The sequence below is a fragment of the Variovorax sp. J22R115 genome, assembly GCF_030317005.1.
Lineage (GTDB): Bacteria > Pseudomonadota > Gammaproteobacteria > Burkholderiales > Burkholderiaceae_C > Variovorax.
In genome coordinates this window covers 1-55,870 of sequence record NZ_JASZYM010000011.1, presented here as the reverse complement: position 1 = coordinate 55,870, position 55,870 = coordinate 1, and the positions used below count along the sequence as shown (strand labels likewise).

Annotated in this window: 56 protein-coding genes (1 of these 56 cut by a window edge); 37 read left to right on the top strand and 19 right to left on the bottom strand. The window is 66.9% G+C overall.

Annotation, left to right across the window (positions count from 1 at the left end; translation table 11 throughout):
* The 4 genes from QTI04_RS19820 to QTI04_RS19805 all read right to left on the bottom strand — a co-directional run.
* Positions 1–495, bottom strand: partial view of a branched-chain amino acid ABC transporter permease gene (locus tag QTI04_RS19820; RefSeq protein WP_286601651.1) — the start only. 570 nt of this gene lie to the left of the window's left edge; the window shows 495 of its 1,065 coding nt (coding positions 1–495); it begins with the start codon at positions 493–495; the stop codon falls past the left edge of the window.
* Positions 496–629: 134 nt separating this feature from the next.
* On the bottom strand, positions 630–1,559 hold the full coding sequence (locus tag QTI04_RS19815) for a branched-chain amino acid ABC transporter permease (RefSeq protein WP_286601652.1): 930 nt from the start codon (positions 1,557–1,559) through the stop codon (positions 630–632).
* A gap of 1 nt (position 1,560) precedes the next feature.
* The gene (locus QTI04_RS19810) at positions 1,561–2,346 is read right to left on the bottom strand and encodes an ABC transporter ATP-binding protein (RefSeq protein ID WP_286617184.1); all 786 of its coding nucleotides are present in this window, start codon (positions 2,344–2,346) and stop codon (positions 1,561–1,563) included.
* Positions 2,343–4,304, bottom strand: coding sequence for a long-chain fatty acid--CoA ligase (locus QTI04_RS19805; RefSeq protein WP_286601654.1), 1,962 nt, complete (start codon positions 4,302–4,304; stop codon positions 2,343–2,345). Before QTI04_RS19805 ends, QTI04_RS19810 begins: the two co-directional genes overlap by 4 nt.
* Before the next feature lie 85 nt (positions 4,305–4,389).
* Here QTI04_RS19805 and QTI04_RS19800 point away from each other — a divergent pair, with 85 nt between their 5' ends.
* Positions 4,390–5,130, top strand: coding sequence for a Crp/Fnr family transcriptional regulator (locus QTI04_RS19800; RefSeq protein WP_286601656.1), 741 nt, complete (start codon positions 4,390–4,392; stop codon positions 5,128–5,130).
* Positions 5,131–5,133: 3 nt separating this feature from the next.
* Here the strand turns inward: QTI04_RS19800 and QTI04_RS19795 are convergent, their stop codons facing one another.
* Positions 5,134–5,751 carry an SOS response-associated peptidase family protein gene (locus tag QTI04_RS19795; protein WP_286617182.1) on the bottom strand — a complete coding sequence of 206 codons (618 nt, stop codon included), beginning with the start codon at positions 5,749–5,751 and terminating at the stop codon, positions 5,134–5,136.
* 100 nt (positions 5,752–5,851) lie between these two features.
* Here QTI04_RS19795 and QTI04_RS19790 point away from each other — a divergent pair, with 100 nt between their 5' ends.
* Positions 5,852–6,613 (top strand): SDR family NAD(P)-dependent oxidoreductase, encoded by a 762-nt coding sequence (locus QTI04_RS19790; RefSeq protein ID WP_286601659.1) that lies wholly within the window; start codon positions 5,852–5,854, stop codon positions 6,611–6,613.
* A gap of 5 nt (positions 6,614–6,618) precedes the next feature.
* Here the strand turns inward: QTI04_RS19790 and QTI04_RS19785 are convergent, their stop codons facing one another.
* The 3 genes from QTI04_RS19785 to QTI04_RS19775 all read right to left on the bottom strand — a co-directional run bounded on the left by QTI04_RS19785 (position 6,619) and on the right by QTI04_RS19775 (position 9,047).
* Complete coding sequence (locus tag QTI04_RS19785) at positions 6,619–7,623, bottom strand: MBL fold metallo-hydrolase (protein ID WP_286601660.1); 1,005 nt, start codon at positions 7,621–7,623, stop codon at positions 6,619–6,621.
* A 57-nt stretch (positions 7,624–7,680) separates the two neighbouring features.
* Positions 7,681–8,646, bottom strand: a complete 966-nt coding sequence (locus tag QTI04_RS19780) for a tripartite tricarboxylate transporter substrate binding protein (RefSeq protein WP_286601661.1) — start codon at positions 8,644–8,646, stop codon at positions 7,681–7,683.
* Positions 8,647–8,783: 137 nt separating this feature from the next.
* On the bottom strand, positions 8,784–9,047 hold the full coding sequence (locus tag QTI04_RS19775) for a hypothetical protein (RefSeq protein WP_286617181.1): 264 nt from the start codon (positions 9,045–9,047) through the stop codon (positions 8,784–8,786).
* Between the two features lie 292 nt (positions 9,048–9,339).
* Here QTI04_RS19775 and QTI04_RS19770 point away from each other — a divergent pair, with 292 nt between their 5' ends.
* Positions 9,340–12,093, top strand: coding sequence for a DUF4118 domain-containing protein (locus QTI04_RS19770; RefSeq protein ID WP_286617179.1), 2,754 nt, complete (start codon positions 9,340–9,342; stop codon positions 12,091–12,093).
* 14 nt (positions 12,094–12,107) lie between these two features.
* Entirely contained in the window at positions 12,108–12,800 is a 693-nt protein-coding gene (gene kdpE, locus QTI04_RS19765; RefSeq protein WP_286617177.1) for a two-component system response regulator KdpE, read from the top strand.
* Here the strand turns inward: kdpE and QTI04_RS19760 are convergent.
* A complete protein-coding gene (locus QTI04_RS19760; RefSeq protein WP_286617175.1) occupies positions 12,763–13,653 on the bottom strand; it encodes a DMT family transporter in 891 nt (296 codons plus the stop codon). The two genes, kdpE and QTI04_RS19760, sit on opposite strands and share 38 nt — an antisense overlap.
* 89 nt (positions 13,654–13,742) lie before the next feature.
* Between QTI04_RS19760 and QTI04_RS19755 the strand changes: the two genes are divergently transcribed.
* The 9 genes from QTI04_RS19755 to QTI04_RS19715 all read left to right on the top strand — a co-directional run bounded on the left by QTI04_RS19755 (position 13,743) and on the right by QTI04_RS19715 (position 24,011).
* Positions 13,743–14,510 carry a pseudouridine synthase gene (locus QTI04_RS19755; RefSeq protein WP_286617173.1) on the top strand — a complete coding sequence of 256 codons (768 nt, stop codon included), beginning with the start codon at positions 13,743–13,745 and terminating at the stop codon, positions 14,508–14,510.
* Between the two features lie 588 nt (positions 14,511–15,098).
* Positions 15,099–15,758 (top strand): response regulator transcription factor, encoded by a 660-nt coding sequence (locus QTI04_RS19750; RefSeq protein ID WP_286617171.1) that lies wholly within the window; start codon positions 15,099–15,101, stop codon positions 15,756–15,758.
* Complete coding sequence (locus QTI04_RS19745) at positions 15,755–17,110, top strand: HAMP domain-containing sensor histidine kinase (protein WP_286617169.1); 1,356 nt, start codon at positions 15,755–15,757, stop codon at positions 17,108–17,110. Before QTI04_RS19750 ends, QTI04_RS19745 begins: the two co-directional genes overlap by 4 nt.
* Positions 17,111–17,180: 70 nt before the next feature.
* Positions 17,181–17,519 (top strand): hypothetical protein, encoded by a 339-nt coding sequence (locus tag QTI04_RS19740; RefSeq protein WP_286601673.1) that lies wholly within the window; start codon positions 17,181–17,183, stop codon positions 17,517–17,519.
* A gap of 53 nt (positions 17,520–17,572) precedes the next feature.
* Positions 17,573–18,613, top strand: a complete 1,041-nt coding sequence (locus tag QTI04_RS19735; RefSeq protein ID WP_286617167.1) for an ABC transporter substrate-binding protein — start codon at positions 17,573–17,575, stop codon at positions 18,611–18,613.
* 223 nt (positions 18,614–18,836) lie between these two features.
* On the top strand, positions 18,837–20,879 hold the full coding sequence (htpG, locus tag QTI04_RS19730; RefSeq protein WP_286617166.1) for a molecular chaperone HtpG: 2,043 nt from the start codon (positions 18,837–18,839) through the stop codon (positions 20,877–20,879).
* A 125-nt stretch (positions 20,880–21,004) separates the two neighbouring features.
* Positions 21,005–21,997, top strand: a complete 993-nt coding sequence (locus QTI04_RS19725) for a tripartite tricarboxylate transporter substrate binding protein (RefSeq protein ID WP_286617165.1) — start codon at positions 21,005–21,007, stop codon at positions 21,995–21,997.
* 31 nt (positions 21,998–22,028) lie between these two features.
* On the top strand, positions 22,029–22,502 hold the full coding sequence (locus QTI04_RS19720; RefSeq protein ID WP_286617164.1) for a tripartite tricarboxylate transporter TctB family protein: 474 nt from the start codon (positions 22,029–22,031) through the stop codon (positions 22,500–22,502).
* A 6-nt stretch (positions 22,503–22,508) separates the two neighbouring features.
* On the top strand, positions 22,509–24,011 hold the full coding sequence (locus QTI04_RS19715; protein WP_286617162.1) for a tripartite tricarboxylate transporter permease: 1,503 nt from the start codon (positions 22,509–22,511) through the stop codon (positions 24,009–24,011).
* Positions 24,012–24,035: 24 nt separating this feature from the next.
* Here the strand turns inward: QTI04_RS19715 and QTI04_RS19710 are convergent, their stop codons facing one another.
* From QTI04_RS19710 to QTI04_RS19700, 3 genes are read right to left on the bottom strand one after another with little or no spacing between them, the layout of a single operon-like run.
* Entirely contained in the window at positions 24,036–25,172 is a 1,137-nt protein-coding gene (locus QTI04_RS19710; RefSeq protein WP_286617160.1) for a CaiB/BaiF CoA-transferase family protein, read from the bottom strand.
* A 10-nt stretch (positions 25,173–25,182) separates the two neighbouring features.
* A complete protein-coding gene (locus QTI04_RS19705) occupies positions 25,183–26,169 on the bottom strand; it encodes a tripartite tricarboxylate transporter substrate binding protein (protein WP_286617158.1) in 987 nt (328 codons plus the stop codon).
* Between the two features lie 45 nt (positions 26,170–26,214).
* Positions 26,215–27,942: an acyl-CoA dehydrogenase family protein gene (locus QTI04_RS19700; protein ID WP_286617157.1), complete on the bottom strand. Its 1,728-nt coding sequence runs from the start codon at positions 27,940–27,942 to the stop codon at positions 26,215–26,217.
* A 113-nt stretch (positions 27,943–28,055) separates the two neighbouring features.
* Between QTI04_RS19700 and QTI04_RS19695 the strand changes: the two genes are divergently transcribed.
* A complete protein-coding gene (locus QTI04_RS19695) occupies positions 28,056–28,946 on the top strand; it encodes a LysR family transcriptional regulator (RefSeq protein ID WP_286601690.1) in 891 nt (296 codons plus the stop codon).
* Here QTI04_RS19695 and QTI04_RS19690 read toward each other — a convergent pair.
* Positions 28,943–29,989: a serine/threonine protein kinase gene (locus tag QTI04_RS19690; RefSeq protein WP_286601692.1), complete on the bottom strand. Its 1,047-nt coding sequence runs from the start codon at positions 29,987–29,989 to the stop codon at positions 28,943–28,945. The genes QTI04_RS19695 and QTI04_RS19690 overlap by 4 nt on opposite strands.
* 130 nt (positions 29,990–30,119) lie before the next feature.
* On the opposite strand from QTI04_RS19690, the gene napE reads away from it, so the two are divergent.
* Genes napE through ccmI form a run of 14 tightly spaced genes read left to right on the top strand, consistent with a single transcriptional unit; the run spans position 30,120 to position 41,123 of the window.
* The gene (napE, locus tag QTI04_RS19685; protein ID WP_286569757.1) at positions 30,120–30,287 is read left to right on the top strand and encodes a periplasmic nitrate reductase, NapE protein; all 168 of its coding nucleotides are present in this window, start codon (positions 30,120–30,122) and stop codon (positions 30,285–30,287) included.
* 49 nt (positions 30,288–30,336) lie between these two features.
* The gene (locus QTI04_RS19680) at positions 30,337–30,615 is read left to right on the top strand and encodes a chaperone NapD (RefSeq protein ID WP_286601693.1); all 279 of its coding nucleotides are present in this window, start codon (positions 30,337–30,339) and stop codon (positions 30,613–30,615) included.
* Positions 30,605–33,094, top strand: a complete 2,490-nt coding sequence (gene napA, locus QTI04_RS19675; protein WP_286601694.1) for a periplasmic nitrate reductase subunit alpha — start codon at positions 30,605–30,607, stop codon at positions 33,092–33,094. Before QTI04_RS19680 ends, napA begins: the two co-directional genes overlap by 11 nt.
* Positions 33,095–33,113: 19 nt before the next feature.
* Positions 33,114–33,587 carry a nitrate reductase cytochrome c-type subunit gene (locus QTI04_RS19670; protein WP_286617155.1) on the top strand — a complete coding sequence of 158 codons (474 nt, stop codon included), beginning with the start codon at positions 33,114–33,116 and terminating at the stop codon, positions 33,585–33,587.
* An 18-nt stretch (positions 33,588–33,605) separates the two neighbouring features.
* A complete protein-coding gene (locus QTI04_RS19665; RefSeq protein ID WP_286601696.1) occupies positions 33,606–34,283 on the top strand; it encodes a cytochrome c3 family protein in 678 nt (225 codons plus the stop codon).
* Positions 34,276–34,953 (top strand): cytochrome c biogenesis heme-transporting ATPase CcmA, encoded by a 678-nt coding sequence (gene ccmA / locus QTI04_RS19660; RefSeq protein ID WP_286617154.1) that lies wholly within the window; start codon positions 34,276–34,278, stop codon positions 34,951–34,953. The genes QTI04_RS19665 and ccmA overlap by 8 nt, the downstream gene beginning before the upstream one ends.
* Before the next feature lie 25 nt (positions 34,954–34,978).
* Positions 34,979–35,584 (top strand): heme exporter protein CcmB, encoded by a 606-nt coding sequence (gene ccmB, locus QTI04_RS19655; RefSeq protein WP_286601945.1) that lies wholly within the window; start codon positions 34,979–34,981, stop codon positions 35,582–35,584.
* Positions 35,585–35,592: 8 nt separating this feature from the next.
* Positions 35,593–36,363: a heme ABC transporter permease CcmC gene (gene ccmC / locus QTI04_RS19650; RefSeq protein WP_286617152.1), complete on the top strand. Its 771-nt coding sequence runs from the start codon at positions 35,593–35,595 to the stop codon at positions 36,361–36,363.
* Positions 36,360–36,506: a hypothetical protein gene (locus QTI04_RS19645; protein ID WP_286601699.1), complete on the top strand. Its 147-nt coding sequence runs from the start codon at positions 36,360–36,362 to the stop codon at positions 36,504–36,506. Before ccmC ends, QTI04_RS19645 begins: the two co-directional genes overlap by 4 nt.
* Entirely contained in the window at positions 36,496–36,954 is a 459-nt protein-coding gene (ccmE, locus tag QTI04_RS19640) for a cytochrome c maturation protein CcmE (RefSeq protein WP_286601701.1), read from the top strand. Before QTI04_RS19645 ends, ccmE begins: the two co-directional genes overlap by 11 nt.
* Positions 36,951–38,957, top strand: a complete 2,007-nt coding sequence (locus QTI04_RS19635) for a heme lyase CcmF/NrfE family subunit (protein ID WP_286617151.1) — start codon at positions 36,951–36,953, stop codon at positions 38,955–38,957. Before ccmE ends, QTI04_RS19635 begins: the two co-directional genes overlap by 4 nt.
* Complete coding sequence (locus QTI04_RS19630) at positions 38,954–39,475, top strand: DsbE family thiol:disulfide interchange protein (RefSeq protein ID WP_286617413.1); 522 nt, start codon at positions 38,954–38,956, stop codon at positions 39,473–39,475. The genes QTI04_RS19635 and QTI04_RS19630 overlap by 4 nt, the downstream gene beginning before the upstream one ends.
* A complete protein-coding gene (locus QTI04_RS19625; protein WP_286617149.1) occupies positions 39,472–39,906 on the top strand; it encodes a cytochrome c-type biogenesis protein in 435 nt (144 codons plus the stop codon). Before QTI04_RS19630 ends, QTI04_RS19625 begins: the two co-directional genes overlap by 4 nt.
* Positions 39,903–41,123 (top strand): c-type cytochrome biogenesis protein CcmI, encoded by a 1,221-nt coding sequence (gene ccmI, locus QTI04_RS19620; RefSeq protein WP_286617147.1) that lies wholly within the window; start codon positions 39,903–39,905, stop codon positions 41,121–41,123. Before QTI04_RS19625 ends, ccmI begins: the two co-directional genes overlap by 4 nt.
* Before the next feature lie 34 nt (positions 41,124–41,157).
* Here the strand turns inward: ccmI and QTI04_RS19615 are convergent, their stop codons facing one another.
* The 5 genes from QTI04_RS19615 to QTI04_RS19595 form a co-directional block, all read right to left on the bottom strand.
* Complete coding sequence (locus tag QTI04_RS19615; RefSeq protein WP_286617143.1) at positions 41,158–42,276, bottom strand: DUF2855 family protein; 1,119 nt, start codon at positions 42,274–42,276, stop codon at positions 41,158–41,160.
* Between the two features lie 141 nt (positions 42,277–42,417).
* The gene (locus tag QTI04_RS19610) at positions 42,418–42,843 is read right to left on the bottom strand and encodes an organic hydroperoxide resistance protein (protein WP_286617141.1); all 426 of its coding nucleotides are present in this window, start codon (positions 42,841–42,843) and stop codon (positions 42,418–42,420) included.
* Positions 42,844–42,906: 63 nt separating this feature from the next.
* On the bottom strand, positions 42,907–43,368 hold the full coding sequence (locus QTI04_RS19605; RefSeq protein WP_286617139.1) for a MarR family winged helix-turn-helix transcriptional regulator: 462 nt from the start codon (positions 43,366–43,368) through the stop codon (positions 42,907–42,909).
* Positions 43,369–43,458: 90 nt separating this feature from the next.
* Complete coding sequence (locus QTI04_RS19600) at positions 43,459–44,274, bottom strand: crotonase/enoyl-CoA hydratase family protein (RefSeq protein WP_286617138.1); 816 nt, start codon at positions 44,272–44,274, stop codon at positions 43,459–43,461.
* Positions 44,275–44,287: 13 nt separating this feature from the next.
* Positions 44,288–45,136 (bottom strand): 3-hydroxybutyryl-CoA dehydrogenase, encoded by an 849-nt coding sequence (locus QTI04_RS19595; RefSeq protein ID WP_286617136.1) that lies wholly within the window; start codon positions 45,134–45,136, stop codon positions 44,288–44,290.
* 166 nt (positions 45,137–45,302) lie between these two features.
* Here QTI04_RS19595 and purT point away from each other — a divergent pair, with 166 nt between their 5' ends.
* The 9 genes from purT to QTI04_RS19550 all read left to right on the top strand — a co-directional run bounded on the left by purT (position 45,303) and on the right by QTI04_RS19550 (position 55,264).
* Positions 45,303–46,505 carry a formate-dependent phosphoribosylglycinamide formyltransferase gene (gene purT, locus QTI04_RS19590; protein WP_286601713.1) on the top strand — a complete coding sequence of 401 codons (1,203 nt, stop codon included), beginning with the start codon at positions 45,303–45,305 and terminating at the stop codon, positions 46,503–46,505.
* A 27-nt stretch (positions 46,506–46,532) separates the two neighbouring features.
* Complete coding sequence (locus QTI04_RS19585; RefSeq protein ID WP_286617135.1) at positions 46,533–47,480, top strand: alpha/beta hydrolase; 948 nt, start codon at positions 46,533–46,535, stop codon at positions 47,478–47,480.
* Between the two features lie 71 nt (positions 47,481–47,551).
* On the top strand, positions 47,552–48,385 hold the full coding sequence (locus QTI04_RS19580; RefSeq protein ID WP_286617134.1) for an AraC family transcriptional regulator: 834 nt from the start codon (positions 47,552–47,554) through the stop codon (positions 48,383–48,385).
* A gap of 93 nt (positions 48,386–48,478) precedes the next feature.
* Positions 48,479–49,354, top strand: coding sequence for a branched-chain amino acid ABC transporter permease (locus tag QTI04_RS19575; protein ID WP_286601717.1), 876 nt, complete (start codon positions 48,479–48,481; stop codon positions 49,352–49,354).
* Positions 49,355–49,516: 162 nt separating this feature from the next.
* Positions 49,517–50,593 (top strand): branched-chain amino acid ABC transporter permease, encoded by a 1,077-nt coding sequence (locus QTI04_RS19570; protein WP_286601718.1) that lies wholly within the window; start codon positions 49,517–49,519, stop codon positions 50,591–50,593.
* Positions 50,590–51,408 carry an ABC transporter ATP-binding protein gene (locus QTI04_RS19565; protein ID WP_286617133.1) on the top strand — a complete coding sequence of 273 codons (819 nt, stop codon included), beginning with the start codon at positions 50,590–50,592 and terminating at the stop codon, positions 51,406–51,408. Before QTI04_RS19570 ends, QTI04_RS19565 begins: the two co-directional genes overlap by 4 nt.
* Positions 51,405–52,178: an ABC transporter ATP-binding protein gene (locus tag QTI04_RS19560; protein WP_286617132.1), complete on the top strand. Its 774-nt coding sequence runs from the start codon at positions 51,405–51,407 to the stop codon at positions 52,176–52,178. The genes QTI04_RS19565 and QTI04_RS19560 overlap by 4 nt, the downstream gene beginning before the upstream one ends.
* A complete protein-coding gene (locus tag QTI04_RS19555; protein ID WP_286601723.1) occupies positions 52,175–54,061 on the top strand; it encodes a long-chain fatty acid--CoA ligase in 1,887 nt (628 codons plus the stop codon). Before QTI04_RS19560 ends, QTI04_RS19555 begins: the two co-directional genes overlap by 4 nt.
* Positions 54,062–54,091: 30 nt before the next feature.
* On the top strand, positions 54,092–55,264 hold the full coding sequence (locus tag QTI04_RS19550) for an ABC transporter substrate-binding protein (RefSeq protein WP_286601724.1): 1,173 nt from the start codon (positions 54,092–54,094) through the stop codon (positions 55,262–55,264).
* A 114-nt stretch (positions 55,265–55,378) separates the two neighbouring features.
* Here QTI04_RS19550 and QTI04_RS19545 read toward each other — a convergent pair.
* Positions 55,379–55,870, bottom strand: a 492-nt coding sequence (locus tag QTI04_RS19545; RefSeq protein ID WP_286617131.1) for a tripartite tricarboxylate transporter permease, incomplete at its 5' end; no start/stop codon positions are given.

Sequence of the window (55,870 nt, the reverse complement as noted above, 5' to 3'; positions counted from 1 at the left end):
AGCGGTCACGGAGCCGGACGACGAGTTGTTGGTGAGCCAGTTGATCCGCAGGAAAGCCCAGTCGACGAAGAACTGCGCGGCCAGCGTTGCGACGGCGAGGTACAGCCCCTTGATGCGCAGGCTCGGAATGCCGAAGAGCACGCCGACGGCCGTCGAGCACAGCCCGCCGAGCAGCAGCGAGAGGATCAGCGGCATCCCTTCGATGCGCACGTGGAAGTTGTAGGCGGCGTACGCGCCGACTGCCATGAAGGCGCCCGTGCCGAGCGAGATCTGTCCGCAGTAGCCCACCAGGATGTTCAGGCCCAGCGCAGCGAGCGCCAGGATCAGGAAGGGAATCAGGATCGCGCGGAACCAGTATTCCGGTGCGGTCAGCGGCACCACGGCAAAGGCGAAAGCCAACAGCGCGAGCATCAGCACGCGGTCCTGCAGGATCGGAAAGATCTGCTGGTCGGCGCGATAGCTCGACTTGAACTGGCCGTTTTCTCTGTAGAACATCTCAGTGGCTCCGGTACGCCGCGACGGTCATTCCAGGAATACCGCGGAACCGGCTTTGCCGGGCCGCTGGTATCGCCCCCTGGACGGGGGTTGGCGGCCACACGAAGTGGGCAAGCTTGAGGGTGAGCTTCATGCTAGACCCGATCGATGATCTTCTCGCCGAAGAGACCTTGCGGCCGCACGAGAAGGAAAACAAGCGCCAGCACGTAGGCGAACCAGATCTCGATCCCGCCGCCCAGCATCGGGCCAAGATAGATCTCCGACAGTTTCTCGCCGACGCCGATGAGCAGGCCGCCGATGATGGCGCCCGGGATCGAGGTCAGCCCGCCGAGAATCACCACCGGCAGCGCCTTGAGCGCCACCAGCGAGAGCGAAAACTGCACGCCCAGCTTCGATCCCCAGATGATCCCGGCCACCAGCGCCGCGAAGCCCGCGACGGACCACACGATGACCCAGATGCGGTTGAGCGGAATGCCGATGGATTGCGCAGCCTGGTGGTCATCGGCGACCGCACGCAACGCGCGGCCGGTCGATGTCTTCTGGAAGAAGAGCGCCAGCACCACGACGAGCGCAGCCGCGACGAGCGCAGCGACCAGGTCTTCGCGGCTCAGAAGCAGGCCGCCCTGGAAGGTGTTTTCGAACACCATCATCGGTTCTTTCGGCATCCCGACGTCGATCTTGTAGATGTCGTTGCCGAAGAGCGTCTGCCCGAGTCCGTCGAGGAAGTAGGCGATGCCGAGCGTGGCCATCAGCAGCGTGATGCCTTCCTGGTTGACCAGCTTGCTCAGCACCAGCCGCTCGATCAGCCACGCCACCGCGATCATCACGGCCATCGCGGCGATGAAGGCCAGCACGTTGGCGAGCACCAGGCTCTCGAAGCCGAGCCACTTCGGAATCCATTCGGCGAAGCGCGCCATCGCCAGCGCGGCGAACAGCACCATCGCGCCCTGCGCGAAGTTGAAGACGCCGGATGCCTTGTAGATGAGCACGAAGCCGATCGCGATCAGCGAATAGAGCATGCCGACCATGAGGCCGCCGAAGAGGGTTTCGAGAAAAAATCCCATGTCAGTGTTCCGTGCCGAGATATGCCCGGATCACGTCCTCGTTGTTCCGCACGTCGTTGGGCGTTCCGTCGCCGATCTTCTTGCCGTAGTCGAGCACAACCACGCGGTCCGAGATGTCCATCACCACGCCCATGTCGTGTTCGATCAGCACGATGGTGGTGCCGAACTCGTCGTTCACGTCGAGGATGAAGCGGCTCATGTCCTGCTTCTCCTCCACGTTCATGCCGGCCATTGGCTCGTCGAGCAGCAGCACCTGCGGTTCCATCGCGAGCGCACGGCCGAGGTCGACGCGCTTCTGCAGGCCATAGGGCAGGCGGCCCACAGGCGTCTTGCGATGCAGCTGGATCTCGAGGAAGTCGATGATGCGTTCGACGAACTCGCGTTGCGCCAGCTCCTCGCGTTCAGCCGGTCCCCAGCGCAGCGCCTGCGCCAGCAGGCCGCTCTTCATCTTGAGATTGCGGCCCGTCATGATGTTGTCGAGCACGCTCATGCCCTTGAACAGAGCCAGGTTCTGGAAGGTGCGCGCCACGCCCATCTCGGCCACCTGGCGCGAGTTCATGTGCTTGAAGTGCTGGCCGCGAAAGGTGATGGAACCCTGCTGCGGCTGGTAGACGCCGTTGATGCAGTTGAGCATCGAGCTCTTACCCGCGCCGTTGGGGCCGATGATGGCGCGCACTTCGTGCTCGCGCACGTTGAAGCTGATGTCCGTCAGCGCCTTGACGCCGCCGAAGCTCAGGCTGATGTTCTGCACGTCGAGGATGACCTCGCCGATCTTGCGCGTGCTCATGCGGCGGCCTTCATGGGTGCGAAGCGCTTCGACTCGACGATGTTCAGAGTGGCGCTCACGACGCCCGTCCGGCCATCTTCGAACTTCACCTGCGTCTCGATGTATTGCTCGGACTTGCCGCCGTAGAGCGCGTCCACCAGCACCGCGTACTTGCCGGCGATGAAGCCGCGACGCACCTTTCGCGTGCGGGTGAGCTCGTCGTCATCGGGGTCGAGTTCCTTGTGCAGAACCATGAAGCGCGCGATCTGCGTGTCGGCCATGCCTTCCTCCGCGGCGAGGTCGGTGTTCACCTTGGCGATGCAGTCGGCCACCAGCGCCAGCACGTCGGGCTTGCCCGCGAGATCGACGTAGCCGCCGTAGGCCAGCCCGCGCCGCTCGGCCCAGTTCCCCACCGCCTCGTAGTCGATGTTGATGAAGGCGCAGACCTGGTCGCGCTCGTGGCCGAAGCACACGGCCTCCTTGATCTGCGGAAAGAACTTGAGCTTGTTCTCGATGTAGTTGGGCGCGAACATCGCTCCTGCCGCAACGCCGTCCGGCGCGGCCATGCGGCCCACGTCCTTGGCGCGGTCGATGATGCGCAGATGCCCTTCGGCATCGAGCACGCCGGCGTCGCCGGTATGGAAGTAGCCGTCGGCATCGAGCACCTCGGCGGTCGCGTCGGGCCGCTTGTAGTACTCCTTGAGCACCGACACGCCGCGCACGAGCACCTCGCCGTCCGGCGCGATCTTGAGTTCGATGCCGGGTGCCGCGCTGCCCACGGTCTGCAGCTTGACCTTGCCGTCCTGTTGAAGGCACACGTAGGCGCAGGTCTCGGTCTGGCCGTAGAACTGCTTGAGATTGACGCCGATGGAGCGGTAGAAGCGGAACAGATCAGGCCCGATCGCCGCGCCGGCCGTATAGGCCACGCGGATGCGGCTCATGCCGAGCACGTTGCGCAGCGGCCCGTAGATCACGAGGTTGCCGATGCCGTACATCAGCCGGTCGCCGAAGCCGACGGGCGCGCCGTTGAGGATGTCGGCTCCCACGCGTCGCGCCAGCGCCATGAACCTGGCGTACAGCCAGCGCTTGGGCGCGGCGGCGTCTTCCATGCGGATCGACACCGCGGTCAGCAGGCCCTCGAAGGTGCGCGGCGGGCCGAAGTAGTAGCTCGGCCCGATCTCGCGCATGTCGTTCATCACCGTTTCTGTCGATTCGGGGCAGTTGAGCGTGAAGCCGCCGACCAGCCATTGCGCCACGGAGAAGAGGTGGTCGCCGACCCAGGCCATGGGCAGGTAGCTCATGATGTTGTCGCCGGGGCCGAGCTTGTCGGTCTCCACGCCGCCGCGGCCGGCCGCGATGAAGCTCGCATGCGTCTGGCACACGCCCTTGGGCCGGCCGGTGGTACCGGAGGTGTAGAGGATCACGGCGACGTCGCCGGGCTCGCCGGCGGCCACGCTCTGATCGAAGAACCCCGGATGCGCCGCGTCCCAGGCGCGGCCCAGCTCGCACAGCTTTTCGTGGCTCACGAGGCCGGGCTGGTCGTAGTGGCGCAGCCCACGCGGGTCGTCATAGATGATGTGTCGGATCGCCGGGCGGGTCTCGCGGCATTCGAGCAGCTTGTCGACCTGCTCCTGGTCTTCCGCGATCACGAACTCGATCGAGGCGTCCTCCAGCATGAAGACCATTTCGCCGGCCACCGCATCCTGGTAGAGCGGCACCGGCACGCCGCGCAGGCTTTGCGCGGCGACCACCGCCATATACAGATGCGGCCGGTTGGCGCCGACGATCGCGAGGTTGTCGCCAGCCTTGAAGCCCAGGCTCGCCAGCCCGCAGGCGAACTCGCGCACCTCGCGCGCAACCTCCGCCCAGCTCCAGGTCTGCCAGATGCCGAGGTCCTTTTCGCGCACGGCCGGCGCGTCGGGCTGCTGCTTCGCATGGTTCAGCAGCAGGCGAGGAAAGGTGTTGGCTGTGGTCTGCACGATGGGGCGGACTGTAGAACCAACTTTGACGCCAACTTGTCGTTCCGACGACAATCCTAGGGACACTACTCCCCGGAGTTTCCCGATGCCAATCGGCAATGACAGCGGCACCTCATCAATCCGCGACCGCGTGCGTCCGGCCACCGCCGACGAGCTCGACAACATCCCCTGGCTGCGCACGCTGTCACCCATCGAGCGTCGTCGGGCCGAAGTGGCGGTGGTGGTCGGCGATGCCGAGCCTGGGGATCTGGTTTGCCGCATCGGCCGGCCGCCCACCTATTGGTTCGGCGTGGTCGCGGGTCTGCTCAAGATGAGCAACGACAACGCGGACGGCACCTCGATGACCTACAGCGGCCTGCCGCCGGGCGGCTGGTTCGGCGAGGGCACGGCGCTCAAGCGCGAGCCCTACCGCTACAACATCCAGGCACTGCGGCGCAGCGTGGTGGCTGGGCTGCCGGTGGACGATTTCCACTGGCTGCTCGACCACTCGATCGGATTCAACCGCTTCGTGATGAACCAGCTCAACGAGCGATTGGCCCAGTTCATCGCCGCGCGCGAGGCCGACCGGCTCAACAACCCCGACGCGCGGGTGGCGCGCAATCTGGCGGCGCTGTTCAATCCGGTGCTGTTTCCCGGCGTGGGCGAATTGCTGCGCATCACGCAGCAGGAGCTGGCCTATCTCATCGGGCTGTCGCGGCAGCGCGTGAACGAAGCCTTGCGCACCTTGCAGGCGCAGGGCGCGATTCGCGTCGAATACGGCGGGCTTCGAGTGACCGACCTCGAAGCGCTGCGCACGAACGGGTTGGCGGGGAAGGGCGCGGGCTAGAGGCTAAGCGTCGACCGGCAGCGCCTCGCGTACCAGCTTGTCGTCGGCATAGGGACGGAGGTAGGCCGCGGTTTCCTCGACCGGGCAGTGGAGCCAGTCGTCGATCCATGCATCGCGCAAGATGACGGTGCGGCGTTGCTCAGATTGCTCGGGTGCGCCGAGGGTCAGCAACGCAAAGCTCTCGACGCACTGGCCGGCCGGTGAGCGCCAGCCGTTCCACAGGCCGGCCAACGCGAGAGGTTCGCCATCGGCGCGCGATACCCGCACGATCGAGTCCTCGGTGTCGCCGGGCTGGAACAGACAGTCCGCGAGGATCACGCAACGATGGCCGCGTTTCCAGGGCTGGTAGAAATTGCGTTCCGCGGAGGCGGTTTCGCCGCGAGCCTCGTGCGTGAGTTGGTCCTGGCCGTCCTTCGAGAACAGCGGGATCAGGCCCCAGCGCCCGGCAGCGATCTGGAAGCGTTCCGGCGGCGTCTCCTGGCCGACGCCGTCCGCGCGAGGGCGGCGCACGAAAAGACCTTGTTCCCCCGGCCGGACGATGGACCCCTCGGGATCGCATGCGATACCGAAGCGCTGGGCGAAATGGCTTGGCTCGCTCGCTGCTTGGTAATGGGTGGGCATGGCCGGGAATGTAAGAAGGGCGGGTGATTTTAGTCAACACACCGATACCATCGGTTCGGCGTGCGGTGTCGCCCGCAAGACCTTTCTCACGAAATCGCTCATGAATTCATCTCATCTCACCGTCATCACGGGTGCATCCCGCGGCCTGGGCCGCGCCATGGCCGAACAATTGCTGAAGCCCGGCCGGCGCCTGTTGTGCATCTCCCGCCAGAGCGACGACCAGCTTGCCGCGCTCGCCCGCGACGCCGGCGCCGAGTTGGAGCAGTGGCAGCAGGACCTTGCCGACCCGGTCGCGGCCGCCGCGCGCCTCGCGGCCTGGCTGCAGGGGCTGGATGCGCAGGCCTTCGACAGCGCAACGCTCATCAACAACGCCGGCACCGTCGGGCGTCCGCGGCCGTTGTCGGAGGCTGTGGCCACCGAACTGGCGCAGGCGCTGCGCGTGGGCCTGGAGGCGCCGATGCTGCTGACCTCCGCCTTTCTCGGCGCGACCAAAGGCTGGCGCGCCGATCGCAAGGTGCTCAACATCTCGTCGGGCCTCGGCCGCAACGCGATGGGCAGCCAGGCGCCCTACTGCGCCGCCAAGGCAGGCATGGACCATTTCTCGCGCGCCGTGGCGCTCGAAGAGAAGGGTGCAGGCGGCGCCCGCATCGTGTCGCTCGCGCCCGGCGTGATCGACACCGACATGCAGGTGCAACTGCGCGAAAGCGAACCCGGCATGTTCCCGGACTACGTGCGCTTCCAGAAACTGAAGGCCGAAGGCCTGCTCGACTCCCCAGCCTCCGCCGCGGCCAAGATCCTCAAGTACCTGGACCGCGCGGACTTCGGCAGCAATCCCGTCGCGGACGTGCGCGACCCGGCCTGACTTGCTTATTGCATCGTGAAGCGATCGCGTGTAGCGCGCGCGCATTCGTTCATCACCGTCAGCCCGCGCAGTACGGCTTCATTGCCGATGACGAAGGGATTGGGCTGCAGCCCGGGCTGCTGGCGAAGCGCCTCGAGTCGGGGCAGTGCGCTGTCGTACCCCGCGTGGTTCGACAGCAGCACGTCGACTTTCTGTTCCTTCGCCACCGTGCTCATTCGCTGGGTCGCCTGGATGTAGCTGTCGAGGCGCGGAATGTCCTTGCCGAAATTGAAGGCCGTGCCGCCCCAGAGCAAGGTGCGGTAGGTCCGGTTGCCGGACTTCACGTCGAACACCGGCGTGATCGTGCCCATCGTGTGGCCCGGCGTGAGGTAGAGGGTGACCGTGGTGTCGCCCAGCGTGATCCGGTCGCCGTCGTTCACGGCCATGTCGCGCTGCGGCGGCGCACCCCAGAGCGGCGTCGTGAACTCCAGTTGGGTTTCGGTCATCTTCCAGTCGGCTTCGCTCATCACGATGCGCGGCCGGTACTTCTGCACCAGGTACCGGGCGCCACCGTAATGGTCGCCGTGACCGTGCGTGACGATCACGTACTTGATCTGCGCCGGGTCGAGCCCGAGCTTGCGCATTCCACCATCGATCAGCGCTGTCGCCTCGGCCTCGTTGTTGAGCGCGTCGATGAGGATGATTCCGTCCGAGGTCTTGATGGCCCACGCGCTGACCCAATCGGCGCCGACGTAGTAGAGGTTGTCGAAAGCCTGCCCCGGTGGCGGTGGCGGCTTGTTCATGAGGGCCGCGATGCCCCGGTCGGCCTCGGCTTGGGGCGGCCTGGTGGCAGGTGCCGGCCTGCACAGCACCAGCAAGGGCTGAAGATCGGTGCCTGCCGCCTGCGTGGCGGCGGCGACGTGCGCCGAAACGGTGGACTGCGATGCCGGCTGGGACGCGCAGCCCGAAAGGATCGCGCCGAGGAGACATGCGCCGACCAGGCGGCGCCGGATGCTGGATCTGTCTTTCAAGAGCGGTCTCCTCGCCGGTGGCCGGCCAGATGTTTTGAGACCGCGATTCTGCGACGTCTACTCGATCGTTGCACCCGAGGCCTGGACGATGCCGCGCCATTTCTGGTAGTCCGTCTTGAGCAGCGTGCCGAACTGCTCGGGCGTCATGCTCTGCGGCTCCGCGCCTTGGGCGATGATCGCGGCCTTCATCTCGGGCGTCGCGAGGAGCTTGTTGACCTCGGCGTTCACGGTCATGACGATGTCCTTGGGCGTGCCCGCCGGCATGAAGAGGCCATACCAGGTGCTGACGTCGAAGTCCTTGTAGCCCAGTTCGGCGATGCTGGGCACATCGGGCAGCGAACTGCTGCGGCGCAGCGAGGTCACCGCCAGCGGACGCAGCTTGCCCGACTTGATCTGGCCCATGGCCGACGGCAGCGAGGACACCATCAGGTCCACGTTGCCGGCCAGCACGTCCATCATCGCGGCGTTGGAGCCCTTGTAGGGCACATGGCGCATCTTGATGTTGGCGGCGGTCTTGAAGATCTCGCCGGCCAGGTGGATGGTCGTGCCGTTGCCGGGCGAGCCGTAGGTGATCGAGTCGGGCGCCGCGCGCGCGGCGTTGACGACATCGGCCAGCGTCTTGAAGTTCGATTCGGTGCGGGTGACGATCACCACCGGCGTGTAGGCCACGTGCGCCACGGCGGTCAGGTCTTTCGTGGGGTCGTAGCTCAGGTTCTTGTAGAGCCAGGGCGCGACGACCATGTTGTCCTTCTGCCCCATCACCATGTCGTAGCCGGTGGGGGCTGAACGCACGGCTTCGGCGATGCCGATGGTGCCGCCCGCGCCGGCGCGGTTGTCGGGCACCACGGTCCACTTGCTGGTTTCGGTGAGCTTGTTCGCGACCAGACGCGAGAGGATGTCGGTGCCGCCACCGGGCGGGAAGGGCACGACGAGGCGGATCGGCTTGGCGGGGTAGGGCTGGGCCTGTGCGGCGGCGGCGAATGCCAGCCCGAGGGCGATGGAGGTAATGAGCTTTCGGATCATGGGATGTCTCGTTGTGTCGAGGCGCCGCCGAGGTGCGGCGCTATGCGCCGGCAGTGTGCCGGAACGAGACAGCCCGGGCGCTCTCAATTCGAGATGGCCGCCGTATCGAATGGCGACTGCTCGAGAGCGCGCGGCCGTCAGTGGATGGTCGGCGGACCCAGGTCCTCGGCAGGATCCACAAAGGCCGTGACGGCGACGGAACCGTTGCCGCCGGGGCCGCGATCGTCGGCGCGACGCTGCAGCGCCGCGATGCCGGCCATCATGGCCGCGCCGTAGGTCGGCATCGGCCCGGCGGCGGCGTCGATCGGGCGGCAGTCGCAGCCGTCCTGCTTCTGCAGCACCCAATAGAAGTGGCCGGCGATCGGTTCGTCGACGACCAGTGCGATTGCTTCGGTGTCCATGGCGGTGATCCCCTTTCGTCACTTCGGATGTACGGGTTGTACGCATCGAGAGTGCGACGGGATAGCAACGAATTCACGGCCTGGAGGCTGTCATTGCAAAAGCACGGTCATGTGTGCAATACGCACACTTTGCCGGAGGTGCCGGGCGAACAGTCGGATGGCATTTACGCTTTCTTTACGTCCTCTCCCCGACTCTGTTCTCCCTTTTTACGCAAGCCTGCCGAGACTGGCCCCTTTGTCTAGCATGCAGGAGTGATGGAGGCGATGAGATAACCTGCGTCGCCTCCGATTCATGAACGACGACGTCCGCCCCGACCCCGACGCGCTGCTGGCCCAGTTGCGCGCGGAGGAGCAACGCTCGCAGCGCGGCAAGCTGCGCATTTACTTCGGCGCCAATGCCGGCGTCGGCAAGACCTGGGCGATGCTGAGTGCCGCGCAGCGCGAGCACGCGGCGGGCCGCGACGTGGTGATCGGCGTCGTCGAGACGCACGGCCGCAGCGAGACCGCGGCTGTGCTGGCCGGACTCGACACGCTGCCCTTGCGCGAGGTGGCCTACCGCGGCCGCACGCTGTCTGAATTCGATCTCGATGCCGCGCTCGCGCGCAAGCCGGCCGTTTTGCTGGTGGACGAACTGGCGCACACCAACGCCCCCGGCTCGCGGCACGCCAAGCGCTGGCAGGACGTGCAGGAACTGCAGTCTGCAGGCATCGAGGTCTGGTCGGCACTCAACGTCCAGCATCTGGAAAGCCTCAACGGCACGGTGGGCGCGATCACCGGCGTGCGCGTGCACGAGACCGTGCCCGACACCGTGCTCGACGAGGCCGAAGAAGTGGTGCTGGTCGACGTCACGCCCGACGAACTCACGGCGCGGCTCGCCGCTGGCAAGGTCTATCTGCCGCAGCAAGCCGAGCGGGCGGCGCAGAACTTCTTCCGCAAGGGCAACCTCATTGCATTGCGCGAGATCGCGCTGCGCCGCACCGCCGAACACGTGGAAGACGACGTGCGCGGCTGGCGCGTGGAGCAGTCGGGGCCTCAGGGCGATGGCGGTCCGCCGGCGTGGAATACCTCGGGCGCGATCCTGGTCTGCGTCGGCCCCCATGAAGGCGCGGGGCAGACCGTGCGCACGGCAGCCCGGCTGGCGGGACAGCTCAACGTGCGTTGGCATGCGGCCTATGTCGAGACGCCGCGGCTTCAGCGCCTCGATGCTGCGCAGCGCGACCGCATCCTCGCCGTGCTCCAGCTCGCGGAGGAACTCGGCGCCGAGACGGCGGTGCTCACCGGTGTCAATGTTGCGGAGGAACTCGCCGCGCAAGCCCAGCGCCTCAACTGCGCCACGCTGGTGGTGGGGCGCACCGAGCCGGCGCAAGGCTGGGAGCGCTGGTGGCCCAGGCCCCCACTGGCGCGCGAACTGGCGCGCCATGCGCCGGGTGTGGACATCGTCGAGGTCGCTCGGGCCGACAGTTCACGCCGCCTCGCGCACGCTCGCCCGGGCGGGCGGCGGCGCGATCCGGCCGTCGAGGACGCCGACCGCCCGCAGGCGCGCCGGTCCGGCTACGCATGGGCGGCCGCCACCAGCGTGGCGATCACGCTGCTGGCGATGCCGCTGGTCGGCGTGCTGGAACTGGCCAATATCGTCATGCTCTTGCTGCTCGGAGTGGTGGCGGTGGCGATGCGATTCGGACGCGGCCCGGCCGCCTTCGCCGCGATGCTCAATGTGGCGGCCTTCGATTACTTCTTCGTCTCGCCGAGGCTGTCGTTCGCGGTCAGCGACGTGCAGTACCTGGTGACTTTTGGGGTGATGCTCGGCGTCGGCCTGCTGGTCGGCCAGTTGACGGCGGGGCTGCGCTTCGCCGCGGGCGTCTCGGCGAGCCGGGAACGGCGCGCGCAGTCCCTGTTCGAGCTGACGCGGGAACTCTCGGCCGCCCTCGAAAGCGCGCAGGTCGTGGCGCTCGGCGCGGCTGCGGTGCAGGGGCATTTCGGCGGCCGTGCGGTGGTGCTGGTGACGGATGCCAACGACCGCCTCGTCGTGCCGGCTGATGCGCCGCCCGGCTTTGACCCGAGCGTGGCGGACTGGACGCTTCGCCAGGGCCAGCCGGCCGGCCTCGCCACGGCCACGTTGGCGGCGCAGCCCTGGCACTACACACCCCTCAAGGCCCCGATGCGGGTGCGCGGCGTGCTTGCGCTCGAGCCCGCGCACCCGCGCTGGCTGCTGATCCCGGAGCAGGCGCAGCAGCTCGACACCCTGGCACGCCAGATCGCGATCGCCCTGGAGCGCGTGCACTACGTCGAGGTCGCTCAGAAGGCCGTGGTCGAGATGGAATCGGAGCGGCTGCGCAATGCGCTGCTCGCGGCCATCTCGCACGATGTCCGCACGCCGCTGACCGCGCTGATCGCACTCGCCGAATCTCTGCAGACGCTGCCGGAAGGCACTGGCGACCAGCGCGCCGCCGCGCGCGCCATCGTCACGCAGGCGCACCAGCTTCACGCGCTGGTGAGCAACCTGCTGGACATGGCGCGGCTGGAAAGCGGCATTGCCGGCGGCACCGTCAACCTGCGGCGCGACTGGCAGTCGGTCGAGGAAGTGGTGGGCTCCGCCATTCGCGCCGCACGGCCTGCGCTGGGCGACATGGCGGTGCAGACCGCGCTGCCGGCGGAACTGCCGCTGGTCGAGTTCGATGCGGTGCTGATCGAGCGCGTGCTGGTCAATCTGCTCGAAAACGCCGGCAAGTACGGCGCCGAACCGATCGTGGTCGGCGCGCATGCCACCGATCGCGCGCTGGTGCTGAGCGTGCGCGACCACGGCCCGGGCCTGCCGCCATCGCTGCGTGGCCGCGAGCAGACGCTGTTCGACAAGTTCACGCGCGGCCAGGCCGAATCGGCCACGCCCGGCGTCGGACTGGGCCTGGCGATCTGCAAGGCGGTGGTGAGCGCGCATGGCGGCGAGATCACGGCGGCGAACGCGGCGGGCGGCGGGGCAGAATTCACCGTCACGCTGCCACGCCGTACGCCGCCCGAGCCGGCGGAGTCGAGCGATATTCCCGCCTGAGAACCGAGCCAGCCATGCCCAGTCCCACCGCCATCGTCATCGAGGACGAACCGCAGATCCGCCGCTTCGTGCGCGGCGCACTGGAGGCCGAAGGGTGGCAAGTGCATGAGGCCGGCACGCTGCGCGAAGGCCTGGCGGCGGCCGGCACGCGGCAGCCCGATCTCCTGGTGCTCGATCTGGGTCTGCCGGACGGCGATGGCGTCTCGCTGATTCGCGACGTGCGCGGCTGGTCGGGCGTGCCCATCATCGTGCTCTCGGCCCGCACCGACGAGGCCGACAAGATCGCTGCTCTCGATGCCGGCGCGGACGACTACCTGACCAAGCCCTTCGGTACCGGTGAGCTGCTGGCCCGGGTGCGCGCCAACCTGCGCCGGCCTCGTACGGCCAACGGTGGCGAAGAGCCCGACCCGGTGTTCCACTTCGGCGAGGTCGAGGTCGACCGCACGGCAAGGCTGGTGCGGCGCGCGGGCGTCGAGGTGCATCTCACGCCGACCGAGTACCGGCTGCTGTCGGTGTTGATCGCCAACGCCGGGCGGGTCATCACGCAGCGCCAGTTGCTGCGCGAGGTGTGGGGCCCGTCGCATGGCGAGCAGAGCCACTACCTGCGCATCTACATGGGCCACCTGCGCCAGAAGCTCGAAGCCGATCCCGCGCAGCCGCGGCACTTGCTCACCGAGACGGCGGTGGGGTACCGGCTGGTGGCGTGAGCGCGTCCTGACGCGATGGCCGTCCACGGGCGAGCAACACGACGGCTACGCCGCCGAGCACCGCGGCCGATGCCATGACAAGGCGCAGGCTGACGGATTCGTCGAGAAAGAGCACGCCGCCGAAGGCCGCGATCACCGGCACGCTGAGCTGAACGGTGGCCGCGCTGGTCATCTTCAACTCGCGCAGTGCGGCGTACCAGATCACGTAGCCGATGCCGGAACTCAGGATTCCCGAAGCTAGCCCATATCCGATGCCTGCTGGGTCCCATTGCATAGAAGGGAGCATCGCCGCGCTCACGGCCAGCGCCAGCGGCGCGGCACGCACGAAGTTGCCGGCCGTCGCGCGGGTGGGGTCGCCTGCACCTTTGGCGCGCAGCGAATAGACGGCCCACGCCACCCCTGCCGCAGTCATCAGCAGGGCGCCCTGCAATGGCGGCGCCGACAGGCCGGGCAGCAAAAGGAAGACCAGTCCGCCCACCGCCAGCGCGAAGCCGGCGATCTGCCAGCGCGCCAGCCGTTCACCTCGATACAGGCCCCAGCCGATCATGCTGATCTGCACCGCGGCAAAGAGCAGCAGCGCGCCGGTGCCGGCCGGCAGGCTGAGGTAGGCGAAGGAAAAGGCCTCCGCGTAGACGAACAGCGCTACCGCAGAGAGCCAGCCTCCCCCGAGGCTCTTCGTCCCAGCCCCGCTGCGCTGCGCCGCGATGAGCCAGAGCACCAGGGCGCCCGAGATCAGTCGCACGGAGGTGAAGGTTGCCGCGTCGATGCCGGTATGCAGCAGGGCCAGCCGGCACAAGAGCGAGTTGCCGGCAAAGGCCAGCATGGCGAGCGCGGTGAGGACAACGAGTTTCATCGGAAGGCGGGAGTCGCGGCACGATTGGAACACTGCTGCCTGCGTGAATCGCGGAGAATCGTTCGCCACCCGAACCTCTCCGCGACCCCATGCCCGACACGCCTGCCCCATCTCGCCTCAATAAACGCATGGCCGAACTGGGCCTGTGCTCGCGTCGCGAAGCGGACGACTGGATTGCGCAGGGCTGGGTGAAGGTGAACGGCCAAGTAGCCGAGATGGGCGTGAAGGTGACGCCGGCCGATCGCATCGAAGTCGACAAGAAAGCGCAGAACCAGCAACAGCAGCAGGTGACGATCCTGCTGCACAAGCCGATGGGCTATGTGAGCGGTCAGGCCGAGGACGGGCATGAGCCGGCGGTGGTGCTGATCAATCCGCGCACGCACTGGCGCGAGGACCCGAGCCGCAATCGCTTTTCGCCGCCGCAGTTGCGTGGTCTTGCGCCGGCCGGCCGGCTGGACATCGATTCGGTGGGGCTTCTGGTGTTCACGCAGGACGGGCGCGTCGCACGCCAGTTGATCGGCGAAGACTCCAGCATGGAGAAGGAATATCTGGTGCGGGTGTCGTATGGGCCGGTTGCGCAGAACTCGCAAGCCGCTTTTCCGCGCGAACAGCTTGCGAAGCTGAGGCATGGGTTGAGCCTGGATGGTCAGCCCTTGAAGCCGGCGCGGGTCGAGTGGCAGAACCTGGAGCAGTTGCGTTTCGTTCTGACCGAAGGCAAGAAGCGCCAGATCCGGCGGATGTGTGAGCTGGTGGGGCTCAAGGTCGTGGGGCTGAAGCGCATTCGGGTCGGGAATGTGGTGCTGGGGAATTTGCCTGTGGGGCAGTGGCGGTATTTGGGGGCGCACGAGCGGTTCTGATTTTTCGGTTTGCGGGGGCGGGGCGGGTGGCGTCGTCGGGCGGTGTGCCCTGTGCCGGCCGACGTCACCGGCCGCTTCGCGGCTGCCCTGCGCTGCTCGCGACAGGCGGGGTCCGCGCAAACTCGCTGCGCTCAAACACGCGCGGCCCTTTTCCCGCCTGTCGCTGTGCTGCTCGGCGGTGCCTCAACGGCCGGCCCAGGGCACACCGCCCGACGACGCTGAGACGTTGGGGTTGAACTGTCCTCTTCACCGGTTGTGATGGCGCGCAGGCAGAGCACGTTGGAGGCGCGCATATCCGTTGCACACCCCCTGAGCCCGGTAGGTGGTGCGGGTTGGGCGACCCCTCTGCGCCGCTGAGGAGCGCAGCTTCAGGCGGATCAGGGCCGCGCGTGTTTGAGCGCAGCGAGTTTGCGCGGACCCCGCCTGAAGCGAGCACCGCAAGGGAGCCCGAAGGGCCGGCGCAGCGGGGTCGACCGGCCCGCACCGCCTATCGGGCGCCCGCCCCAAGGAAGCAAAAACGCAACCTCATGCACAGCTAAGAATTCAGGCGTAGCCTCCCGCAAACTGTGTGTCACACAAGGAGCTCTCGTGCGCGCATTGCTCGTGGAAGACGACGAAATGATCGGCCGCAGCCTCATGCATGCGCTCGACAACGCAGGCTGGTCGGTCGATTGGGTGCGTGACGGCGCATTGGCCCACAGCGCCCTTGCCGACGGTGGCTACACCTGCGTGCTGCTCGACCTGGGCCTGCCCAAGGAGGACGGCACCGAGGTACTGCGACGCGCCCGCAAGCGCGGTGACGCCACACCGGTGCTGGTGCTCACCGCACGCGATGGGCTCGACCACCGCATCCGTACCCTCGACCTCGGGGCCGACGACTACCTGCTCAAGCCCTTCGAGTTGCGCGAACTTCTGGCGCGCATGCGTGCCGTCGTGCGGCGACGCGACGGTGCCGCGCACTCCGTCATCGGCACTGCCGCGCTGCAACTGGACCTCACCACCCGCGACGTCATCGTCAACGGTGTGCGCGAAGTCCTCACCGCCCGGGAATTTGCCCTGCTGCACGCACTGCTCGAGCGGCCCGGCGCCATCCTCTCGCGCGAGCAACTCGAGGACCGCATCTACGGCTGGGGCGAAGAAGTCACCAGCAACGCCATCGACGTCCTCATCCACGGCATGCGCCGCAAGCTCGGCGCCGAGGCCATACGCAACGTGCGCGGGCTCGGGTGGCGGGTCGTGCCGGCGTGACCGTATCGGGCTTTCGACCCCGATCGCTGCGCGCGCGCCTGCTCTGGTGGCTTGTCGCGCTGCACCTGGTGGCCATTGCGACCACAGCCTGGTTCTCCTACGTCGCCTACGGCCGCCTGGTCAACAACTTCATGGACGATCAGATGCGGCTCGTGGCCGAATCGCATGCGACGCACCACCGCCTGCCCGCCCTGCAGCCTGCGAGCGACGAGGACGTGTTCCGGCGCGGCACCTTCGTCGTGCAGATCTTCGATGCCGACGGCCGCACGCTCCTCGCCAGTTCATGGCCCGCGCTCGACATGCCGCTGCAGACCGAGCCGGGCTTCAGCGACGTGCGCTTCGGCACCAAGGGCAGCGATGGATGGCGCGTCTACACCGCCGAGGAAAACCCGGCGGCCGACATGCCGCGCGTGCAGGTCGTGCAGAACGACAGCTTCCGCCGCAACCGCATCGTGCGCCGCGCCTTGCTGGAGAGCCTGCCGATCCTGGTGCTGTTGCCGATCACGCTGCTGATCCTGCTGCTCATCGTGTCGGCTGCGTCGCGCTCGCTGCGCGCCGTGGCGCGCGACGTCGCTGCGCAGGAGGAGGGCAACCCGGCCGAACTGGCCGTCGCCAGGGTGCCGGAGGAAATCGCGCCGCTCGTCACCGCCTTCAACAGCCTGCTCGCTCGCCTGCGCAACACCTTGTCGGCCCAGCGTCGCTTCATGCAGGACGCCGCGCACGAGTTGCGCACGCCGATGACTGCGATCGGCCTGCAGATCGAGAACCTGCGCGCCCATGTCCCCCCGGGCGATGCGGCAGAGCGCTTTGCGCAGCTGGAAGGCGGCGTGAAGCGCGCCCAGCACCTCATCGAACAATTGCTGCGCCTTTCGCGGCAGGATGCGCCGGCGGCCAGCGCGCGCGGGCCGGTCGACATCGCTGCGCTGCTGCGCGATAGCGTGGGACAACTCCTGGTGCTGGCCGACCAGCGTCGCGTGGACGTGGGCTTCGAGGGGCGCATCGCGCCACTCGTGACGGCGCCCGCCGCCGAACTGCGCAGCGTGTTCGACAACCTCATCGACAACGCGGTGCGCTATGCGCCTGAGGGCGGCGTGGTCGACGTGCGGCTGCACGAGGTCGATGGGTATCCGGTGGTCGACGTGACGGACAACGGTCCGGGAATTCCCGCGGAGCAACTCGGGCGCGTGTTCGACCGGTTCTTCCGCGTCGCGGGCGCCCCTCCGGGCGGAAGTGGACTCGGGCTCGCCATCGCGCAGACGGCCGCGCTGCGCAACGGCCTGCGCATCGAACTGTCGAATCGCAAGGATGGCCCGGGGCTGCTCGCGCGCGTGTTCCTGCCGCGCTCATCCTGAGCTAAGTATTCGCTCATTCCCGCCTCATTCAGGCCACCTAGAGTGAAGCCGACCACTCCAGGAGACCCTGATGCATGCTTCACTCAAAGTCCTCGCCGCCTGTGCCTTCACGACGGTCGCCGCATTCGCCTCGATGAGCGCCAGCGCGCAGTCCGATGGTTCGGACTATCACCCGATGCAGACGAACAGCGCGGTGTCCAGCGATGAAGTGAGTGCCGGCGCGATGGCGGCGGCGCGGCCGACCGGCACCGAGTCCATCGGACAGTCGACGGCGGCACCGATGGTCAGTTCGCAGCTCACGCGCGAAGAGGTCTACAGGGGCGCGGTCGAAGCAGCGCATCCCTTGAACACCGAGTCCATCGGCCAGTCGACCGGCATGGCCGGCATCACGTCGGGCACGCCGCGCTGAGCGCGCAGGCAGGCGCTATTCTCGGGTCTCCTTCGTGAGACCCGGGATACGCCATGCGCTTCGTCGCCTCCAGATCCATCGCCGTCGCCGTCGCCGGCGCGCTGTTCGGCTGCTTCGCGGCAAGCCATGCCGCCGCGCAGGGCACCGTCAACGCGCTCTGCAGCACGGATACGGGCTGGTGTGAAGCCGCGGCGGCCGAGTTCACCCGAGCCACCGGCATCCGGGTGCTCCAGGCGCACAAGGGCACCGGCGAGATCGGGGCCCAGTTGCGTGCCGAAGCGGCCAACCCCAAGACCGACATCTGGTGGGGCGGCACCGGCGATCCTTTCCTGCAGGCGGCGGAGCAGGGCCTGCTCGACGCCTACCGGCCGGCCTACATCAATGACCTGTACGACTGGTCCGTGCGGCAGTACGCGATGTCCGGGAACATGGTCGGCGGCTTCTATACGAGCGCCATGGGCTTCGGCTTCAACACCGACGTGCTCAAGAAAAAGAAGCTGCCCGAGCCGCACTGTTGGGCTGACCTGGTCAAACCCGAATACAAGGGCGAAGTCGAGATGTCGCACCCGGGCACGAGCGGCACCGGCTACACCATCGTCGCCGGCCTGGTGCAGCTGATGGGCGAGGAGCAGGCCTTCGATTACCTCAAGAAGCTCCACCGCAACACGATCGCCTACACGCGCAGCGGCCAGGCGCAGGCGCCGAACGTGGCCAAGGGCGAAGTCGCGATCGGCGTGAGCTTCATCTTCGGCTTCGACAAGTGGCGCTTCGACAAATACCCGGTGAAGGCGGTGGCGCCTTGCGAAGGCACGGGCTATGAGATCGGCGGCATCGCGCTGGTGAAGGGCGCGCGCAACAAGGCCAACGCCATCCGCTATTACGACTGGCTGATGAGCCCGGCAGGGCAGGCGATCGGCGCCAAGGCAGGCAGTCTGCAGTCGCCTGCCAACAAGACTTTCAAGCCCGACCCGCGCATTCCGTCGATGGCGGATGTCCGGCTCATCAAATACGACTTCGAGAAGTACGGGAAGGCGGTCGAGCGCAAGCGCCTCATTGAGCGCTGGACGCGGGAAGTCGAATCGCAGGCGAGATAGGGCTCTCCCCCAGGCTGCGAGCACTGCGTGTCGCTTCGCCTACCCCCTCGCCGGGGGCAGCACCGGCGGACCGGCTTAGCCGGATCCGTGGTGCCCCTGGGTTGTCCGTGCGGGCTCAGGGCGACGAAAACCGCTTTTGGTTACTTGGCCGGGCCGGCGCCTGTCTTGTAAAGTCATCGATTCGCCAAAAATGGCGTGTTTTCCCTTCGATTGCTCTCGCGTCATGACCATTTCCAAGACCAAACTCCCCTTCCAGGCCGAAGTCGCGCAACTGCTCTACCTCGTCACGCACTCGCTCTACTCCAACAAGGAAATCTTCCTGAGAGAGTTGATCTCGAATGCGTCGGATGCCTGCGACAAGCTGCGCTTCGAGGCCATCGACCAGCCCGCGCTGTACGAAGACCAGCCAAACCTCGACGTGCGCGTGTCCTTCGACCAGGACGCCAAGACCCTCACCATCACCGACAACGGCATCGGCTTGAGCCAGCAGGAAGCCATCGACAACCTCGGTACCATCGCGAAGAGCGGCACCAAGGAGTTCATGAGCAAGCTGTCGGGCGACCAGAAGGCCGACGCGCAGCTCATCGGCCAGTTCGGCGTGGGCTTCTATTCAGGCTTCATCGTGGCCGACAAGATCACCGTCGAGTCGCGCCGCGCAGGCCTGCCGGCCGAAGAAGGCGTGCGCTGGGTCAGCGCCGGCGCCGGCGACTTCGAGGTCGACACCATCACGCGCCCGCAGCGCGGCACCAGCGTCACGCTGCATCTGCATGGCGATGGCGAGGAATACCTGAACGCCTGGAAGCTCAAGTCCGTGATCGGCAAGTACTCCGATCACATCTCCCTGCCGATCCTCATGGAGAAGGAAGAGTGGAAGGAAGGCGAGGACAACAAGGGCGGCGCGATGGTGAAGACCGGCGAATGGGAGCCGGTGAACCAGGCGAACGCACTCTGGAGCCGCGCCAAGAAGGACATCACTGAAGAGCAGTACGTCGAGTTCTACAAGAACATCAGCCACGACTACGAGGCGCCACTTGCCTGGAGCCACAACCGCGTCGAAGGCAACACCGAGTACACGCAGCTGCTCTATATCCCGTCCAAGGCGCCGATGGACCTGTGGAACCGCGACAAGAGCGCGGGCGTCAAGCTCTACGTCAAGCGCGTCTTCATCATGGACGACGCCGAGGCGCTGCTGCCGAGCTACCTGCGCTTCGCGAAGGGCGTGATCGACTCCGCCGATCTGCCGCTCAACGTCAGCCGCGAGCTGCTGCAGGAAAGCCGCGACGTGAAGGCCATCCGCGAAGGCAGCACCAAACGCGTGCTGAGCATGCTGGAAGACCTCGCGAAGAAGCAGAAGACTGCCAGTGAGAGCAGCGAAGGCAAGATCGACGTCGGCTCCGGCGAATCCGTGCCCACGCCCGATCCGACCGAAGGCGTGACCGACGTCGTCGACAAGAAGTCCACCGACAGCACGCCGGCCGCCGAAGCTGCTGCCGCCTACGCCGACGAATCCGGCAAGTACGCCAAGTTCTACGCCGAGTTCGGCGCCGTGCTCAAGGAAGGCCTGGGCGAGGACTTCGGCAACCGCGATCGCATCGCGAAGCTGCTGCGCTTCGCTTCGAGCACGACCGACACGGTGAGCGTGAGCTTCGCCGACTACAAGTCGCGCATGAAGGAAGGCCAGGACGCGATCTACTACATCACGGCCGACACGCCGGCAGCGGCCAGGAACAGCCCGCAACTCGAGATCTTCAAGAAGAAGGGCATCGAGGTCCTCCTGATGACCGACCGCGTCGACGAGTGGGCGCTCAACTACCTGACCGAGTTCGACGGCACCCCGCTGCAAAGCGTCGCCAAGGGCGCGGTCGATCTCGGCAAGCTGCAGGACGAAGCCGAGAAGAAGGCGGCCGAGGAAGCGGCCGAGTCGTTCAAGCCGCTGCTGGAGCGGCTCAAGGAAGTTCTCAAGGACAAGGCAGAGGACGTCCGCGTGACCACGCGCCTCGTCGATTCGCCTGCTTGCCTGGTGGTGCAGGACGGCGGCATGAGCACCCAGCTCGCTCGCATGCTCAAGCAAGCCGGCCAGCCGGCACCGGACGTGAAACCCGTGCTGGAGGTGAACGCCGAGCATCCGCTGGTGAAGAAGCTGGAAGGCTCTGCGCACTTCGAGGACCTGGCCAACATCCTGTTCGACCAGGCCTTGCTGGCCGAGGGCGGCCTGCCGGCAGATCCAGCTGCCTACGTGCGGCGAGTGAACGCGCTCCTAGTCTGAGAAAACGCGAGAGACCGTTTGCTTGCACAGCCTGAGGCTGGCCGCAAGCGGTGGTTCGCCCTAGTGCCGGCGCGGGCGAAGCGTGCGAAAAAAGGCATGGCATCCCAACAAGAGGAGACAAGGCCATGCGCGCTCGTTCACGTCGTTCCTTTGCCATCCATGTCGCCGCCGCCCTCGGCGGCCTCGCGGTGTTCGCCGCGGCAGGGCCCGCGGCGGCGCAAGGCTACCCGGCTCGGCCGATCACCTTGATCGTTCCATGGGGTGCCGGTGGCGGTACCGATGCGACCGCTCGCATCGTCGGCAGCCTGCTCGAAAAAGAACTAGGCCAACCAGTGACGGTGGTGAACCGCACCGGCGGCAGCGGCGTGGTGGGCCATGCGGCCATCGCCTCTGCGGCGCCCGATGGCTACACCATTGGCCTTGCCACGGTCGAGATCGGCATGATGCATTGGCAGGGGCTGACCGAGCTGACCGGCGCGTCCTATACGCCCATCGGCCTCGTCAACGCCGACCCGGCCGGCGTCCAGGTGCGCGCAGATGCGCCCTACAAGAACATCACCGAGCTCTTGGCCGCGATCAAGGCCAACCCCGGCAAGATGAAGGCGTCGGGTACGGGGCAGGGCGGCATCTGGCATCTCGCCATTGCCGGCTTGCTGCGCGACCAGAAGATCGATCCGGCGGCCGTGCCCTGGGTGCCCAGCAACGGCGCCGCGCCGGGTCTGCAGGACATGGTGGCGGGCGGCGTCGACATCGCACCGGTCTCGCTGCCGGAGGCGCGCTCGCTGATCGATGCCGGCAAGGTCAAGAGCCTTGTCATCATGAGTGAAAAGCCATCCGCGCTGTACCCCAACATACCGACGCTCAAGTCCGCCGTCGGCAGTGACTGGACGATGGCCGCGTGGCGCGGCATCGTCGCGCCCAAGGGAATCCCCAACGACGTCCGCGACAAGCTGAGCGCGGCGGTGAAGAAGGTCGCGGCCAGCAAGGACTACACCGACTTCATGGCGTCCCGGGGCTTCGGTGTGACCTACGCAGGCCCAGAGGATTTCGGCAAGTTCATGGCCAAGTCGGACGCCGAACTGGGCGCGACGATGAAGGCCGTCGGCATCGCGAAGTGAAGCGGCAACGCAAGGCGCCGGGCGCTCGGCGATGAAACTCAACGACGCTGTCTTCGGCCTCCTGCTGCTGGTACTCGGCATCGCCGTCCTGGCGGTCGTGCAGGGCTACCCCAAGATCCCAGGCCAGCAGGTCGGCCCCTCGCTTTTTCCGGGGCTCATCGCCGTCGTGGTGTGCGTCTGCGGCGCCATCCTGCTGGTGCGTGGCTGGCGCGATCGGGCCTCGGTGCCCTGGGTCCAGGCCGGGCCCTGGACGCGCTCGCCCAGCCACGTGCTGGCGTTCTGCACGGTGATCGCCGGCGTCGTCTTCTACATCCTGGCCTCGGAAAAGCTCGGCTTCCTCATCACGTCCACCATCGTGCTGGCCGCGCTGATGTGGGCCCTGCGCGTGTCGCCCGGCCGCTCGGTGCTGATCGCGGTGATTGCATCGCTCGCCATCCATTTCGCGTTCTACAAGCTGTTGCGCGTCCCTCTTCCCTGGGGTGTGCTTACCCCTTACGCCTGGTAGCCGCCGATGTCAGCCGCACTCGCGCAGGCGTTCTCGATGGTGTTCGAGCCTTACACCCTCATGGTGATGGTGATCGCCTCGCTGTACGGGCTCTTCGTCGGTGCCGTGCCGGGCCTGTCGGCCACCATGGCGGTGGCGCTGCTCGTGCCGATCACCTTCTTCATGGCGCCGATCCCGGCCATCGCTGCGATGGTGACTGCGACCGCGATGGCAATCTTCTCGGGCGACATCCCGGGCTGCCTGCTGCGCATTCCCGGCACCCCGGCCTCGGCCGCCTACACCGACGAAGCCTTTGCGATGACGCGCAAAGGCCAGGCCGAAGTCGCGCTCGGCGCCGGACTGGTGTTCTCGGCGGTTGGCGGGCTCTTCGGCACCGCGGTGCTGATCCTCGCGTCGCCGGCGTTGGCCGACTTCGCGCTTCACTTCAGTTCCTTCGAGTACTTCTGGCTGGTGCTGCTGGGGCTCACCTGCGCGGTGTTCATCTCTTCCGACCGGCCGCTCAAGGGCGTTGTGACACTGATGCTGGGCCTGCTCGTCGCCTGCGTAGGGCTCGGCAACCCGGCGGGCTTTCCGCGCTTCACCTTCGGCAACACCGAGATGACGGGCGGCATCGGGATGATCCCGATGATGATCGGCATGTTCGCGATCTCGGAGGTCATCCGGTACGCGGTCGACACCCTGCCGCCCGCCGAACTGGCGGTCGAGAAGGTGGGGAGCGTGCTAAAGGGCCAGTGGGCGCTGGCGAAGAAGTACCCCGTGCAGATCCTGCGCGGCAGCTCGCTCGGCACGCTGGTGGGCGCGTTGCCGGGCGCGGGCGCCGACATCGCGGCATGGATGTCGTACGCGATGAGCAAGAAGTTCTCGAAAGAGCCGGAGAAGTTCGGCACCGGCCACGTCGAGGGCATCGTCGAATCCGGCTCTGCGAACAACAGCGCCCTGGCCGGCGCCTGGATTCCGGCGCTCGTATTCGGCATACCGGGCGACTCGATCACGGCCATCGTGATCGGTGTGCTCTACATGAAGAACCTGAATCCCGGACCGACGCTGTTCACCACCAATCCGCAGAACATCTATGCGGTGTTCATGCTGTTCGTCATCGCGAACATCATCATGATTCCGCTGGGCATCCTGTGCATCAAGGTGGCCAAGCGCATTCTTCGCGTGCCGCGCAATGTGCTGATGCCGCTGATCCTGTTGTTCTGCATCGTCGGCACCTTCGCCATCAACAATTCGCTGTTCGACGTCGGCGTCATGCTCGCGGCGGGGGTGGTGGCCTACCTGCTCGAGGAAAACGGGTTCCCGATCGCGCCGGCCATCCTCGGTGTGGTGCTCGGCGGCATGCTGGAGGAGAACTTCATCACCTCCATGATCAAGTCCGACGGCAACCTGATGAGCTTCGTGACGCGGCCGATCGCTGCCTCCTTGGCCGTTGTCTCGGTGCTGGTCTGGGTGGCGCCCTTGCTGCGCCGCCTGCTGAGATCGCGGGGGCCCGCGGCGGCCGGTTCATAGGCCGTCGGCGGCGCGCGGGCGCGATCAGGAGGCGTCGGATTCGACGAAGCGATCGCCCGGCGTCAGCGGCACATGGCGGTACGTGGCCGGCGTGCGGCTGAGCTTGATGGGCGACGCCACGCCGCGATAGCCGCCTTCCAGTTCCACCACCATGCCGCGGTGAGCCGTGTGCGGATGTTCCAGCGCCGCATCCACCGACAGCACCGGCGCGGCAGGCACGCCGGCGGCCATCAGCGTGTCGACCAGTGGGCGGCCATCGAAGTCCGCCAGTGCGGCTTCGAGCCGCTGCTTGAGCCCTTCGCGGTGAATCGAGCGCGCGCCGGCGGTGCGGTAGAGCGGATCGTCCGCGAGCGCCGGCAGCCCGATGCAGGCACAGAAGCTGGCGAACTGCCGGTCGTTGCCGACCGCGACGAAGATGGGGTCCGTGCGGGTCGCGAGTGCGTCGTAGGGGTAGATATTGGGATGCGCATTGCCGGTGCGCCGGGGCATCGCGCCATCCATGAACCAGTTCGCCGCATGCGGGTGCAGCAGTGAAAGGCCGCTGTCGTACAGCGCCGCCTCAATGAACTGGCCCTGGCCGCTGCGCGTGCGCTCCTGCAGCGCGAGCAGCACGCCGATCGTCGCGTTGAGGCCGGTGACCATGTCGACCACCGGCAGGCCGACGCGCAGCGGGCCGCCGTCGGCCTCGCCGTTGATGCTCATGATCCCGGTCATCGCCTGCACGGCGGCGTCGTAGCCCGGCAGGGCGCCGAGCGGGCCATCGGCGCCGAAGCCCGAGACGCGGCACCAGATCAGGCGCGGAAAGCGCTTCGAGAGCTCGTCGTAGCCAATGCCCCACCGCTCCATGGTGCCGGTCTTGAAGTTCTCGATCAGCACGTCGGCCTCGGCCACCAGCGCCAGCAACGCGTCGCGCCCATCGACGCTGCCGAGGTCGAGCGCCATGGTGCGCTTGTTGCGGTTCAGCCCGTGGTAGTAGGACGCGACGCCTTCCTTGAAGGGTGGCCCCCAGGTACGTGTGTCGTCGCCCTGCGGCGGCTCGACCTTGAGCACGTCGGCGCCGTGGTCGCCGAGGATCTGGCCGCAATAGGGGCCGCCGAGGATGCGTGAGATGTCGAGCACGCGGATGCCGGCCAGTGCGCCGGTCTTGGCAGTCGGGGTCATGGTGCTTCCTTCAATCCAGTTGCGCGCCGGACTGCTTGACGACGGATGACCATTTCGTCACCTGCGCTCCGATGTACTTGCCCAGCTGTTCGGGCGTGCTCGAAGGCGCCGGCTCCAGGCCCTGCGAGGCGAACAACTGCTTGACCTTGGGCGTGGCGAGCGCGTCCGCGAAGGCCTTGTTGAGCTTCGCGACCGTGGCCGGCGGCGTGCCAGCCGGTGCCACGATGCCGAAGAACACGCTGACGTCGTAGCCCGTGACGCCCTGCTCGGCCAGCGTCGGGAGGTCGGGCAGTGCCTGCGAGCGCTGGGCCGTGGCGATGCCGAGCGCGCGCAGCTTGCCTGCCTTGACGTACGGCAGCGCGGTCAGCACGTCCGTGAAGCTCATCGACACCTGGCCGCCCAGCAAGTCGTTGAGCGCCGGGCCAGTGCCCTTGTACGGGATGTGCTGCAGGTCGGTGCCGGCGATGCCGTTGAAGAGCACGCCCGCCAGGTGCGAGGAGGCGCCGTTGCCCGACGACGCGTAGCTCAGCTTGCCCGGGTGGGCCTTGGCATAGGCGATGAGCTCGCGCACATCCTTCGCCGGCACGGCGGGGTTCACGACCAGGATGTTGGGCAGGTGGCCGATCTGGATCACCGGCGTGAAGCTCTTCACCGGGTCGTAGTTGATCTTGCGATAGAGACTGGCGTTGATCGCCAGCGGTCCGGAGGTACCGAACAGCAGCGTATGGCCGTCGGCCTCGGCGCGCGCCACGTAGTCGGCGCCGATGTTGCCGCCGGCGCCGGCGCGGTTCTCCACGATCATGGGCTGGCCCAGGTGGTCCTTGATCTCGGCCGCAAGCGTGCGCGCCATCGCGTCGGTAGGGCCGCCCGGCGGGAACGGCACGACCAGCGTCACCGGCTTGGTCGGGAACGTCTGCGCGTGGGCCGTCGACGCGACGGGCAGCGCAGGCATGGCCGCGACGCAGGCGGCAAGGGCGAAGGTCTTGAGCAGTTTCATGGTTGTCTCCTTGATGTGTGTCCCTTGTGATGGATCCGCCGGGCTTCAGGCCACCACGGCCACCTTGGCCGGCGCCGCAGCGATGTCTGTGTTCCAGGACTCGGGCACGCCGTCCGCGTTCAGCGGATCGCGCGGCAGCACGCGATGCAGCAGCACCAGCTGCGCCCACTGGATGCGCTGCGCCGAGCCGGCGCGCGAACCTTCCCAGGCCATCGCGATCGCACTGCAGGTGTGATACAGCGCCGACGCGGCCTGGCGTGCCATCGGCTCGCCGCCGTCTTGCGACGCGCGGTCGGCCAGCGCGGCTGCGCGCACCAGCGCATCGCGCAGTGCGGCAGCGAATGCCGGCGCCACCACGGTCTGGTCCAGCAGCATGGAGAAATGGTCCTGCAGCGCGGGCAGCGAGTTCTCCCGCTTGACGGCGCGCAGCACGTCGAGCGCGACGATGTTGCTGGTGCCTTCCCAGATCGAGCCCAGATGCGCATCGCGCACCAGTCGCGGATCGGCCCATTCCTCGATGTAGCCGCAACCGCCGCGCACTTCCATCGCATCGCCCGTCACCTTGCGGGCGTCGCGGCAGGCGCGGAACTTGATGAGCGGCGTGAGGATGCGCAGCAGGGGGTAGGCGGTCTTGTCGCCGCCATCCGAGCGGGCCAGCGCCAGCGCGGTCTGGAACACCATCGTGCGCGCTTGCTCGGCCGGCAGCCGCAGCTTCTGCAACTGACGCTGCATCAGCGGCATGTCCGCGAGGCGCTTGCCGAAGGCGCGGCGTTCGCTCGCGATGTATTCGGCCTCCGCCACGGCACGGCGCATCAGGCCGGCGGCGCGCACGCCGTTCGACAGGCGCGAGTTGTTGACCATGTCGGCCATCTGCTGGAAGCCCCGGCCCGCCTCGCCGACCAGGTGCGCCACCGCGCCTTCGAGGCGGATCTCGCCGCTGGCCATCGAGCGCGTGCCCATCTTGTCCTTGAGACGCAGGATCCGGTAGTGGTTGGCGCTGCCATCGTCGAGCCGCTTCGGCAGCAGGAACAGCGACACGCCCTTCATGCCGGCCGGCGCGTCGTCGGCACGTGCGAGCACCATCGCGAAATCGGCGTCGGGGTTGGAGCAGAACCACTTGTCGCCGCTCAGGCGCCACTGCCCGGCTTCGTCCTGCCAGGCGCGCGTGACGGTCGCGGCTATGTCGGAGCCGGCGGCCTGCTCGGTCATGAACATCGCGCCCTGCGCCAGCGTGTCGAAGTCCAGCGACTGAAAGCGTGGGAGGAAGCGCTCGACCAGTTCAGGGCTGCCGAACTTCTTGAGCGTACGCGCCAGCGAATCGGTCATCGAGACCGGGCAGCACAGCCCGAACTCGGCCTGCACGAAGAGATAGGTCAGCACGTACTTGACCAGCGGCGGCATCTTGCCTTTCCAGCCCAGCGTCTCTTCGCGGTGCGACATCGCGGCCAGGCCGAACTCGCTCAGCGCCAGGCGCTCCATCTCGACGTAGGCCGGATGCTTGATGACCTTCTGGTCGTCGATGCCGGTGCGCGTGCGCAGCTGCAGGGTGGGCGGGTTGTGGTCCGCCACTTGCGCCAGCTCGTCGAGCCGGCCGCCGGCCAGCGCGCCGAGCCGCTCGAAGTGGGGCTGCATGTGCCGCAGCAACTCGGGCGGGAGGTACAGCGCGAGCAGCTTGTGCAGCTCGGTGTCGGTGGTGAAGAGGTTCTGCCCGTGGCGGTCGGGCACGGGATGGGCGGTGGTGTTTCCGGTCGTTGCTGCGGTGCGTGTGCTCATGGTCTGTCTCCTTGGGCCGCCATCTTTGAGCGTTCGACGATTTCTGTCCAATATCAGATTGGTCTTGATTGATCTGATTTGCCTATTGTGAAAAACTGCGCCGGATGGAACGAATGGAACTTCGACATCTGCGCTATTTCGTCGTGCTGGCGAAAGAGCTTCACTTCGGCCGCGCGGCGCGACGGCTCGCGATCTCCCAGCCTCCGCTGAGCGTCGCGATCCGGCAGCTGGAAGAGGCCGTGGGCGCGCGCCTGTTCGACCGCAACAGCAAGGAGGTGCGCCTCACGCCGGCCGGCGAAGCGTTGCAGGCCTCGGCCACCGTCTTGCTGCGTCAGGCCGAGGAGGCCGCGCTGCAGGCGCGTGACGTGTCACTGGGCTCGGCCGGGCGGCTGCGCATCGGCTTCGTCGGCGCGATGCTCTACCGCGGACTGCCGCCGGCGCTGCGCAAGTTCCAGGCAAAGCACCCGGCGGTTCGGGTCACGATGGTCGAGCTCAATTCGGGGGAGCAGATCGTCGAGTTGCTGCACGACCGGCTGGATCTCGGCTTCGTGCACACCAGCCGCATGCCGGCGGAGCTGCGGCACGTGCTGCTGGTGTCGGAACCTTTCGTGGCCTGTCTCCCGGTCGATCACCGGCTGGCGCGGCGGCGCACGGTGTCCACCGCGAGCCTGCGCGACGAGCCCTTCGTCCTGTTCTCGCGCAGCGTTTCGCCTGACTATCACGAGCGCATCCTGTCCATCTGCGCGCAGGCCGGCTTCCGGCCCGAGGTCCGCCACGAGGTGCGGCACTGGCTGTCGGTGGTGTCGCTGGTCTCGCAGGGCATGGGCGTGGCGCTGGTGCCGAGCGCAATGCGGCACACGGCGCTGCGTGGCGCGGTGTTCAGGCCGCTGGAGGAAGAGGTCGCGCGGTCCGAAGCGTTCTGCGTGTGGCGCGACGGGCCGGAGAATGCCGTGGTGCAGGGCTTCCTGCGTGCGATGCAGGTCGACCCGTCCGCGGCGGCCTAGGCGTAGAGGGGCTCTTCTTCCATCGACTCGCACTGGTCCTGCAGCATCTGGATCTGCCCCTTCCAGTAGTCGCTCGATCCGAACCACGGGAAGTTGATCGGAAAGATCGGGTCTTCCCAGCGCCGCGCCAGCCATGCGCTGTAGTGGATGAGGCGCAGGGTGCGCAGCGGCTCGATCAGTGCGAGCTCGCGCCGGTCGAAGTCGCGGAACTGTTCGTAGCCGTCGAGCAGCCCGCTCAATTGGGTGGTGCGCTGCGCGCGGTCGCCGGACAGCAGCATCCAGAGATCCTGCACGGCGAAGCCGGTGCGTGTGTCGTCGAGATCGACGAAGTGCGGGCCGCCGTCGGGCCGGTCGGTCGGCGTCCAGAGGATGTTGCCGGGATGCACGTCGCCGTGCAGTCGCAGCTTTTTCAGGGCCGGGTCCGCAGCCTGCGAGTTGGTGCCGAGCGCAGTGGTCGAGATCTTCTCGAAGGCCGCGTTGCAGGCTGTTTCCCATTCGCGCTGCACGTCGAGCGGCACCATGTCGTGGCCCAGCAGCCAGTCGCGCGATGCGATGCCGAAGGTCTGCAGGTCCAGCGCCGGCCGCGATGCGAAGGGCTTTCGTGCCCCGACCGCGTGGATGCGCGCGAGAAAGCGCCCGACCCATTCGAGCACCTCGAAATCGTCCAGCTCCGGCGCGCGTCCGCCACGGTAGGGACTCACGCTGAATGCGAAGCCGCCATGGCGGTGCAACGTCTCGCCATCGACCGCGATCGGCGCCACCGCAGGCACTTCGGCGGCGGCGAGCTCGAGCGAGAAGCCGTGTTCCTCGAGGATGTCTTCATCGGACCAGCGCCCGGGCCGGTAGAACTTGACGACCACTGCGCTGCGGTCTTCCAGGTAGACCTGGTAGACGCGATTCTCGTAGGAGTTCAGCGCGGTCAACCGGCCGTCGCCGTGCAGGCCGAGCGTTGCGAGCGCATCGAGCACGACGTCGGGCGTCAGGGTTTCGTAGGGATGACCGGCCGAAGCCGCGTCGGGAGGAGGGGTAGTTGAAGGGGCCACGGCGACATTGTCGGCGCTGGCCGTTGCACCTTTGGGCAAATTGACACTGCCAGGGCTTCGGAGAAGAATGAATTCGACTTTCTCGGTTCCTGGCCCGGCATTCTTGCGCAGCCCACCATGGAGGAGACCTGTGGAACAACCGAATGGCCCTTTCACGAAGGCACAGGAACTGCGCAGCTTCCTGTTCCTTTCCGTGGTCATGGCGCCGGTGCTCGCGGGCATCATCGTCGCGGGCTACGGCTTTCTTGTCTGGATGTATCAGCTTCTCCTTGCGGGGCCACCCGGCAGTCGAGGCTGACGCTACATCCCGCGCAGCACATCAGCCACCTTTCAAGAAGGAAGCCAAAGTGTCCGAGGAAGTACACATCAGCAGTCTGGTCGTGCATGCCACCCCGAAGCGCCTGCAGCGTGTCGAGGACGCCATCGCCCTGATGCCCGGCGCACGGGTGTTCGGCAGCTCGCCCAACGGCAAGCTGGTCGTCACGCTGGATGCCGACAGCGCCGACGAGATGCTTTCCCGGGTGAATGCGATCCAGCGCACCGAAGGCGTCCTTTCCGCCGCGCTGGTGTACCAGTACGCGGACACCGTGGAAGCGATGAACGAGGAGATCCCCGATGCCCATTGACAGGAGGGACTTCATCCGCCAAACGGCAGCGGCCACCGCGGGCGCTGTGGCCGGCATTCCGCTGACGGGGATTGCGCAGGCGGTCGCTCCCGACGCTGCCGGCCTCAAGTGGTCCAAGGCGCCATGCCGCTTCTGCGGCACGGGCTGCGGCGTGACGGTGGCCGTCAAGGACAACCGCGTGGTCGCCACGCACGGCGATCCCGAGGCGGAGGTCAATCGCGGCCTCAACTGCGTCAAGGGCTACTTTCTGTCCAAGATCATGTATGGGGACGATCGCCTGCTGACGCCCTTGCTGCGCATGAAGAACGGCCAGTACGCGAAGGACGGCGAGTTCACACGCGTCTCGTGGGACCAGGCCTTCGATGTCATGGCCGCGCAGTTCAAGCGGGTGCTCAAGGAAAAGGGACCGACAGCGGTGGGCATGTTCGGTTCGGGCCAATGGACCATCTGGGAGGGCTATGCCGGGCTCAAGCTCATGAAGGCCGGCTTTCGCTCGAACAATCTCGACCCCAACGCGCGGCACTGCATGGCGTCGGCGGCCGTGGGGTTCATGCGGACTTTCGGGGCTGACGAGCCCATGGGCGTCTACGACGACATCGAGGCGGCCGATGCCTTCGTGCTGTGGGGCGCGAACATGGCTGAGATGCATCCCATTCTGTGGACCCGCGTGACCGACCGGCGGCTGAGCGGGCGCAACGTCCAGGTGGCGGTGCTTTCGACCTTCGAACACCGCTCCTACGAGCTGGCGGACATCGAGCTCACGTTCACGCCGCAAACCGACCTGGCGATCCTGAACTACATCGCCCACCACATCATCACGACGAACCGTGTGAACCGCGATTTCGTCGACAAGCACACCTCGTTCCGGCTGGGCAACGCCGATATCGGCTATGGACTGCGGCCGGAGCATCCGCTGCAGAAGGCTGCCAAGAACGCCGGCGATGCGGGCGGCTCCAAGCCGATGACCTTCGACGAGTTCGCGAAGTTCGTCTCCACCTACGACCTCGACTACACCGCCAGGCTCAGTGGCGTGCCGCGCAACCGCCTGCAGGCGCTGGCGGAGATGTACGCCGACCCGAAGGTCAAGGTGATGTCCTTCTGGACCATGGGGTTCAACCAGCACACCCGCGGTGTGTGGTGCAACAACATGGTCTACAACATCCATCTGCTCACCGGCAAGATCGCAACGCCCGGCAACAGCCCCTTCTCGCTGACCGGCCAGCCATCGGCCTGTGGCACCGCGCGCGAGGTTGGCACCTTCTCCCACCGGTTGCCGGCCGACATGGTGGTGACCAATCCGAAGCACCGGGCCGAGGCGGAGCACATCTGGAAGCTGCCCGAAGGCACCATCCCTGACAAGCCCGGCTTCCATGCGGTGCTGCAGAACCGCATGCTGAAGGACGGCAAGCTCAACGCCTACTGGGTGATGGTCAACAACAACATGCAGGCCGCCGCCAACCTGAAGGAGGAAGGCTACCCGGGCTACCGCAACCCCGACAACTTCATCGTGGTGTCGGATGTGTACCCGACCGTCACCGCGCTGAGCGCCGACCTGATCCTGCCGGCGGCGATGTGGGTCGAGAAGGAAGGCGCCTACGGCAATGCCGAGCGCCGCACGCAGTTCTGGCACCAGCTGGTCAGCGCGCCCGGCGAGGCGCGGTCCGACCTCTGGCAGCTGATGGAGTTCTCGAAGCGCTTCAAGGTCGAGGAAGTGTGGCCCGAGGACCTGATTGCCAAGAAGCCGGAGCTCCGGGGCAAGACCTTGTTCGAGGTGCTCTTCCGCAACGGGCAGGTCGACAAGTTCCCGAACTCGATGATCGAAGCGGGCTACGACAACGACGAGGCGAAGGCCTTCGGCTTCTACGTGCAGAAGGGCCTGTTCGAGGAGTACGCCACTTTCGGACGTGGTCATGGCCACGACCTCGCGCCCTTCGAGACCTACCACCAGGTCCGCGGCTTGCGCTGGCCCGTGGTGAACGGCAAGGAAACGCTGTGGCGCTACCGCGAAGGCTCGGACCCCTACGTCAAGGCCGGCACAGGATTCCAGTTCTATGGCCACCCGGATGGCAAAGCGCTGATCTTCGCGCTGCCCTACGAGCCGCCGCCGGAGGCGCCCGACAAGGAGTTTCCGTTCTGGCTGTCGACCGGCCGCGTGCTGGAGCACTGGCACTCGGGTTCGATGACGCGCCGTGTGCCCGAGCTTCACAAGGCCGTGCCCAACGCCGTGTGCTACATGCATCCGGAAGACGCGCGGGCCCTGGGCGTGCGGCGCGGCATCGAGGTGGAGATCAGCTCGCGGCGCGGAAGCATGCGCACGCGGGTGGAGACACGGGGCCGCAACAAGCCGCCGCGCGGACTGGTGTTCGTGCCGTGGTTCGATGCGAGCCAATTGATCAACAAGGTCACGCTGGATGCGACCGACCCCATCTCCTACCAGACGGACTTCAAGAAGTGCGCGGTGAAGATCGTCAGGGTCTGAGCCGTACAGAGACACCGGCATGACCCCCCGCAAGCTTCTCCCGCTGCTCGGCCTGCTGGCCGCCTTCGCGTGGGCCCAGTCGGGCGGCCTGTTGGACCCGGCACGCGGCCCGGTGCCGGTGCCCGACCCCACGGACCCGCCGCGCCTGGGCAACGCAATCAACGATGACGTGCGGCGCCCGCGCAACTACGACATGCAGCCGCCGACCATCCCGCACCGCGTCGACGGCTACCAGATCGACAAGAACTTCAACAAGTGCCTCGACTGCCATGCGCGCACCCGCACGGATTTCTCGCAGGCGATTCCCGTGAGCCCCACGCACTACATCGACCGCAGCGGCAAGGTGCTGCCGCAGATCTCGACGCGGAGGTATTTCTGCATGCAGTGCCACGTGGCGCAGGACCCGGTCCAGCCGCTGGTGGGCAACGACTTCGAGAACGCGGACACGATCGCGAAGCGGGCCGCCGAGGCCGCCCAGGCCAACAAGAAGTAGCAGCGGGGACGCCACACCATGATGAACCTCCTGAAGCGCTACTGGGCCATCATCCGCAGGCCGAGCGTGCATTTCAGCCTTGGGTTCCTGACGCTGGGCGGCTTCATCGGCGGCATCATCTTCTGGGGCGCCTTCAACACGGCAATGGAATTCACCAACACCGAGAAGTTCTGCACCGGATGCCACGAGATGCGCGACAACGTGTTCGCCGAACTCAAGCCCACCATCCACTACACCAATCGCTCCGGCGTGCGCGCTATCTGTTCCGATTGCCATGTCCCGCACAACTGGACCGACAAGATGGCGCGCAAGATGCAGGCCTCCAAGGAGGTGTGGGGCAAGATTTTCGGCAGCATCTCGACGCAGGAGAAGTTTCGGGCGGAACGTCTTCGGCTGGCCCAGAACGAGTGGGCACGCTTCAAGGCCAACGACTCGCTCGAATGCCGCAATTGCCACAACTACGAATACATGGATTTCACGCGCCAGAGCGTGCGTGCGCAGAACATGCACATGACCTTCCTGGCGAACAAGGAGAAGACCTGCATCGACTGCCACAAGGGCATCGCCCACAGGCTGCCCCACATCCCGCCGGGCCAGGCGCCGACCGACACGCCGGGACAGGTCGTTCCCAAGGAAGGCGACGAAGCAATGGCGCCCGCCGGCGGGGCGCCGGGCGGCGCCAAAGCGGGTGGCTGAGGTCTTGCACGACGGTCTTTGCGTTCGCGACCTGGCATGCGCGCGCGGTGGACGGCGCGTGTTCGCCGGCGTCACATTCGACGCCGCCCCCGGCGACGTGGTGCAGGTGCGCGGATCGAACGGCAGCGGCAAGAGCAGCCTGCTGCGCTTGCTGTGCGGCCTGTTGCAACCGACCGGGGGCGACGTGCACTGGCGCAGCCGGCGCGTCGGCGCACATGACGCCGGCTTCGCCAGGGAGGTGGCCTACATGGGACACGCAGGCGGCATGAGCGGCGAACTCACGGTGCTCGAGAACCTGCGCTTCTCGCTGCACGTCGCCGGCAGCGCGAGCGGCGATGCGGCGTGCCGCGACGTGCTGCAGAAGCTGCGGCTCGCGGAACGCGAGGATGAGCGGCTGCGCCATCTCTCGCAGGGCCAGCAGCGTCGACTGAGCCTGGCGCGCGTGCTCCTGAGCCAACGACCGTTGTGGCTGCTCGACGAGCCCTGCGCGGGCCTGGACGCCGAAGGCGAAGAGAGCTTCGACGCCTACCTGGCCGATCACGTCCGCCGCGGCGGCATGGCCGTGGTAACGACCCATCGCGACATCGGCCATGACGGCCCTTGCGCGCGCACGCTGGAAATGAACAGGCTGAGCGATGCTGACTGCCGCCCTACCGATCATCGGCCGTGAGGTCCGCACGGCGTCGCGCCGGCCGATGGACGCGCTCAGCGCGCTGCTGTTCTTCATCGTCGTGGGCAGTGTCTTCCCCCTGGCCGTCGGGCCCGATGCGGCGCTGCTGGCGGCCATCGGTCCCGGCGTCGTGTGGGTCGCGGCGCTGCTCGCGGTGATGATCTCGCTGCATCGGCTTTTTCTGCCCGACCTGGAGGACGGCGCGCTCGAACAGTTGCTGCTGTCGCCACGTTCGCTCACAGGCATCGTCTACGCCAAGGTCGCGGCGCATTGGCTCATCACCTGCCTGCCGCTGGTGGCCGTCGCGCCGCTGATGGGGCTGCAGTTCGGGCTGCCGGCGCAGGCGATTGGCGTGCTGCTGCTGTCGCTGCTGCTGGGCACGCCGACGCTGGTGCTGCTGGGCGCGCTCGGTGCCGCGCTCACACTCGGCCTGCGCGGGAATGTGCTGCTGGCGCTGATCGTGCTGCCGCTGTGCGTGCCGGTGTTGATCTTCGGCAGCGGCGCGGTGGTGGCAAGCAACCAGGGGCTGCCGGTGAACCCGCACCTGTCGCTCCTCGGCGCCTGCCTGCTGGTGGCGGCATGCCTGTGTCCCTGGGCCGTGGGCGCGGCCTTGCGCCTGGCGGTGGAATGAGCGGCGCCATGGACTCGCTTCGACGCATCGACCCTCACGCGCTGACGTCGACCCCAACCGATCGGCGCGGGCAGTGGCGGCAACTGGCATCGCCCACGGTGTTCCATGCCTGGGCCGGTCGCGTCGTGCCGTGGTTCGCGGCCCTGGCCGTCGCGCTGGCGGTGGCGGGTCTGGTGGTCGGCTTCCTCGTGGCCCCCACCGATCACCAGCAGGGCGAGGTCTACCGCATCATCTTCATCCACGTGCCGGCGGCGTGGATGTCGATGTTCATCTATCTCGTGGCGGCCTTCCATGCCGCGATGGGGCTCGCCTTCCACACGCGGCTTTCGGCGCTGATGGCGCGGGCGCTGGCGCCCACGGGCGCGCTGTTCACCGTCATCGCGCTGTGGACTGGCGCGGTGTGGGGCAAGCCGACCTGGGGCACCTGGTGGGTGTGGGATGCGCGGCTGACCTCCGAGCTGATCCTGCTCTTTCTCTACCTGGGCTATCTGGGCCTGGTGTCGGCCATCGACGATCCGCGGCGCGCGGATCGCGGCGGCGCGATCGTGTTGCTGGCCGGCGTGGTCAACGTGCCCATCATCTATTTCTCGGTGCAGTGGTGGAACACCCTGCACCAGGGCGCATCGATCAGCTTCACGGCCGCGCCCGCGATGGCGCACACCATGCTCGCGGGCATCCTGTTGATGGCGGGCGCCTGCTGGGCCTATTCGGTTGCGGTGGCGCTGGCGCGCGTGCGCTGCCTGATCGTGGAGCGCGACTCCTTGGCGAGGCGGCGATGAGCAGCAGCGACGCGATCCTGTACATCCTCGCGGCCTACGGTGTCGCTGCGGCGCTGATCGCCGCCGAGGTTTGGACGCTCTTGCGCCGCAGTCACACGCAATCCCGCCTGTTGCCGCCGCCGGAGCCGCACGATGAAGCCTAGAACTCGGCGTTTGGCGATCATCGGCTCCGGGCTGCTGGCGTTCGGGCTCGCCGCGCTGCTGGTGCTGAACGCGCTGCGCTCGAACCTGGTCTTCTTCTTCAGCCCGAGCCAGGTCGCGGCCAGTGCCGCGCCGCGCAATGGCGCCTTCCGCATCGGCGGACTGGTGGAGACCGGCTCGGTGCAGCGGGGCCATGACGGCCTGACGGTCCGCTTTGTCGTGACCGACATGGCACAGCGTGTGCCGGTGAGCTACCGTGGCCTGTTGCCGGACCTGTTCCGCGAAGGCAAGGGCGTGGTGGTGGCAGGCCGATTGCTGCCCGACGGCTCCTTCGAGGCGACTCAGGTGCTGGCCAAGCACGACGAGAACTACATGCCGCCCGAAGCCGCCGCGGCCCTGGAGCAGGCGCGCCAGGCCCACACGGCGCCGACGCTGGAGGCCCCGCAGTGATCCCGGAGATCGGCGTCTTCAGCCTGGTACTCGCCTTGCTCGTGGCGGTGGTGCAGGGCAGCCTGCCGCTGGCGGGCGCGCACTGGGGCGTGACCGGCTGGATCCGGCTGGCGCGCCCGGCGGCGCTCGGCCAATTCATCTTCGCGGCCATCGCCTTCGCCTGCCTGGCGTGGAGCTTCCTGGACAACGACTTCTCCGTGCTCTACGTGGCCTCGAACTCGCATGCCGACCTGCCGGCCGCCTACCGGTTCGCGGCCGTGTGGGGCGGGCACGAAGGCTCGATGCTGTTGTGGCTGTGCCTGCTCAGCGCGTGGACCGTGGCGGTGGCGCTGTTCAGCCGGCAACTGCCCGAGGCTTATGTGGCGCGCGTGCTCGCGGTGATGGGGTGGCTCAGCGTGGGTTTCCTCCTGTTCCTGCTGTTCCTCTCGAATCCCTTCGCTCGCCTGATGCCGCCCGCGCTGGTGGGGCGCGACCTGAACCCGCTGCTGCAGGACCCGGGCATGGTGGTGCATCCGCCGGTCCTCTACATGGGCTACGTCGGGTTCTCGGTCGCCTTTGCCTTTGCCATCGCGGCGCTGCTGTCGGGCGAACTCAACACAGCGTGGGCGCGCTGGTCGCGCCCCTGGACCGTGGCCGCCTGGATGTTCCTGACCCTGGGCATCCTGATGGGCAGCGCATGGGCCTACTACGTTCTCGGCTGGGGCGGCTGGTGGTTCTGGGACCCGGTGGAGAACGCATCCTTCATGCCCTGGCTCGTGGGCACGGCGCTGATCCATTCGCTGGCGGTGACCGAGCAGCGTCATGCCTTTCGCAGCTGGACCGTGCTGCTCGCCATCTGCACCTTCTCGCTGAGCCTGCTGGGGACATTCCTCGTGCGCTCCGGCGTGCTGACCTCGGTGCATGCCTTCGCGGTCGATCCGGGGCGCGGGCTCTTCATCCTGGCCTTCATGGTCGCGGTGGTGGGCGGTTCGCTGCTGCTCTTCGGCTGGCGCGCGCCGCGCATCGGCCTGGGCGGGCGCTTCGGCCTGCTGTCGCGCGAGTCGCTGCTGCTGTCCAACAACGTGGTGCTGACGGTCGCGGCGATGTCGGTGCTCATCGGCACGCTCTATCCGTTGGCGCTCGACGTGCTGACGGGCCAGAAGATCTCCGTCGGGCCGCCGTACTTCGAGGCGGTGTTCGTGCCGATCATGGTGCCGGCGATCTTTCTCATGGGGGTGGGGCCGATCGCGCGCTGGAAGCACGCGCCGCTGCCCGAACTGGCGCGGCGCCTGCGTTGGGCCCTCGCTGCCAGTTGCGTGGCCGCGCTGTTGTTGCCCTTCACGCTGCCGGCCGGTCAGCGGGGCTGGCCGGCGATGTCGACCTTTGCGCTTCTGCTGGCGGCCTGGGCCGTGGCCAGCGCCGTGGCGCACGCCTGGCAGCGGTTGCGTGGCGCGTCCGGCGGGTGGCTCGAACGCGCGCGCCGCCAGCCGCGTGGCTGGTACGGCATGCTGGCCGCGCATGCGGGCATCGGCGTCTTCATCTTCGGCGCGACGATGGCCAACGGCTTCGAGAGCCGGCAGGAACTCAAGCTGAACCTGGGCGAGCAGGTTGCGGTGGCGGGCTTCGAGTTTCGTTTCGAAGGCATCGCGCCGGCGAGCGGGCCGAACTACGACGCGCAGCGCGCCACGGTGCAGGTCACACGCCACGGCCACTCGGTGGCGACGCTGCATCCAGAGAAGCGCGTCTACCGCGCCCAGCAAATGCCCTTGAGCCAGGCCGCCATCGACGTCGGCCTCACGCGCGATCTCTTCGTCGCGCTGGGTGAGCCGGCCGGCGACGCCGCGTGGACGATGCGCCTCCACGTCAAGCCCTTCATGGCGTGGATCTGGGCTGGCTGCCTGCTGATGGCCTTCGGGGGCTTGCTCGCGGCGACCGATCGCCGCTACCGCCTCGGCCTGGCCGCGCGCAAGGCCGCAGCGACCAGTGGCGCCGCGGCCGCGTTGCGGGCGCAGGAGGGCGCCTGATGCGATTCAAGCTGCCTTTCGCGATCTTCATCGTGCTGGCGATCCTACTGGCGGTGGGCTTGCGTCGCGACCCGAAGCTGCTGCCTTCGGCGTTGATCGACAAGCCGGCGCCCGCCATCGACCTGCCGCTGCTGCATGACCCCCAGCAAAGGCTGAAAGTCGATGGCCTGCGCGGGCAGGTCTGGCTGCTGAACGTGTGGGCCTCATGGTGCGCGCCCTGCCGCGACGAGCTGCCGGTGCTGATGGAACTCGCCGGCAAGGACGGCGTGGTGCTCTACGGACTCAACTACAAGGACAAGAGCGACGCGGCGCGCACCTGGCTGCAGCGCTGGGGCAATCCCTATCGCGGGTCGGCGGTCGACAGTGACGGTCGCGTCGGCATCGACTACGGCGTGTACGGCGTGCCCGAGACCTTCGTGATCGATGGCGCTGGCCGCATTCGCTACAAGCATGCGGGTCCGATCAGCGCCGAACTCTGGCGCGAACGCCTGCTGCCGGTCGTGCGGAGCCTGCAATGAGCCGATGTGCCTGCCTTCTCCTGCTCTGGGCATCGATGCAGGGCGCGAACGCGGCCGGTGCGATCGAGGACAGGGAGGCGCGACTCTCGGCCAGCCTGCGCTGCATGGTGTGCCAGAACCAGACCCTGGCCGAATCGAACGCGCCGCTGGCCGTCGACATGCGCCAGCAGATCCGCGAGCAGCTCGGCCAGGGCCGCAGCGAGCAGCAGATCAGGGACTATTTCGAGGAACGCTACGGCGCCTTCGTGCGCTATGACCCGCCCTTCATGCCGTCGACCTGGCTGCTGTGGCTGGGGCCCTTCGTGCTGCTTGCGGTGGGCTTCGCCGCGCTGTGGCGCGTGGTGAGCCGGCACGGCCGCTCGGAGCCCGCGCCGCTGACGCCGGCCGAACGCGAAAGAGCGGACGCGCTCCTGAAAGGGGACGCACCGTGACGGTCCTGTGGCTGGTCGCCGTCGCGCTGCTGGTGCTGGCGCTGCTCTTCGTCGTTCCGCCGCTGCTCAGGGCATCGACAACGCGCCCGCTGGCGCAGGGCGACACCGTGCGGAGGCTTCATGCGGAACAACTGGCCCGGATCGAGAAGGACTTCGAGTCTCATGCGCTGAGCGCGCAGGACCGCGCGCAGGCCATCGACGAACTGCAGCGGCAAGTGCTCCACGAGGCATCGCCATCGGCACCGCGCGTCGGGCTCGCGTTCCGGCCGTGGATGGGGTGGGGCGTCGCAGGCATCCTGAGCGTCGGGCTGCCTGCCGTGGCGCTGCTGCTGTATTTGCAGGTCGGCAATCCGATGGCTGCCGCGAGCCAGATGCTGGCGGCCGAGCGCTCGGGCTCCCATGAGGGCGAGGGCGGCGACGTCGAGGCCATGGTCGGCGGCCTGGCTGCGCGGCTGCGCACCCAGCCCGACGATGTGGAAGGCTGGATCGTGCTGGCACGCTCCTACGAGTACCTGCAACGCTACGACGATGCGGCGGTCGCCTACCAGAGGGCGATGGCGCTGGCGCCGAACCAGCCTCAGTTGCTGGCCGACTATGCGGATGCGCTGGCATCGGCCCGCGACGGCGACCTGAGCGGGCCGGCGCAGGCCGCCATCGACGCCGCGCTGGCCATCGATGCCGACCATCCGAAGGCGCTCGCGCTGGCCGGCATGGCCGCTTTCAAGCGCGGTGACCTCGCGCAGGCCCGGCAACGGTGGGAGCATGTGCTGGCCTTGCTGCCGCCGGACTCCGAGGCGGCCCAGAGGATCGGCGCCAATCTCGCTGAACTGGACGCGGCGAAACGGTCGGCAGCGCCGCGCGTCGAAGTGGCGGGCAAGCGCGTCGGCGGCACCGTGTCGATCGCCGCGGCATTGCAGGAAAAGACTGCACCGCAAGACACCGTGTTCGTGCTGGCCAAGTCCGCTGCCACCGGGCGCATGCCGGTCGCGGTGCTGCGCCTGCAAGTCAAGGATCTGCCTGCGAAGTTCGTGCTCGACGACACCCTGGCGATGTCGCCGGACTTCCCGATCTCGCGCTTCGACGTGGTGACGGTCGAGGTGCGCGTGACACGGTCGGGTCAGGCAGCGCCGCAGCCGGGTGACTTGACCGGTTCGGTGGCCGATGTGGCATTGGGGCAGGATGCCATCAAGCTGGAGGCGGACAAGGTGATGCGGTGAGGATCGGGGGACCGCCACGGCCAGGGCCGGGCGCCTACCGTGAAGGCGGCGGGGAAAGTGACAACACGTATCCGACGCGCGGGTCGCCGCGTCCTGACAGCACCTCTGCATACGCAACCTGCACTTCTGCGCCGCCGTCGTGGTGTTCGGCGCGCAGCCACGGCGCCTTGGCATCGGTCACGCGCGCGATGAAGGCGTGCCAGGCTTGCACCATGCGCTGCCCGAAAGCCTCGGCACCCCATTCGGAGGTGCGCTTCTTGATCTGGGCCGGCGCGAAGAACAGCGTCGCGCGCGGGCCGGGCAGGTCTTTGCCCGAGCCGCTGGCGGCCAGCTGGTCGACGTGCGTGCCGCCGATCGAGGCGCTGTGCTTGAGGTTCGTGAAGCGAGTATGGATCGCGCGGCGCAGCGCGCCGTTGCCGGCGAAGTCCACGTACACGCAGGGCTTGTCGGCCGGGAGTTGGCCGAGTTCCTCGTAGGCGAGCACGCGGCTGTAGCAGCCCAGGCTTTCGCAGAAGGCCTTGTTGGCGGCCGACGTGAGGCCGATCACTTCGATGCCCTCGCGCTGCGCCAGCTGGAAGGCGGTGCCGTAGGCCGTCTTGCTCGAAGCGCTCGACAGCAGCATCGCGCCGGGGCGCGCGCCGAAGAAGTCGTTGTCTTCGAGGAAGTCGTCGATCAGCCAAGAGGTGATGAACAGCGGCCGCAGCAGCGCCTGGATGTCTTCGGTGTCCGTGGTGTAGAGCGGGTCGGATCGGCAGCGGAAGTACTGGTTGTAGACGGCTGGCAACGCAGCGCGATGGGCGGCGCCATCGGTGAAGCGCTCGGGCGACAGGCGCTCGGGCGTCAGCACGGCGGAGGAGGCCATGGGGAAGTACCCGTAGAGTCGTTCGCCGACGGCAACGCCGGGGTGCAGCGAGTGAACCACCGCCCCGAAGCCCCACACCGGGATCGTGCCCCAGCCCTCTTCGCCGGTCGGGAAGAACTGCCAGTAGTTCATCGCGTCGCCGAAGGCGGCGTAGGTGATGTTGTTGGAAGTGAGCGCGAAGCTGTCGATGCGTACCCGGATCTGTCCGTCGGCGAGCCGTTGGTCCTCGGAAGTGCGCAAGCGAGTGGAAGAAAGGTCGTCCTTGCGGATCAGCAGGTCGGTCGTGCTCATGGTTTCTCCTTGTGCGTCCTGTGCGCTGCGATGACGCGGATGACCATAGCGCAGGCTTGCGTCGATTGCATGAAAAAGGCCCGGCAGTTCGTCGCGTAGGCGACGCCCTGCCGGGCCTTGATCGAGCCCTGCGGCCCGCGATCAGGCGATCGAGAGTTCGACCTCGACGTTGCCGCGCGTGGCGTTCGAGTAGGGGCACACCTGGTGAGCCGTTTCGACCAGCAGCTTCTTCTGCGCCTCGTCGAGCCCCGGCAGGGTGATCGCGAGCTTGACGGCGATGCCGTAGGCGGCACCGGCGTCGATCGGGCCGAGCGAGACGCTGGCGTCGATGGCCACCTCCTCAGGCACCTTGACATTGATCTTGGGCGCCACGGCCCTCATCGCGCCTATGAAGCAGGCCGAATAGCCGACCGCGAACAGTTGCTCGGGATTGGTGCCCGGCTTGCCGGAGCCGGGCGGGCTGAGCTTGACGTCCAGCGAGCCGTCGCTGGTCTTGCCGGCGCCGTCGCGGCCGCCGATGGTGTGGGCTTGTGCGGTGTAGAGCACTTTGTCGAGTTTCTTGACCATGGTGGTTCCTTCGGTTGGTTGGAGAGCAAGGGTGCTTCGATGGATCGAAGCGGTAGAGAAAATCTAGGTGGCCCTGACGCGGTCCCGCAGGATCTGCACTTGCTGCGTGAGGGCCATCAGCTCGTCCACGGAGCATTGCGATGCGGCCAACAGGCAGGCCGGAACGCTGGCGGCGCGCGCCTTGAGCTTGCGGCCGGCGGCGGTGAGGCTGACGTGCACGCGGCGCTCGTCGCCGACATCGCGGATGCGGGCGACCAGGCCATTGGCTTCCAGCCGCTTCAGCAGTGGCGTCAGCGTGCCCGAATCGAGGAACAGCCGCTCGCCCAGCTCGGACACCATGAGGCCGTCGCGTTCCCACAGCACCAGCATCACGAGATATTGCGGATAAGTGAGCTGGAGTTTGTCGAGTAGCGGCTTGTACCGCTTGGTCATGGCCAGCGATGCCGAATACACCGCGAAACAGAGCTGGTTGTCCAACTGCAGCATCTCGTCGACAGAAATGGCGGAAGGGGCTGGGTTGCGCATGACCTGAAGTATAGCTGGCAATTAAATTGTGTGCAATTTAGGTTGTAGCCGGATGTTCCGGATGCGGCGTTGCCGCCGCGCCTCGGATTGTCAACGACCGCTGAAGCGAGCAGGCCGCCGCTCGACGAAGGAGCGCACGCCTTCGGCCGCATCCTCGCTGTTGGCAAGACGCTGCTGCACGGGGATGAATTCCTCCACCGCCGCAAGCGGGCCGTGTTCGATCGCTTTCATCACGTTGAGGCGGGTCGCAACTACCGCCAACGGCGCCTGCGCAGCGATGCGTTGCGCAATGCGCAAGGCTTCGTCGAGTTCCTGCCCGGCCGGCACGACCTTCTGCACGAAGTTCAGGCGGAAGGCTTCTGCGCTGTCGAATTCGTCGGCCGTCAGCAGGTGCAGCATGGCGTTGCCCAGTCCCGCGCGCTCGGCCATGCGCAGCGTGGCGCCGCCCGTGGCCATGATCCCGCGCTGGACTTCCATCTGCGAGAAGCGGCAGTTGTCGGCGGCGACCACGATGTCCGCGCCGAGCATGAGTTCGATGCCCACCGTAAAGCAGATCCCCTTGACCGCGACCACCATCGGCTTGGTGCGGCGACGGTAGCCGGGCAGGCCGAAATCGTGCGGCTCGACGAGCCCTTGGGGAATCGCCTTCTCGCCGCGCTTCATGAACTCGGCCACTGCGGGCAGGTCGAGCCCCGCAGTGAAGTGATCGCCGAAGGCATGCAGCACGCCGACGCGCAGCGCCGGGTCGTCGTCGAGCCGCGTGTAGGCCTCGGCGAGCTGCTTGAACATGGCTGGCGTCCAGCCATTGCGCTTGGCCGGGCGGTTGATGCCGATCAGCAGCACATGGTCGAGCACCTGCGTGTCGATGCAGCCCTCGGGTGGCGGGGTGGTGGGCGTGGCAGTCATCGCGGCTCCGTGGTCAGTACGTGTACACGCCGCGGCCGGTCTTGCGCCCGAGCTGGCCCGCCGCGACCATCTCCTTGAGCAGAGGGCAGGGGCGGTACTTGGAATCGCCGAACTGCTCCAGGTACACCTCCATCACGGCCAGGCAGACGTCGAGCCCGATCATGTCGGCGAGCGCCAGCGGGCCGATCGGCTGGTTGCAGCCGAGCTTCATTCCGGCGTCGATGTCCTCCGCCGTCGCGAGGCCCTCGGCCAGCACGAAGAAGGCCTCGTTGATCATCGGCACCAGGATGCGGTTGACCACGAAGCCCGGCGCGTTCTTCACGGTGATCGGCGACTTGCCCAGCTTCACTGCGAGTTCCTTCACCGCGTCGTGCGTCGCATCGCTGGTGAGGTAACCGCGGATGATCTCGACCAGCGCCATCATCGGCACCGGGTTGAAGAAGTGCATGCCGATGAACCGGTCGGCGCGCGAGGTGGCGGCCGCGAGCTGGGTGATCGAGATCGACGAGGTGTTCGACGCGACGATCACTTCCGGTGCGAGGATCGCGTCCACTTGCTTGAGGATCTTGAGCTTCAGCTCGTGGTTCTCGGTGGCGGCCTCGATGACCAGTTGCGCGGCCTTCAGGTCGTCGTAGTGGGTCGAGCCCTTGATGAGCGCGAGCGCCGCGTCCTTCTGGGCGGTCGTGAGCTTGTCCTTTTTGATGAGCCTGTCGAGGCTGCCTGCCACCGTGGCGATGCCCTTGTCGACCGCCGCTTGCGCGATGTCGACCATGACGACATTCACGCCCGCCACGGCGCAAGCCTGTGCGATGCCGTTGCCCATCGTTCCCGCACCGATGATGCCGACCGTCTGGATAGCCATGAGAAATGCTCCTTGAACTGAAAATGAATGGGGAGGGAAGACGCCGCTGCCGCGGCGATCCGTGCCCGTCATTGTGAAACAGCGGCCGATAGGCACCGTTGCCGCGTGTGACAACGCGGGTGATTTAAAGTGCCGCGTTCAGATTCCCCAGCCACGGACCCGCACCATGACCACCCTCGGCACCCCCCTTTCTCCCTCCGCCACCCGCGTGATGCTCCTGGGCTCCGGCGAGCTCGGCAAGGAAGTGCTGATCGCACTCCAGCGCCTGGGCGTGGAGACCATCGCCGTCGACCGATACGAGAACGCCCCCGGCCAGCAGGTGGCGCACCACGCGCGCACCATCACGATGAGCGACCCCGCGCAACTCCAGGCGCTGATCGAGGCCGAGAAGCCGCACCTCGTCGTCCCCGAGATCGAGGCCATCGCCACGCCCATGCTGCAGCAACTCGAAGATGCCGGCGTGGTGCGCGTGATCCCGACCGCTCGTGCGGCGCGGCTCACGATGGACCGCGAAGGCATCCGCCGCCTCGCCGCCGAGACACTGGGCGTGCCGACCAGCCCCTACAAGTTTTGCGATTCGCTGGCCGAGCTTCAGGCGGCGATCGACGCGGGCATCGGCTACCCCTGCATCGTCAAGCCCGTGATGAGCAGCTCCGGCAAGGGCCAGAGCAAGATCGACGGCCCGGCCGACGTGCAAAAAGCGTGGGACTACGCCATGGCCGGCGGCCGCGTGAGTCATGGCCGGGTGATCGTCGAAGGCTTCATCGACTTCGACTACGAGATCACGCTGCTGACCGTGCGCGCACTCGACGGTGCCGGCGCGGTGCAGACGCACTTCTGCGACCCGATCGGCCACGTGCAGGTCAGCGGCGACTATGTCGAGAGCTGGCAGCCGCATCCCATGGCGCCGGCCGCGCTCCAGAAGGCGCAGCAGATCGCGCAAGCCGTGACGGCGGACCTCGGTGGCCAGGGCCTCTTTGGCGTCGAACTTTTCGTCAAGGGCGATCAGGTCTGGTTCAGCGAGGTGAGCCCGCGACCGCACGACACCGGCATGGTGACCATGGCGACGCAATGGCAGAACGAGTTCGAGCTGCATGCCCGCGCCATCCTCGGCCTGCCGGTCGACACCGCGCTCAAGAGCCCGGGCGCCAGCGCCGTCATTTACGGCGGCGTGGACGCCACCGGCATCGCCTTCGACGGCGTGGCGGAAGCGCTGGCGGTACCGGGCACCGACGTGCGGCTCTTCGGCAAGCCGGAGAGCTTCGTCAAGCGCCGCATGGGCGTGGCGCTGGCGCATGCCGACGACATCGACACCGCGCGCCGCAACGCCAAGGAAGCGGCGTCGCGGGTAAAGCCTCGCAAGCCCTGATCCCTCATCACTCACCCGGAGCGTTCCATGCTGCATCCTCAAGCCCAGGCCTTCATTGACCTTCTCGTCCAGCGCGGCGTGCCGCCGACCCACACGCTCACGTATGCCGACGCCCGCAAGTTCTATCGCGAGCGGCGCGCCATCACGCAGCCGGACCCGGGCGAAGTGGCAGAGGTGCGCGAGCTGGTCGCCGAAGGACCGCATGGCGCCATCCCGATGCGGCTCTACCGGCCGCTGGGCTCGGACGCCGGGCAAGTGCTGCCGGTGCTCGTTTACTACCACGGCGGCGGCTGGACCATCGGCGACCTCGACACGCACGACACGCTGTGCCGGGAGCTTGCCAACCTCTCCGGCTGCGCGGTGGTGGCGGTCGACTACCGCATGGGCCCGGAGCATCGATTCCCCGCAGCCGTGGACGACGTGCTCGCGGCCACGCGCTGGGTGCGCAAGGAAGCCGCCGCGCTCGGTGTGGACCCGAGCCGGCTGGCCGTCGGTGGTGACAGCGCGGGCGGCAACCTCGCTGCCGTGGTCGCCCTGGACGCGCGCGATGCCGGCGACCTGCCGATCGCCTTCCAGCTCTTGATCTATCCCGCGACCGACATGCGCCGCCTGCACCCGTCGCACACGACCAACGGGCAGGGCTATGTGCTGACGAGCGACACGATCACGTACTTCCATGACCACTACATCGCTGACGCGGCGCACGACCTCGACTGGCGCGCGTCGCCACTGTTGCACAAAGACCTTGCTGGCCTGCCGCCCGCACTGGTACTGACCGCCGGCTACGACCCGCTGCGCGACGAGGGACTCGACTACGCGCGTGCGTTGACCGAAGCGGGCAACCGCGCGACCTACGTCTGCTTCGAGCGCCAGATTCACGGCTTCATCACCATGGGCCGGCTGCTCGACGAAGCCAATGCTGCCGTCGCGCTGTGCGCCGGCGAGCTGCGGCGCGCGCTGATGCCGCGCGCCTAGGGTAAGTCCTCGCGCAAACGGCGTCGCCACGCCGGATTGCGCCGCTACGATCCTTCGAACCGACGGCGGCCATGAGCCCATCGTCGCAGTGCGGAGGAAAGGGCAACCTGGTGACCAGACAACCGACAGACGCGGCGCGCAGCAACCAGGGCGAGCGCCTCATGTGGATCACGACGCAGCGCGTGTTCTATGCAGGGCTTCTCGGTGCGGCGTCGGAACGCAGTCTCGGCGGGCATGGTGTCTACGTGTCGCCGACGGGCGCCCCGCTGCGCATCCGCATTGGCGGCAGTGCCTGGCAGAGTGGCGAACTGCTGGTGGTGCCGCCCCAGGTACCGCATCAGGTCGCGACCGATCATCGCCTGATCCTCAATCTCCTCGTCGAATCGGAATCGGTCGACCCGGCGCTGCTGCCGGGCTTTCTCCAGCACTGCGGGCCGGTCGATGCGCCGCTGTTCGTCCGCCGCGTTCGCGACGCGCATGCACGCCTGCTGGAAGCCTCCGGCCGGGAGAGCTTCGACGGCTTCGACTTCGACACGCTCTTCTTCGGCCATCCGCTGGCGCCGCGCGCGCTCGATGCGCGCATCCGCGCCGTGGTGGACCGCATCAATGCCGACCCGGCCGCACCCACCTCGGCCGAGGAATGCGCAGCGGCGGTCAAGCTGTCCTTCTCCCGCTTCCTGCATCTGTTCAAGCAGGAAACCGGCGTGCCGTTCCGCGCCTTCCGCGCCTGGAAGCGAGCACGCAGCCTGCTGCGCCATGTGCGGCAGACCGCCACCCTCACCGACATCGCGCTCGACACCGGCTATCCGGATTCGACCCACTTCAGCCATTCGATCCGCCAGGTCTACGGCCTGCGACCCAGTGACATCCTCGCAGGCTCGCGGCGGCTTGCGGTGCACCAATGAAGCGCATGTCCGCGCCACGCCGGATGCGGGTCAACCCTCTGCGCGACGCGTGGTGCTCACCGCTATAAACCGCGAAACCCGAACGAGACCCCTTTGCAAATCCTCCAGCTCCTGCTCTCTGGCATCGCGCAAGGCTGCATCTATGGCCTGATCGCACTGGGGTTCGTGCTCATCTACAAGGCCACCGAGACGGTGAGCTTCGCGCAGGGCGAACTGATGATGCTCGGTGCCTTCTGCGCCTTCGCGGGTATGACGCTGTTCGGCCTGCCGTTCTGGCTGGCGGCATTGCTGGCAGTCGCTGCCATGGTCGCCTTCGGCGTGCTGCTGGAACTGGTCGTGATCCGGCCGATCCTCGGGCAGCCGCAGTTCTCGATCGTGATGCTGACCATCGGCATCGGCTACGTGGCGCGTGGCCTGATCACGATGATCCCCGCCATCGGCACCGAGACGCATGCGCTGCCGGTGCCTTACAAGGACCAGATCTGGAAGGTGGGCGAGTTGGTCGTCAACGTCGAGCAGATGGCGATCATCGGGGCCACGGCGGTGCTGTGCGGACTGCTGTTCGCGATGTTCCGCTACAGCAAGCTCGGCATCGCGATGCAGGCTTCGTCGCAGAACCAATTGGCTGCGTACTACATGGGCATCCCGGTGAAGCGGCTCAACGGCCTGGTGTGGGGCCTGGCGGCGGCGGTCGCGGCCATCGCCGGCATGTTGCTGGCGCCGATCACCTTCGTGCACGCGAACATGGGTTTTATCGGGCTCAAGGCCTTCCCTGCGGCGGTCGTGGGCGGGTTCGGCAGCCTGCCGGGCGCGATCGTCGGCGGGCTGGTGATCGGCATCGTCGAATCCTTCGCGGGCTTCTATCTGCCGGACGGCTTCAAAGACACGGCCCCCTACATCGTGGTGCTGGTGATGCTGATGGTGAAGCCCAACGGCCTCTTCGGCGAGAAGCTGCGAAAAAAAGTCTAGAGATGAAGCTCTCCCCCAGGCTCGCGCACTTCGTGTCGCTCTCCACCCCCTCTCCGGGGGCAACCCCGGCGGCCCGGCAAAGCCGGTTCCGCGGGGTTCTTGGCCTTGGCTGCTTTGGCTTGCTGCGCTGCGGGTCACGCAACGGCATGCCGGAAAACTGACATGCGCTATACCTTCAAGACCAGCTACACGCAGGACATCGACCTCGCCAAGCACGGCGGTCATGTCTTCTGGTACAGCCTGCTCGGCGCGGCGCTGATCGTGGCGCCGTGGGCGCTGCCGGAGTACTGGCTCGCGCAACTGACCTTCGTGCTGATCTACGGCATCGTCGGGCTCGGGCTGATGCTGCTGGCCGGCTTCACGGGCCAGTTCTCGATCGGGCATGCGGCCTTCCTGGGCACTGGGGCCTACACGCAGGCGGTGCTGAACAACTTGGGCGTGCCATTCCCACTGGCGCTGGTGGCGGCTGCGGCGTTGTCGGCCGCGGTAGGTGTGGTGGTCGCGTTACCGGCCTTGCGGGTGAAGGGCATCTACCTGGGCATCGCGACGCTGGCCTTCGGCTTCATTGTGGAGGAGGTGTTCGCGCGCTGGGAGAGCGTGACGGGCGGCAACTCGGGCTTGCACGTGAAGTCGCCCAAGCTGCTGGGCATCGACCTCGGGTCGAGCGAGAGCTTCTATCTCGTGTGCCTGCTGGTCGCGGTGCTTTGCACGCTGGCGATCCTGAACCTCCTGCGTTCGCCCACCGGGCGCGCCTTCGTCGCCATCCGCGATTCGGAGATTTCGGCGCAGAGCATGGGCATTCATCTGGCGCGCTACAAGACGATGTCGTTCGCGATCTCGGCGGCACTCGCGGGCCTGGGCGGCGCGCTGTATGCCCACAAGCTGAGCTTCATTTCGCCGGATCAGTTCAACATTCTCCAGTCGATCGATTTGCTGCTGCTGGTGGTGATCGGCGGGCTGGGTTCGGTGCACGGCGCGTTCCTCGGCGCAATCTTCCTGATCGCGATGCCGCAGTTGATTGCGCTGGGGAAGGATTGGCTGCCTCCGGTCGTGGGGCAGGCGCCGGGCTTGCAGGGGCTGGTCTATGGGCTGGTACTGATCGCGTTCGTGTTGTTCGAGCCGCTCGGGCTCTATGGGCGATGGCTCAAGGTGCGCACGTGGCTTCAGTTGTTCCCGTTCTATCGCAAGGGCCTGTTCAAGCGCCAGAAGTCCTTCACCAAGTCGGATCGCCTGAGATGAGTTCCAGCGACGTTCTTCTCTCCGCCAACGACCTGAGCGTGCGCTTCGGTGGCGTGCTTGCGGTCAACAAGGTGAGCTTCGATGTGCGGCGCGGCGAGGTGTTCACGCTGATCGGCCCGAACGGCGCGGGCAAGACGACGGTGTTCAACCTGATCAGCCGCATCTACACGCCGACCACGGGCGACATCGTCTGGCGCGGCGAGGACAAGCCGATCGCGCTGACGCAGCAGGCGCCGCACGAGATTGCGGCGCTGGGCATTGCGCGAACGTTCCAGAACATCGAGTTGTTCGAGCACGCGACGGTGCTGCACAACCTGTTGATCGGCCGGCACACGCATCGCAAGACGGGCTTCTGGAGCGAGGTGTTCTTCACGCCCGCCACGCGCCGCGCGGAGATCGAGGCCCGCGAGAAGGCGGAGCAGGTGATCGACCTGCTGGACCTGCAGCATCACCGCGATTCGATGGTGGCGGGGTTGCCTTACGGCGTGCGCAAGGTGGTCGAGTTGGCGCGTGCGTTATGCACAGAGCCGAAGCTGTTGCTGCTCGATGAGCCATCGTCGGGGCTGAACGTCGAGGAGACGGCAGATATGGCGTTCTGGATCCAGGACATTCAGCATGAACTCGGCATCTCGGTGTTGATGGTGGAGCACGACATGTCTTTGGTGTCCAAGGTGTCTGACCGCGTGCTGGCGATGAACATGGGGGAGGCGCTGGTGACCGGGACACCGCGAGAGGTTCAGTCGGATTCGCGGGTGATCGAGGCTTATCTGGGGACCGTGGATGACGTGAGTAGTTTGCGGAGGGCTGCCGCATGAGCGACATCGTCCTGCAACTGCTCAACGTAGAAAGCGCCTACGGCCCCATCAAGGCCATCCGAGGCGTCAGTCTCAAAGTGCGCGCAGGAGAAATAGCCACGGTCCTGGGCTCCAACGGCGCAGGCAAGACAACGATCCTGAAGACCATCTCCGGAATCATCGACCCGCGAAAAGGCAGCATCGAATTCCAGGGCCGGAACATCACCGCCAAGGACCCAGCGTTCATCGTCCAGCAGGGCCTGAGCCATGTTCCCGAAGGCCGCGAAGTGTTCCCGTTGCTGTCGGTGCGGGACAACCTCCTGATGGGCGCCTACACCCGCAAGGACCGCGACGGCGTGGCCCGCGACATCGAGACGGTCTACACCTACTTCCCCATTCTGAAAGAGCGCGCCACGCAGGACGCCGGCCTGCTCTCTGGCGGGCAACAGCAGATGCTCGCCATCTCGCGCGCCATCATGGCCGCGCCGCATCTCATCCTGCTCGACGAGCCCAGCCTCGGACTCTCTCCCAAGCTCACCAAGGAGATCTTCGAGATCGTCGTGCGCATCAACCGCGAGCGCGGCACCACCATCCTGCTGGTCGAACAGAACGCGAACATGGCACTCAACGCCTCCGACTACGGCTACGTGCTCGAGAACGGCCGCATCGTCATGGAAGACACCTGCGATCGCCTGCGCGAGAAAGAAGACATCAAGGAGTTCTATCTCGGCCTCAAGGACGACGGCGTGCGCGGCGAGCGGCGCTGGAAGAAGAAGAAGACCTGGAGATGAAGAACAACGCCATGCGAACAAAGGCACCGGCCGGCCTCTGGGACCTGGACCACCTCCAGCCCCGGCAGAACATCGCGGTCCCCGGCGACACCATTCCCGCCATGTTCTGGAACGCGGCCCGCCTGCGCGCCGACAAGGTCTGGATGCGCCAGAAGAAGCTTGGCATCTGGCGCAGCTGGACCTGGCAGCAGACTGCCGACGCCGTTCGCGAGATCGCCGGCGGCCTGATGGCCATCGGCTTTGCACCCGGCGAGTGCGCCTCCATCCTGTCGAACACTGTCGTCGAATGGGTGCTGTCCGACGTTGCGGTGCTCAGCTGCGGCGGCGTGTCCAACGGCATCTATCCCACCGATGCCGCTTCGCAGGTGCATTACCTGTGCGAAGACTCGCGCACGACCGTGCTCTTCGTCGAGGACGACGAGCAGCTCGACAAGGCGCTCGAAGTGCGCGGCAGCCTGCCGCTGCTGCGCAAGGTCATCGTGTTCGACATGGAAGGCCTGCGCGACCTGCGCGAGACCGATGTGATGAGCCTCGACGCGCTGCGCGCAATGGGCCGCGACTACCTGCAAACCCATTCGCACGAACTGGAGCAGCGCGTCGCCGGCTGCCGCCCCGAGGACCTCGCCATCCTGGTCTACACCTCCGGCACCACCGGCAAGCCCAAGGGTGCGATGCACAGCCATCGCGGGCTGATCTACACCGCGCGCGGCTACAACACCCTGATCGCACAGGACGAGCACGACGAGCGCATGTGTTTCCTGCCGCTGTGCCATATCGCCGAGCGCATGGGCGGCGAGTATTTCTCGATGTACACGGGCTCGGTCCTCAACTTCGTCGAGAACCCCGAGACTGTGCCGGAGAACGTGCGCGAAATCGCCCCCACCGTCTTCACTGCCGTGCCGCGCGTGTGGGAGAAGTTCTACTCGGGCGTGATGATCGCGCTCAAGGAGGCGAGCGCGTTGCAGCAAGCGGCCTACGGCTGGAGCATCGGCGTGGGCACCGTCATCGCCGACCGCGTGCTTGCTGGCGAGCCGGTCGACGGGATGCTGCGCTTCAAGTTCCGCATTGCTCGCTGGCTCGCGCTGGACAACGTGCGCAAGCTGATCGGCATCCACCGTGCGCGCTTTCTGGTGACCGGGGCCGCGCCCATCTCGCCAGACCTGGTGCGCTGGTATCTCGCACTGGGCGTGCCGATGCTGGAGGTCTGGGGCATGACTGAATCGTGCGGCGCCTCCACCGGCGTGCCCGCGACACGCATCAAGCCCGGCGCCATCGGGCCGGCCGCGGGCTACAACGAAGTGCGCATCGACCCGGCCACCGGCGAGATCCTGGTGCGCGGCACCAACGTGTTCATGGGCTACCTCAACCTGCCCGAGAAGACCGCCGAGACCCTCGACGCCGACGGCTGGCTGCACACCGGCGACGTCGGCACGGTCGACCAGGACGGGTATTTCCGCATTACCGACCGGATGAAGGACATCATCATCACGGCAGGTGGCAAGAACATCACCCCGAGCGAGCTGGAGAACGAACTCAAGTTCAGCCCCTACATCACTGACGCGGTGGTGATCGGCGATGCCAAGCCCTACCTGACGGTGATCGTCATGATCGACCAGGAGAACGTCGAGAAATTCGCGCAGGACCACGACGTGCCGTTCAGCAACTACCAGAGCCTGACGCGCGCGCAGGAGGTGCAGGATCTGATCCAGGCCGAGGTCGACCGCGTCAACGCGAAGTTCGCTCGCGTCGAGCAGATCAAGAAGTTCTTCCTGCTCGAAACCCAGCTCAGCGCCGAGGACGAAGAACTCACGCCCACGATGAAGCTCAAGCGCAAGCTGGTCCAGACCAAGTACGCGGAGCGCATCGAGGCCATGTATGCCTGATTTTTTTCCAACCTAGAGGAGACAGCGGTTATGAAGATCAAGTCACTCATCCCCCTCGCCGCGGCGAGCGGCCTGGCGCTGGCTTCCGGGCTGGCCGGCGCGCAGCAACAAGGCGTGAGCAAGGACGAGATCCGGATCGGCACGATCCAGGATCTCTCCGGACCGCTCGCGGGCTTCGGCAAGCAGTCGCGCAACGGCATGCAACTGGCGGTGGACGAACTCAACGAGCAGGGCAGCGTCAACGGTCGCAAGCTCAAGCTCTTCGTGGAGGACTCGGGATACGACCCCAAGAAGGCCGTTCTGGCGGCCCAGAAGCTGGTCAACCAGGACAAGATCTTCATCATGGCCGGCCACATCGGCACGGCTCAGAACATGGCGGCCATGCCGGTGCAGTTCGAGAAGAACGTCGTCAACTTCTTCCCGATCACCGCCGCGCGCGAAATGTACGAGCCGCTCAACCGGCTCAAGTACTCGTTTGCAGCGACCTACTATGACCAGATCCGCCTGGCGCTGCCCAAGATGATCAAGGAGAAGGGCGCCAAGAAGGTCTGCACGATCTACCAGGACGACGAGTTCGGCCTCGAGGTGCAGCGCGGCGCAGAAGCGGGTCTGAAGACCGCGGGCCTGGAGCTCACGGAGAAGACCTCCTTCAAGCGCGGCGCAACCGACTTCTCATCGCAGGTGGCGAAGATGAAGGCCGCCAACTGCGACCTCGTGGTGCTCGGCACCATCATCCGCGAGACCATCGGCACAGTCGGCGAAGCGCGCAAGACGGGCTTCAACCCGACCTTCCTGGGTTCGAGCGCGGCCTACACCGACCTGATCCACAAGCTCGGCGGCAAGCCGATGGATGGCATCTACGCCACCATGACCGTGCAGAACCCGTACACGGACGAGCAGTCGCAGCCGCTGCGCTTCTGGGCCAACAAGTACAAGACCAAGTTCAATGAAGACCCGACGGTGTTCTCGGTGTACGGCTACATGATCGTGCAGAGCTTCATCCAGGCGGCGAACAAGGCCGGGCCCAACCTGAACACGGATAGCTTCATCAAGGCCATGGACAGCAGCACGTTCGAGCCAGACATGTTCGGTGCGCCGAAGATGACTTTCACTGCGACGAAGCGGCTGGGCAACGAGCAGTCGCGGCTGTCGCAGATCGTGGATGGAAAGTGGAAGGTTGTTTCCGACTACGTCGCGCCCTGACTGTTGCTCGCCCCCAATACCTGCGGACCGGCGGAGCCGGATCCGCGGTATTCCTGGCGAACAAGAAAAGCCGCCCTCGGGCGGCTTTTCTTGCTTTGGCCTGCACGGTGGGCGTCAGTCCTCGACGAAAGCCTCTTCGCGTTTGGCTTTGATCGAGGGCAGCAGCACGATGCCCAGCAGCAGGCACGCCGCTACCAGCAACCCTGCCGACAGCGGCCGCGTCACGAATACGCTCCACGTGCCGCGCGACAGCAGCAGCGCACGCCGCAGGTTCTCTTCCATCATCGGCCCCAGGATGAAGCCCAGCAGCAGTGGCGCAGGCTCGGTTCGCAGCTTGATGAAGAGATAGCCGACGAAGCCGAAGGCCGCGACCATCCAGATGTCGAAGGTGTTGTTGTTGGTCGAGTACACCCCGATCGCGCAAAACAGCACGATGGCCGGGAACAGGAACTTGTACGGCACCGTCAGCAGCTTGATCCACATGCCGATCAGTGGCAGGTTCAGGATGATGAGCATCGCGTTGCCGATCCACATCGAGGCGATCAGGCCCCAGAAGAGTTCGGGGTTGCTGGTCATCACCTGCGGGCCGGGCTGGATGTTGTGGAT

Excerpts from the sequence above, each read along its gene's own strand:
- QTI04_RS19815 (WP_286601652.1), bottom strand. The coding sequence starts at position 1,559 with ATGGGATTTTTTCTCGAAACCCTCTTCGGCGGCCTCATGGTCGGCATG.
- QTI04_RS19810 (WP_286617184.1), bottom strand. The coding sequence starts at position 2,346 with ATGAGCACGCGCAAGATCGGCGAGGTCATCCTCGACGTGCAGAACATC.
- QTI04_RS19800 (WP_286601656.1), top strand. The coding sequence starts at position 4,390 with ATGCCAATCGGCAATGACAGCGGCACCTCATCAATCCGCGACCGCGTG.
- QTI04_RS19795 (WP_286617182.1), bottom strand. The coding sequence starts at position 5,751 with ATGCCCACCCATTACCAAGCAGCGAGCGAGCCAAGCCATTTCGCCCAG.
- QTI04_RS19790 (WP_286601659.1), top strand. The coding sequence starts at position 5,852 with ATGAATTCATCTCATCTCACCGTCATCACGGGTGCATCCCGCGGCCTG.
- QTI04_RS19780 (WP_286601661.1), bottom strand. The coding sequence starts at position 8,646 with ATGATCCGAAAGCTCATTACCTCCATCGCCCTCGGGCTGGCATTCGCC.
- QTI04_RS19775 (WP_286617181.1), bottom strand. The coding sequence starts at position 9,047 with ATGGACACCGAAGCAATCGCACTGGTCGTCGACGAACCGATCGCCGGC.
- QTI04_RS19770 (WP_286617179.1), top strand. The coding sequence starts at position 9,340 with ATGAACGACGACGTCCGCCCCGACCCCGACGCGCTGCTGGCCCAGTTG.
- kdpE (WP_286617177.1), top strand. The coding sequence starts at position 12,108 with ATGCCCAGTCCCACCGCCATCGTCATCGAGGACGAACCGCAGATCCGC.
- QTI04_RS19760 (WP_286617175.1), bottom strand. The coding sequence starts at position 13,653 with ATGAAACTCGTTGTCCTCACCGCGCTCGCCATGCTGGCCTTTGCCGGC.
- QTI04_RS19755 (WP_286617173.1), top strand. The coding sequence starts at position 13,743 with ATGCCCGACACGCCTGCCCCATCTCGCCTCAATAAACGCATGGCCGAA.
- QTI04_RS19740 (WP_286601673.1), top strand. The coding sequence starts at position 17,181 with ATGCATGCTTCACTCAAAGTCCTCGCCGCCTGTGCCTTCACGACGGTC.
- QTI04_RS19735 (WP_286617167.1), top strand. The coding sequence starts at position 17,573 with ATGCGCTTCGTCGCCTCCAGATCCATCGCCGTCGCCGTCGCCGGCGCG.
- htpG (WP_286617166.1), top strand. The coding sequence starts at position 18,837 with ATGACCATTTCCAAGACCAAACTCCCCTTCCAGGCCGAAGTCGCGCAA.
- QTI04_RS19725 (WP_286617165.1), top strand. The coding sequence starts at position 21,005 with ATGCGCGCTCGTTCACGTCGTTCCTTTGCCATCCATGTCGCCGCCGCC.
- QTI04_RS19720 (WP_286617164.1), top strand. The coding sequence starts at position 22,029 with ATGAAACTCAACGACGCTGTCTTCGGCCTCCTGCTGCTGGTACTCGGC.
- QTI04_RS19715 (WP_286617162.1), top strand. The coding sequence starts at position 22,509 with ATGTCAGCCGCACTCGCGCAGGCGTTCTCGATGGTGTTCGAGCCTTAC.
- QTI04_RS19710 (WP_286617160.1), bottom strand. The coding sequence starts at position 25,172 with ATGACCCCGACTGCCAAGACCGGCGCACTGGCCGGCATCCGCGTGCTC.
- QTI04_RS19705 (WP_286617158.1), bottom strand. The coding sequence starts at position 26,169 with ATGAAACTGCTCAAGACCTTCGCCCTTGCCGCCTGCGTCGCGGCCATG.
- QTI04_RS19700 (WP_286617157.1), bottom strand. The coding sequence starts at position 27,942 with ATGAGCACACGCACCGCAGCAACGACCGGAAACACCACCGCCCATCCC.
- QTI04_RS19695 (WP_286601690.1), top strand. The coding sequence starts at position 28,056 with ATGGAACTTCGACATCTGCGCTATTTCGTCGTGCTGGCGAAAGAGCTT.
- napA (WP_286601694.1), top strand. The coding sequence starts at position 30,605 with ATGCCCATTGACAGGAGGGACTTCATCCGCCAAACGGCAGCGGCCACC.
- QTI04_RS19670 (WP_286617155.1), top strand. The coding sequence starts at position 33,114 with ATGACCCCCCGCAAGCTTCTCCCGCTGCTCGGCCTGCTGGCCGCCTTC.
- QTI04_RS19665 (WP_286601696.1), top strand. The coding sequence starts at position 33,606 with ATGATGAACCTCCTGAAGCGCTACTGGGCCATCATCCGCAGGCCGAGC.
- ccmB (WP_286601945.1), top strand. The coding sequence starts at position 34,979 with ATGGACGCGCTCAGCGCGCTGCTGTTCTTCATCGTCGTGGGCAGTGTC.
- ccmC (WP_286617152.1), top strand. The coding sequence starts at position 35,593 with ATGGACTCGCTTCGACGCATCGACCCTCACGCGCTGACGTCGACCCCA.
- QTI04_RS19645 (WP_286601699.1), top strand. The coding sequence starts at position 36,360 with ATGAGCAGCAGCGACGCGATCCTGTACATCCTCGCGGCCTACGGTGTC.
- ccmE (WP_286601701.1), top strand. The coding sequence starts at position 36,496 with ATGAAGCCTAGAACTCGGCGTTTGGCGATCATCGGCTCCGGGCTGCTG.
- QTI04_RS19625 (WP_286617149.1), top strand. The coding sequence starts at position 39,472 with ATGAGCCGATGTGCCTGCCTTCTCCTGCTCTGGGCATCGATGCAGGGC.
- QTI04_RS19615 (WP_286617143.1), bottom strand. The coding sequence starts at position 42,276 with ATGAGCACGACCGACCTGCTGATCCGCAAGGACGACCTTTCTTCCACT.
- QTI04_RS19610 (WP_286617141.1), bottom strand. The coding sequence starts at position 42,843 with ATGGTCAAGAAACTCGACAAAGTGCTCTACACCGCACAAGCCCACACC.
- QTI04_RS19605 (WP_286617139.1), bottom strand. The coding sequence starts at position 43,368 with ATGCGCAACCCAGCCCCTTCCGCCATTTCTGTCGACGAGATGCTGCAG.
- QTI04_RS19600 (WP_286617138.1), bottom strand. The coding sequence starts at position 44,274 with ATGACTGCCACGCCCACCACCCCGCCACCCGAGGGCTGCATCGACACG.
- QTI04_RS19595 (WP_286617136.1), bottom strand. The coding sequence starts at position 45,136 with ATGGCTATCCAGACGGTCGGCATCATCGGTGCGGGAACGATGGGCAAC.
- purT (WP_286601713.1), top strand. The coding sequence starts at position 45,303 with ATGACCACCCTCGGCACCCCCCTTTCTCCCTCCGCCACCCGCGTGATG.
- QTI04_RS19585 (WP_286617135.1), top strand. The coding sequence starts at position 46,533 with ATGCTGCATCCTCAAGCCCAGGCCTTCATTGACCTTCTCGTCCAGCGC.
- QTI04_RS19580 (WP_286617134.1), top strand. The coding sequence starts at position 47,552 with ATGAGCCCATCGTCGCAGTGCGGAGGAAAGGGCAACCTGGTGACCAGA.
- QTI04_RS19570 (WP_286601718.1), top strand. The coding sequence starts at position 49,517 with ATGCGCTATACCTTCAAGACCAGCTACACGCAGGACATCGACCTCGCC.
- QTI04_RS19565 (WP_286617133.1), top strand. The coding sequence starts at position 50,590 with ATGAGTTCCAGCGACGTTCTTCTCTCCGCCAACGACCTGAGCGTGCGC.
- QTI04_RS19560 (WP_286617132.1), top strand. The coding sequence starts at position 51,405 with ATGAGCGACATCGTCCTGCAACTGCTCAACGTAGAAAGCGCCTACGGC.
- QTI04_RS19555 (WP_286601723.1), top strand. The coding sequence starts at position 52,175 with ATGAAGAACAACGCCATGCGAACAAAGGCACCGGCCGGCCTCTGGGAC.
- QTI04_RS19550 (WP_286601724.1), top strand. The coding sequence starts at position 54,092 with ATGAAGATCAAGTCACTCATCCCCCTCGCCGCGGCGAGCGGCCTGGCG.